General features: G+C 63.5%; 55 protein-coding genes. 35 read left to right on the forward strand and 20 right to left on the reverse strand.

Annotated elements, in window-relative coordinates; genetic code table 11:
• Positions 1–169: 169 nt before the first annotated feature.
• Genes QCE58_RS23750 through fba form a run of 6 tightly spaced genes read left to right on the forward strand, consistent with a single transcriptional unit; the run spans position 170 to position 6699 of the window.
• Positions 170–586: a ribulose bisphosphate carboxylase small subunit gene (locus QCE58_RS23750; RefSeq protein WP_008354337.1), complete on the forward strand. Its 417-nt coding sequence runs from the start codon at positions 170–172 to the stop codon at positions 584–586.
• Positions 587–601: 15 nt separating this feature from the next.
• On the forward strand, positions 602–1522 hold the full coding sequence (gene cbbX, locus QCE58_RS23755; RefSeq protein ID WP_008354338.1) for a CbbX protein: 921 nt from the start codon (positions 602–604) through the stop codon (positions 1520–1522).
• Positions 1523–1538: 16 nt separating this feature from the next.
• A complete protein-coding gene (locus QCE58_RS23760; RefSeq protein WP_008354339.1) occupies positions 1539–2633 on the forward strand; it encodes a class 1 fructose-bisphosphatase in 1095 nt (364 codons plus the stop codon).
• Positions 2634–2682: 49 nt separating this feature from the next.
• Positions 2683–3555: a phosphoribulokinase gene (locus tag QCE58_RS23765; RefSeq protein ID WP_175982833.1), complete on the forward strand. Its 873-nt coding sequence runs from the start codon at positions 2683–2685 to the stop codon at positions 3553–3555.
• Positions 3556–3590: 35 nt separating this feature from the next.
• Positions 3591–5633: a transketolase gene (gene tkt, locus QCE58_RS23770; protein WP_250521834.1), complete on the forward strand. Its 2043-nt coding sequence runs from the start codon at positions 3591–3593 to the stop codon at positions 5631–5633.
• A gap of 28 nt (positions 5634–5661) precedes the next feature.
• Positions 5662–6699, forward strand: coding sequence for a class II fructose-bisphosphate aldolase (gene fba / locus QCE58_RS23775; RefSeq protein ID WP_008354342.1), 1038 nt, complete (start codon positions 5662–5664; stop codon positions 6697–6699).
• Between the two features lie 164 nt (positions 6700–6863).
• Here the strand turns inward: fba and QCE58_RS23780 are convergent, their stop codons facing one another.
• Positions 6864–8240, reverse strand: coding sequence for a galactosyl transferase GMA12/MNN10 domain protein (locus QCE58_RS23780; RefSeq protein WP_250521833.1), 1377 nt, complete (start codon positions 8238–8240; stop codon positions 6864–6866).
• A gap of 192 nt (positions 8241–8432) precedes the next feature.
• On the opposite strand from QCE58_RS23780, the gene QCE58_RS23785 reads away from it, so the two are divergent.
• The gene (locus tag QCE58_RS23785) at positions 8433–8981 is read left to right on the forward strand and encodes a thioredoxin family protein (RefSeq protein WP_250521832.1); all 549 of its coding nucleotides are present in this window, start codon (positions 8433–8435) and stop codon (positions 8979–8981) included.
• Here QCE58_RS23785 and QCE58_RS23790 read toward each other — a convergent pair.
• From QCE58_RS23790 to QCE58_RS23800, 3 genes are read right to left on the reverse strand one after another with little or no spacing between them, the layout of a single operon-like run.
• Entirely contained in the window at positions 8978–10378 is a 1401-nt protein-coding gene (locus QCE58_RS23790) for a DUF6513 domain-containing protein (protein WP_250521831.1), read from the reverse strand. The two genes, QCE58_RS23785 and QCE58_RS23790, sit on opposite strands and share 4 nt — an antisense overlap.
• Positions 10357–10956, reverse strand: coding sequence for a flavoprotein (locus tag QCE58_RS23795; RefSeq protein ID WP_250521830.1), 600 nt, complete (start codon positions 10954–10956; stop codon positions 10357–10359). The genes QCE58_RS23790 and QCE58_RS23795 overlap by 22 nt, the downstream gene beginning before the upstream one ends.
• Positions 10953–13010: a sigma-54-dependent Fis family transcriptional regulator gene (locus QCE58_RS23800; RefSeq protein WP_250436148.1), complete on the reverse strand. Its 2058-nt coding sequence runs from the start codon at positions 13008–13010 to the stop codon at positions 10953–10955. Before QCE58_RS23800 ends, QCE58_RS23795 begins: the two co-directional genes overlap by 4 nt.
• 327 nt (positions 13011–13337) lie before the next feature.
• On the opposite strand from QCE58_RS23800, the gene QCE58_RS23805 reads away from it, so the two are divergent.
• Positions 13338–13829, forward strand: a complete 492-nt coding sequence (locus QCE58_RS23805) for a dihydroneopterin aldolase (RefSeq protein ID WP_075583615.1) — start codon at positions 13338–13340, stop codon at positions 13827–13829.
• A 161-nt stretch (positions 13830–13990) separates the two neighbouring features.
• Here QCE58_RS23805 and QCE58_RS23810 read toward each other — a convergent pair whose 3' ends face one another.
• The 9 genes from QCE58_RS23810 to QCE58_RS23850 all read right to left on the reverse strand — a co-directional run bounded on the left by QCE58_RS23810 (position 13991) and on the right by QCE58_RS23850 (position 22431).
• Complete coding sequence (locus tag QCE58_RS23810; protein ID WP_008354350.1) at positions 13991–14392, reverse strand: hypothetical protein; 402 nt, start codon at positions 14390–14392, stop codon at positions 13991–13993.
• Positions 14393–14477: 85 nt separating this feature from the next.
• A complete protein-coding gene (fae, locus tag QCE58_RS23815; protein ID WP_008354351.1) occupies positions 14478–14987 on the reverse strand; it encodes a formaldehyde-activating enzyme in 510 nt (169 codons plus the stop codon).
• A gap of 172 nt (positions 14988–15159) precedes the next feature.
• Entirely contained in the window at positions 15160–16017 is an 858-nt protein-coding gene (locus tag QCE58_RS23820; protein WP_250521829.1) for a triphosphoribosyl-dephospho-CoA synthase, read from the reverse strand.
• Positions 16004–16933, reverse strand: a complete 930-nt coding sequence (locus QCE58_RS23825; RefSeq protein WP_175982839.1) for a RimK family alpha-L-glutamate ligase — start codon at positions 16931–16933, stop codon at positions 16004–16006. Before QCE58_RS23825 ends, QCE58_RS23820 begins: the two co-directional genes overlap by 14 nt.
• Complete coding sequence (gene mch / locus QCE58_RS23830; RefSeq protein WP_008354354.1) at positions 16930–17928, reverse strand: methenyltetrahydromethanopterin cyclohydrolase; 999 nt, start codon at positions 17926–17928, stop codon at positions 16930–16932. The genes QCE58_RS23825 and mch overlap by 4 nt, the downstream gene beginning before the upstream one ends.
• On the reverse strand, positions 17925–19100 hold the full coding sequence (locus tag QCE58_RS23835; RefSeq protein WP_250521828.1) for an ATP-grasp domain-containing protein: 1176 nt from the start codon (positions 19098–19100) through the stop codon (positions 17925–17927). The genes mch and QCE58_RS23835 overlap by 4 nt, the downstream gene beginning before the upstream one ends.
• Positions 19097–20026, reverse strand: a complete 930-nt coding sequence (locus tag QCE58_RS23840) for an NAD(P)-dependent methylenetetrahydromethanopterin dehydrogenase (protein ID WP_008354357.1) — start codon at positions 20024–20026, stop codon at positions 19097–19099. Before QCE58_RS23840 ends, QCE58_RS23835 begins: the two co-directional genes overlap by 4 nt.
• Before the next feature lie 49 nt (positions 20027–20075).
• Positions 20076–21128, reverse strand: coding sequence for a beta-ribofuranosylaminobenzene 5'-phosphate synthase family protein (locus QCE58_RS23845; protein ID WP_250521827.1), 1053 nt, complete (start codon positions 21126–21128; stop codon positions 20076–20078).
• A 922-nt stretch (positions 21129–22050) separates the two neighbouring features.
• The gene (locus QCE58_RS23850; protein ID WP_008354359.1) at positions 22051–22431 is read right to left on the reverse strand and encodes a 4a-hydroxytetrahydrobiopterin dehydratase; all 381 of its coding nucleotides are present in this window, start codon (positions 22429–22431) and stop codon (positions 22051–22053) included.
• A 345-nt stretch (positions 22432–22776) separates the two neighbouring features.
• Here QCE58_RS23850 and QCE58_RS23855 point away from each other — a divergent pair, with 345 nt between their 5' ends.
• The 11 genes from QCE58_RS23855 (at position 22777) to QCE58_RS23905 (ending at position 33702) form a co-directional block, all read left to right on the forward strand.
• Positions 22777–24588 carry a methanol/ethanol family PQQ-dependent dehydrogenase gene (locus QCE58_RS23855; protein ID WP_008354360.1) on the forward strand — a complete coding sequence of 604 codons (1812 nt, stop codon included), beginning with the start codon at positions 22777–22779 and terminating at the stop codon, positions 24586–24588.
• A gap of 112 nt (positions 24589–24700) precedes the next feature.
• The gene (locus tag QCE58_RS23860; protein WP_008354361.1) at positions 24701–25123 is read left to right on the forward strand and encodes a c-type cytochrome; all 423 of its coding nucleotides are present in this window, start codon (positions 24701–24703) and stop codon (positions 25121–25123) included.
• A gap of 62 nt (positions 25124–25185) precedes the next feature.
• Entirely contained in the window at positions 25186–26097 is a 912-nt protein-coding gene (locus QCE58_RS23865; protein WP_008354362.1) for a substrate-binding domain-containing protein, read from the forward strand.
• Entirely contained in the window at positions 26094–26843 is a 750-nt protein-coding gene (locus QCE58_RS23870) for a hypothetical protein (protein ID WP_008354364.1), read from the forward strand. The genes QCE58_RS23865 and QCE58_RS23870 overlap by 4 nt, the downstream gene beginning before the upstream one ends.
• Positions 26844–27526: 683 nt before the next feature.
• Positions 27527–28501: a LysR family transcriptional regulator gene (locus QCE58_RS23875; RefSeq protein WP_033536897.1), complete on the forward strand. Its 975-nt coding sequence runs from the start codon at positions 27527–27529 to the stop codon at positions 28499–28501.
• Positions 28498–29430: a quinoprotein relay system zinc metallohydrolase 2 gene (locus QCE58_RS23880; RefSeq protein WP_034473493.1), complete on the forward strand. Its 933-nt coding sequence runs from the start codon at positions 28498–28500 to the stop codon at positions 29428–29430. Before QCE58_RS23875 ends, QCE58_RS23880 begins: the two co-directional genes overlap by 4 nt.
• A gap of 20 nt (positions 29431–29450) precedes the next feature.
• Positions 29451–30317 carry a quinoprotein dehydrogenase-associated SoxYZ-like carrier gene (locus QCE58_RS23885; protein WP_250521823.1) on the forward strand — a complete coding sequence of 289 codons (867 nt, stop codon included), beginning with the start codon at positions 29451–29453 and terminating at the stop codon, positions 30315–30317.
• Complete coding sequence (locus QCE58_RS23890) at positions 30314–31246, forward strand: MBL fold metallo-hydrolase (RefSeq protein WP_250521822.1); 933 nt, start codon at positions 30314–30316, stop codon at positions 31244–31246. The genes QCE58_RS23885 and QCE58_RS23890 overlap by 4 nt, the downstream gene beginning before the upstream one ends.
• Before the next feature lie 53 nt (positions 31247–31299).
• Entirely contained in the window at positions 31300–31608 is a 309-nt protein-coding gene (locus QCE58_RS23895) for an EthD family reductase (protein ID WP_008354369.1), read from the forward strand.
• Between the two features lie 186 nt (positions 31609–31794).
• Positions 31795–32409 carry a TetR/AcrR family transcriptional regulator gene (locus QCE58_RS23900; RefSeq protein WP_309780467.1) on the forward strand — a complete coding sequence of 205 codons (615 nt, stop codon included), beginning with the start codon at positions 31795–31797 and terminating at the stop codon, positions 32407–32409.
• A 69-nt stretch (positions 32410–32478) separates the two neighbouring features.
• The gene (locus QCE58_RS23905) at positions 32479–33702 is read left to right on the forward strand and encodes a YbfB/YjiJ family MFS transporter (RefSeq protein ID WP_250521821.1); all 1224 of its coding nucleotides are present in this window, start codon (positions 32479–32481) and stop codon (positions 33700–33702) included.
• Here QCE58_RS23905 and QCE58_RS23910 read toward each other — a convergent pair.
• Both QCE58_RS23910 and QCE58_RS23915 read right to left on the reverse strand, forming a co-directional pair.
• On the reverse strand, positions 33699–34442 hold the full coding sequence (locus QCE58_RS23910; protein WP_250436139.1) for a Pr6Pr family membrane protein: 744 nt from the start codon (positions 34440–34442) through the stop codon (positions 33699–33701). The two genes, QCE58_RS23905 and QCE58_RS23910, sit on opposite strands and share 4 nt — an antisense overlap.
• A gap of 277 nt (positions 34443–34719) precedes the next feature.
• On the reverse strand, positions 34720–36108 hold the full coding sequence (locus QCE58_RS23915) for a dihydrolipoyl dehydrogenase (protein WP_250440778.1): 1389 nt from the start codon (positions 36106–36108) through the stop codon (positions 34720–34722).
• Positions 36109–36336: 228 nt separating this feature from the next.
• Here QCE58_RS23915 and phnC point away from each other — a divergent pair, with 228 nt between their 5' ends.
• The 3 genes from phnC to phnE all read left to right on the forward strand — a co-directional run bounded on the left by phnC (position 36337) and on the right by phnE (position 38951).
• Positions 36337–37173, forward strand: a complete 837-nt coding sequence (gene phnC / locus QCE58_RS23920; protein ID WP_175982850.1) for a phosphonate ABC transporter ATP-binding protein — start codon at positions 36337–36339, stop codon at positions 37171–37173.
• Positions 37170–38132, forward strand: coding sequence for a phosphonate ABC transporter substrate-binding protein (phnD, locus tag QCE58_RS23925; RefSeq protein WP_250521820.1), 963 nt, complete (start codon positions 37170–37172; stop codon positions 38130–38132). The genes phnC and phnD overlap by 4 nt, the downstream gene beginning before the upstream one ends.
• An 84-nt stretch (positions 38133–38216) precedes the next feature.
• The gene (gene phnE / locus QCE58_RS23930) at positions 38217–38951 is read left to right on the forward strand and encodes a phosphonate ABC transporter, permease protein PhnE (protein WP_250521825.1); all 735 of its coding nucleotides are present in this window, start codon (positions 38217–38219) and stop codon (positions 38949–38951) included.
• Positions 38952–39003: 52 nt separating this feature from the next.
• On the opposite strand, the gene phnN is transcribed toward phnE, so the two are convergent.
• From phnN to phnF, 3 genes are read right to left on the reverse strand one after another with little or no spacing between them, the layout of a single operon-like run.
• A complete protein-coding gene (gene phnN / locus QCE58_RS23935; protein WP_250521819.1) occupies positions 39004–39564 on the reverse strand; it encodes a phosphonate metabolism protein/1,5-bisphosphokinase (PRPP-forming) PhnN in 561 nt (186 codons plus the stop codon).
• Positions 39561–40253, reverse strand: a complete 693-nt coding sequence (locus tag QCE58_RS23940) for a DUF1045 domain-containing protein (protein WP_250521818.1) — start codon at positions 40251–40253, stop codon at positions 39561–39563. Before QCE58_RS23940 ends, phnN begins: the two co-directional genes overlap by 4 nt.
• Entirely contained in the window at positions 40250–41008 is a 759-nt protein-coding gene (phnF, locus tag QCE58_RS23945) for a phosphonate metabolism transcriptional regulator PhnF (RefSeq protein ID WP_175982854.1), read from the reverse strand. The genes QCE58_RS23940 and phnF overlap by 4 nt, the downstream gene beginning before the upstream one ends.
• A gap of 163 nt (positions 41009–41171) precedes the next feature.
• On the opposite strand from phnF, the gene phnG reads away from it, so the two are divergent.
• The 10 genes from phnG to QCE58_RS23995 all read left to right on the forward strand — a co-directional run bounded on the left by phnG (position 41172) and on the right by QCE58_RS23995 (position 50740).
• The gene (gene phnG / locus QCE58_RS23950) at positions 41172–41654 is read left to right on the forward strand and encodes a phosphonate C-P lyase system protein PhnG (protein ID WP_034473491.1); all 483 of its coding nucleotides are present in this window, start codon (positions 41172–41174) and stop codon (positions 41652–41654) included.
• Positions 41651–42274: a phosphonate C-P lyase system protein PhnH gene (gene phnH, locus QCE58_RS23955; protein ID WP_175982855.1), complete on the forward strand. Its 624-nt coding sequence runs from the start codon at positions 41651–41653 to the stop codon at positions 42272–42274. Before phnG ends, phnH begins: the two co-directional genes overlap by 4 nt.
• Positions 42274–43374 carry a carbon-phosphorus lyase complex subunit PhnI gene (locus QCE58_RS23960; RefSeq protein ID WP_250521817.1) on the forward strand — a complete coding sequence of 367 codons (1101 nt, stop codon included), beginning with the start codon at positions 42274–42276 and terminating at the stop codon, positions 43372–43374. Before phnH ends, QCE58_RS23960 begins: the two co-directional genes overlap by 1 nt.
• Positions 43371–44225: an alpha-D-ribose 1-methylphosphonate 5-phosphate C-P-lyase PhnJ gene (locus QCE58_RS23965; RefSeq protein ID WP_250459715.1), complete on the forward strand. Its 855-nt coding sequence runs from the start codon at positions 43371–43373 to the stop codon at positions 44223–44225. Before QCE58_RS23960 ends, QCE58_RS23965 begins: the two co-directional genes overlap by 4 nt.
• The gene (phnK, locus tag QCE58_RS23970) at positions 44222–44992 is read left to right on the forward strand and encodes a phosphonate C-P lyase system protein PhnK (RefSeq protein WP_250521815.1); all 771 of its coding nucleotides are present in this window, start codon (positions 44222–44224) and stop codon (positions 44990–44992) included. Before QCE58_RS23965 ends, phnK begins: the two co-directional genes overlap by 4 nt.
• A gap of 10 nt (positions 44993–45002) precedes the next feature.
• Positions 45003–45770, forward strand: a complete 768-nt coding sequence (gene phnL, locus QCE58_RS23975; RefSeq protein ID WP_250521814.1) for a phosphonate C-P lyase system protein PhnL — start codon at positions 45003–45005, stop codon at positions 45768–45770.
• Positions 45764–46897 (forward strand): alpha-D-ribose 1-methylphosphonate 5-triphosphate diphosphatase, encoded by a 1134-nt coding sequence (locus tag QCE58_RS23980; protein WP_008354389.1) that lies wholly within the window; start codon positions 45764–45766, stop codon positions 46895–46897. The genes phnL and QCE58_RS23980 overlap by 7 nt, the downstream gene beginning before the upstream one ends.
• Before the next feature lie 273 nt (positions 46898–47170).
• Positions 47171–48535 (forward strand): MFS transporter, encoded by a 1365-nt coding sequence (locus QCE58_RS23985; RefSeq protein ID WP_250521813.1) that lies wholly within the window; start codon positions 47171–47173, stop codon positions 48533–48535.
• 226 nt (positions 48536–48761) lie between these two features.
• Positions 48762–50300, forward strand: coding sequence for a methyl-accepting chemotaxis protein (locus QCE58_RS23990; protein WP_175982858.1), 1539 nt, complete (start codon positions 48762–48764; stop codon positions 50298–50300).
• A gap of 155 nt (positions 50301–50455) precedes the next feature.
• A complete protein-coding gene (locus QCE58_RS23995) occupies positions 50456–50740 on the forward strand; it encodes a hypothetical protein (RefSeq protein WP_008354392.1) in 285 nt (94 codons plus the stop codon).
• A gap of 45 nt (positions 50741–50785) precedes the next feature.
• Here QCE58_RS23995 and QCE58_RS24000 read toward each other — a convergent pair whose 3' ends face one another.
• Positions 50786–51220 (reverse strand): VOC family protein, encoded by a 435-nt coding sequence (locus QCE58_RS24000; protein ID WP_008354393.1) that lies wholly within the window; start codon positions 51218–51220, stop codon positions 50786–50788.
• A gap of 117 nt (positions 51221–51337) precedes the next feature.
• Between QCE58_RS24000 and QCE58_RS24005 the strand changes: the two genes are divergently transcribed.
• Both QCE58_RS24005 and QCE58_RS24010 read left to right on the forward strand, forming a co-directional pair.
• Positions 51338–52264 carry a LysR family transcriptional regulator gene (locus QCE58_RS24005; RefSeq protein ID WP_008354394.1) on the forward strand — a complete coding sequence of 309 codons (927 nt, stop codon included), beginning with the start codon at positions 51338–51340 and terminating at the stop codon, positions 52262–52264.
• Positions 52265–52299: 35 nt separating this feature from the next.
• Positions 52300–53430, forward strand: a complete 1131-nt coding sequence (locus QCE58_RS24010; RefSeq protein ID WP_250436129.1) for an FUSC family protein — start codon at positions 52300–52302, stop codon at positions 53428–53430.
• A 6-nt stretch (positions 53431–53436) separates the two neighbouring features.
• Here the strand turns inward: QCE58_RS24010 and QCE58_RS24015 are convergent, their stop codons facing one another.
• Positions 53437–55320 (reverse strand): PAS domain S-box protein, encoded by a 1884-nt coding sequence (locus tag QCE58_RS24015; protein WP_175982860.1) that lies wholly within the window; start codon positions 55318–55320, stop codon positions 53437–53439.
• 357 nt (positions 55321–55677) lie between these two features.
• Here QCE58_RS24015 and QCE58_RS24020 point away from each other — a divergent pair, with 357 nt between their 5' ends.
• Positions 55678–55905, forward strand: a complete 228-nt coding sequence (locus tag QCE58_RS24020) for a hypothetical protein (protein WP_008354398.1) — start codon at positions 55678–55680, stop codon at positions 55903–55905.
• The last annotated feature ends 55 nt before the right edge of the window (positions 55906–55960 follow it).

The raw sequence follows: 55960 nt of genomic DNA on the forward strand, positions 1-55960 counted from the left end.
ACCCAAATTGCGTGTGACCGCGGGCGTATCGGGAGCTGCTTTCTTTGCTTACTTTCTTTGCAGCAGCAAAGAAAGTGAGTGCCGCCCCGCACAGGGGCAACGCTAATAGACCTCCGCGAACACAGGATTTCATAGAAGAAGCCGAATCTCCAAACATAAGGAACCCGAAATGAACATCACCCAAGGAACATTCTCCTTCCTGCCACCATTAACCGACGAAGAAATATCCGCACAGATCAATTACGCGTTAGAGCAAGGCTGGGCCTGCTCGGTGGAATACACCGACGATCCCCATCCAAGGAATACGTATTGGGAAATGTGGGGCCTCCCCATGTTCGACCTCCACGATGCCGCCGGCGTGCTGATGGAAGTGAACGAATGCCGCAAGACGTATCCGAACCACTACATCAAAGTAAACGCCTTCGACTCCGTCCGCGGATTCGAAACGATGCGCCTCTCGTTCATGGTGAATCGCCCAGCGGAAGAACGAGGCTTCCGACTCGAACGCCAGGACGACAGAAGCCGCATCCAGCGCTATGCGATCCGCACCTACGCAACCGATCGCCCGAGCGGCGAGCGTTATTGATGAGGAACACCGACCATGAACGCCGAAGCCACGCTCGAAGAAGCGCCGCAAGCGAAAGCGATGCACGCCGACCTGATGGCGCTCTATCGCGAATCGCGCATCGGCGAAGTACTGGCGGAACTGGACCGCGATCTCATCGGCCTCGCGCCGGTCAAGACGCGCATCCGCGAGATCGCCGCCCATCTGCTCGTGGAGCGCGCCCGCGAGACACTCGGTATCGCATCGGGTGCGCCCACGCTGCACATGTGCTTCTCGGGCAATCCCGGAACCGGCAAGACCACGGTTGCGCTGCGCATGGCGCAAGTGCTGCATCGCCTGGGCTATATCCGCCGCAATCATCTCGTCTCGGTGACACGCGACGATCTCGTCGGCCAGTACATCGGCCATACCGCGCCCAAAACGCGCGAAGTGCTCAAGCGTGCGATGGGCGGCGTGCTCTTCATCGACGAGGCCTATTACCTGTATCGCCCGGAAAACGAACGCGACTACGGACAGGAAGCCATTGAAATCCTGCTGCAAACGATGGAGAACCAGCGCGACGACCTCGTCGTGATCCTCGCGGGATACGAGTCGCGCATGGAGACGTTCTTTCATAGCAACCCGGGCTTTCGTTCGCGCATCGCGCATCACCTCGTATTTCCGGACTACGCGCCCGGCGAGCTTCTGCAAATCGCCGAGCACATGCTGAGCGACATGCACTACCGCTTCGACGACGCCGCCCGATGCGCCTTCGAAGACTATCTCGCGCATCGCATCAGACAGCCGAACTTCGCCAACGCGCGTTCGGTGCGCAATGCGCTGGATCGCGCGCGACTGCGTCAGGCGAACCGGCTGTTCGCCGCGGCCGAAAGCGGCAACGGTGTCGCCGATGCCAACGCGCTGATGCAACTCGACGCCAGCGATATCCGCGCGAGCCGCGTGTTCACCGATTCATAACTCGAAGGAGAACGCGATGCAGGATGGACGCACGACCTTATCGAAGTTCCTGATCGACACGCTCGACCGCAAGCCCGGACCCGAGGCGGCGAGCGGACTCTCCGCGCTGTTGATCGACGTGGCCGCATCGATCAAGACGATCGCGGCCGCATTGACGCGCGGCGCGTTGAGCGGACAGCACGGCTCGGCACAATCGATCAATACGCATGGCGAGGAACAAAAGAAGCTCGACCTCGTGACCAACGATATCTTCCTGCAGCATTGCGAATGGGACGGTCTGCTCGCGGGCATGGTGTCGGAAGAAATGGACGACGTCTACGCGATTCCCGAGCCGTATCCGCGCGGCGAGTATCTGCTCGCGTTCGATCCGCTCGATGGCTCGTCCAACATCGATATCAACGGCGTAGTCGGATCGATCTTCTCGGTGTTGAGGCGCGCGAGCGACGAAAGCGACGCGCCCAACGACGCAGCGTTTCTGCGTCCGGGCCGCGAGCAGGTTGCGGCAGGCTATGCGATCTACGGCCCGTCGACGATGCTCGTGCTCTCCGTCGGCAATGGCACGCACGGCTTCACGCTCGAACGCGATGTCGGCAACTTCGTGCTCACGCATTCCGATATTCGCATTCCCGAGGATTCGTGCGAGTTCGCGATCAACGCATCGAACGAGCGCTTCTGGGAACCCCCCGTGCGCCGCTACGTGCAGGAATGCAAGGACGGCCGCACCGGATGCCGCGCGCAGGACTTCAACATGCGCTGGATCGCATCGATGGTCGCGGAAGTGCATCGCATCCTCATGCGCGGCGGCGTGTTCATGTATCCGCGCGACTTCAAGACGCCAGCGATGGAAGGCCGCCTGCGTCTCCTGTATGAAGCCAGCCCGATGAGCTTTCTCGTCGAGCAGGCGGGCGGGCTGTCGATCACCGGGCGCGAACGCATTCTCGATGTCGAGCCGAAAGCGCTGCATCAACGCGTGCCCGTGATACTCGGCTCACGCAACGAAGTCGACCGCATTCAGCGCTATCACGGCGAATACGATCGCGGCGAGGACAAGCCGTTCACGTCGCCCTTGTTCAAGGAGCGCTCGCTGTTCCTGCCGGAAACGGAAGCCTGATCCCGCATCTGAAACGGCGCTCATCGATTACATTCAGGGAGACAAGCGCATGTCAGTCAAACATCCGATCGTTGCAGTGACCGGTTCGAGCGGCGCCGGCACCACCACCGTCATGAAGAGCTTCACGCATATCTTCAGGCGCGAAAAAATCAACGCGCAGATCGTCGAAGGCGATGCGTTCCATCGATACGATCGCCTCGGCATGCGCGAAGCGATGAAGCAGAGCGAACGCGACGGTCTCGTCAACTTCAGCCACTTCGGGCCGGAAGCGAATCTGCTGCTTGAACTCGAAACGCTGTTCGATACCTACGGCGAAACCGGCGGCGGCAAGTTTCGCCACTACGTGCACGATGAAGGCGAAGCCGTGCATTACAAGCAGGAAGCCGGCACCTTCACGCCATGGGAAGACGTCACGCCTGGCACGGACATGATGTTCTATGAAGGCCTGCATGGCGCAGCCGTCACCGACAAGGTCGATATCGCGCGTCATGCGGACTTGCTCGTCGGCGTGGTGCCGATCATCAATCTCGAATGGATTCAGAAGCTGCATCGCGATCAGACGATGCGCGGTTACTCGCATGAAGCCGTCGTCGATACGATCCTGCGCCGCATGCCCGATTACGTGAACTACATCTGCCCGCAATTCTCGCGCACGCATGTGAATTTCCAGCGCGTGCCGACCGTGGATACGTCGAACCCGTTCACGTCGCGCGAGATTCCGCAGCCCGACGAGAGCTTCGTCGTGATCCGCTTCGCGAAGCCGAAGGGCATCGACTTTCCGTATCTGTTGACGATGCTGCACGACTCGTTCATGTCGCGGCCGAATGTGATCGTCGTGCCCGGCGGCAAGATGGGTCTCGCGATGCAGCTCATCTTCACGCCGATGATCCTGCAGCTACGCGACCGGCGCGCGCGCGCATGAAAGGTTTCTCATCATCGCATCCAAGGAGGCATCACATGAATGCCGTCGCTGAAGCATTGCCCCGACTTCATCGCTCACCCGACACGCGGCAGATGGCGAACGCGTTGCGCATGCTCGCCGTCGATGCCGTGAGCCAGGCCAACTCCGGTCATCCCGGCATGCCGATGGGCATGGCGGAGATCGCGGTCGCGTTATGGGGAAGTCATCTGAAACATAATCCCGCCAATCCCGACTGGCCCGATCGCGACCGCTTCGTGCTGTCGAACGGGCACGGCTCGATGCTGCTCTATGCGTTGCTGCATCTGAGCGGCTATGACTTGTCCATCGACGAGATCAAGCGCTTCCGGCAGATTGGCAGCAAGACGCCCGGACATCCGGAATTCGGCGTGACGCCCGGCGTCGAAACGACGACCGGACCGCTCGGGCAAGGGCTGACGAACGCAGTCGGCATGGCGCTTGCCGAAGCGTTGCTCGCGCGCGAGTTCAATCGGCCGGGGCATGAGATCGTCGACCATCGCACGTATGTTTTCGCGGGCGATGGCTGTCTGATGGAAGGCGTGTCGCACGAAGCGGCGTCGCTTGCGGGCACGTTGCGGCTGAACAAGCTCACCGTGCTTTACGACGACAACGGCATTTCCATCGATGGCCACGTCGACGGCTGGTTCACCGACGATACGCCGAGGCGCTTCGAATCGTACGGCTGGCATGTCGTGCGCGCGGTGGACGGCCACGATGTCGACGACGTATCGCATGCGTTGCAGCTCGCGCGCGAGTCGGACCGGCCGACGCTGATCTGCTGCAAGACGGTGATCGGCCTCGGCGCGCCGAAGATGGCCGGCACGCACGATGTGCACGGCGCGCCGCTTCCCGCCGACGAAGTGGAAGCGACGCGGCACGCGCTTGGCTGGATGCATCCGCCGTTCGAGATCCCATCGCCGATACGCGCGCTGTGGGACGCGCGCGAGGCGGGCGCGGCGGCACAGGACGACTGGAATCGTCGCTTCGGTGCGTATCGCCGCGTGTTTCCGGGCGAGGCCGCCGAATTCGAGCGGCGCGTGCGCGGCGCGTTGCCCGCGAACTGGCGCGACACGGCGCATACGCTCGTGCGCGATGCGGATCGCGCGCGACAGAGCATCGCGACCCGCAAGGCGTCGCAACTCGCGATCGAAGGACTGGCGCGCGCGTTGCCCGAACTGCTCGGCGGTTCGGCCGACCTGACCGGCTCGAATCTCACGCGCTGGAAGGACGCGGTCGATGTAAGCGCCGCGCCGGAGAAGGGCAACTACATCCACTTCGGCGTGCGCGAGTTCGGCATGAGCGCGGTGCTGAACGGCGTTGCGCTGCATCGCGGGTATCTGCCGTTCGGCGGCACGTTTCTGACGTTCTCCGACTATTCGCGCAATGCGCTGCGCATGGCCGCGCTGATGAAGACGCGAACGGTGTTCGTTTTCACGCACGATTCCATCGGACTCGGCGAGGATGGCCCGACGCATCAGCCGATCGAACACGCCGCGACGCTGCGCATGATTCCGGGCCTCGACGTGTGGCGTCCGTGCGATACGGTCGAGACGATGCAGGCGTGGATCGGCGCGATCGAGCGCGACCGGCCTTCGTGTCTGCTGTTGTCGCGGCAGAATTTGCCGTTCGTGCCGCGCGACGAAGCGCAGATCGACGGCATCGAGCGCGGCGGCTACGTGCTCGCCGACTGGCCTTCGACTTGCGAGCGCGATGCGCGCCGCGTCGTGTTGATCGCGACCGGCTCGGAAGTGGCGCTTGCGCTCGCCGCCGTCGAGCCGCTGAAGAAAGAGGGCATTCTCGCGCGCGTCGTGTCGATGCCTTCGACGACCGTGTTCGATCGCCAGTGCAACGCGTGGCGCGAACGCGTGCTGCCCGAAGGCGTGCCGCGTCTCGCGATCGAAGCGGGCGTCACGGCGTTCTGGCGGCAGTACGTCGGGCTGAATGGCGGCGTGATCGGCATCGATCGCTTCGGTGAATCGGCGCCCGCCAGCGAACTGTTCGCGCACTTCGGCGTGACGACCGATGCGCTCGTCGACGAAGCGCGCCGCGTGGCCGCATGATTTTCGCGTTTTGCATGGAGACATCACGATGGCTTTCATCGCATTGAGGCAGTTGCTGGATCACGCGGCGGAGCACGGTTACGGCGTGCCCGCGTTCAACGTCAACAACATGGAGCAGGTCCACGCGATCATGCAGGCGGCCGAGGCGACGAGAAGCCCGGTCATCCTGCAGGCGTCGGCGGGCGCGCGCAAGTATGCGGGCGAGCCGTATCTGCGGCATCTGGTGTTGGCGGCGGTCGAGGCGCATCCGGATATTCCGGTGGTGCTGCATCAGGATCACGGCGCGAGCCCGTCGGTTTGCCAGCAGGCGATTCGTTCGGGCTTCACCTCCGTGATGATGGACGGCTCGCTCATGCCCGATCAGAAAACGCCCGCGGAATACGACTACAACGTGGACGTGAGCCGGCGCGTCGTCGAGGCGGCGCATTCGGTGGGCGTGTCGGTGGAGGGCGAGCTGGGTTGTCTCGGATCGCTGGAGACGGGGCGCGCCGGCGACGAGGACGGCGTCGGCGCACAAGGCGCGCTGAGTCACGATCGCCTGCTGACCGATCCCGACGAAGCGCGCGCGTTCGTCGAGGCGACGGGCATCGATGCGCTCGCGATCGCCATCGGCACGTCGCACGGCGCTTACAAGTTCAGCCGCCAGCCAACCGGCGATATTCTCGCGATCGACCGCATCGCCGAGATTCACGCGCGCATTCCGGATACGCATCTCGTGATGCACGGTTCGTCGTCAGTGCCGCAGGAATGGCTCGCGATCATCCGCGAGCATGGCGGCGAGATACCGGCGACGTTCGGCGTGCCCGTCGATGAAATTCGGCGCGGCATCGCGAACGGCGTGCGCAAGGTGAACATCGATACGGATATCCGGCTCGCGATGACCGGCGCGATGCGGCGCGCGATGGCGTCGGCGAAGTCGGAGTTCGATCCGAGGCATGCGCTGAAGGCGGCGACGGCGGCGGCGCGGGATTTATGCGTCGAGCGGTTCGAGGCGTTCGGCTGCGCGGGACACGCGGATCGCATCAGGCCGATGGGACTCGAGGCGATGGCGAAGCGGTATCACTGAGAGGAGCGCCGCTCGGTAAGACGGGCGGCTTTAGGCAGATCCTTCTGCGCTTCTTCGACACTGAAAATATACTCGTGTCCTCGGATAGTTAAGGAGAACTTCGATGCTATCCGAGTGCAATCGCCCCACCAATATGCCAAACCGCCAATCGAAACAATTGGGACCTATTTCATGCCTACCGAATCACCGACAGCCATCCCCGCATGTTCCATCTCGGCCCTGCGCAATCGAAGATCGTACGACATGAGCAGCGCCCGCATCTGCGGCGACATGCCGTGATAGTGAACGAGAAAGCTCGACGGCACACGAAAGCCCCACGGCGTGTTGATGTCAACGAGGCTGCATATGTCTTCGCTGCCCAACGATGCCTGCTCCGAGACCGCGCAATTGAAATGCCATTGATCCCCGCCGCCCGATAGGAGACTTTGCTTGTCATCGACGTTCTCGACGCTTGCGATGACCCGATCGAGTAGCGCGGCATTCGCAGGCGTGCGGCGAAAGCCCATCACGCCTGAATTGAAAATCCAGGTGCCGACATCGCGCGCAAGAACGAGATCGCGGCTGCTGCAGAAAGACTCGAGTGGCCGGTCGAGATCGTTGACGAGCGTGTCGGCGTCGAGCCAGAAAGCCCATTCGTGATGCGGGAGGTTTTCGCGCAGCAGGAAAGGCTTGACCCAATTGCCGCGCATCGGCAGGCGTTCGGCGATGCGGCGCGGAACCTCGCGATGCACGTACAAGGTATAGCCATGACGTTCGCAATACTCACGCAGGTTCGCTTCTGCGATGCGTCCGTAGATCGCTGCCTCTGGCGTGTAGACGGTCGTGATCGACACGGGCCGTCCGGGATTGCAGGTGCTCATGGCCGTCATCGTGCTTTCATCGGATGCGCCGTCCTCGAACGCACGCGCATGGTTGTTGCGATGTGCATTGAGATGCTCGATGAGCGCTTCCCGCAGCCGGGGATGCACGCATGTTCGCGAGAGATCGGCGTGCTCTTCGGCGATAGCGAGCGCGAATACGCGAAAACGCGGCCATACGGGCATGAGGGGGCCACTGGCGGCGAGCACCGCGTAGATCGGATTCCGCGCGTTACCGCAAACGCGAGGAAACGTGCATGCATCGAAGGCATCGAGCAGGTCGGTTTCGATTGGCGGTATAGGCGATCCGAACCGGCAGCGATTCACGACTTTCAGCAGCTCGGCGCGCACCCGAGCCGTGTTGCGCCAGATTTGAACATCGGGTTGAGGCCGCACGTCCTTGATACGGGTGAGCAGCCAGTCGCGTTCGCCGAGCACGAAGTCGAGCGGCACCGGCTCGACGATCGCAGCGTTCTCGCTCAGCAACAAAACGATCTCGCCCTCTTCGGCGCGGTGCATTTCGGAGAGCAGCGACTCGTACTTGAAGAGCCATTGCGCCGGCGCGTTCCGATAGATGTCTGCCGCGTCGATGACGATATGGCGATACCCATGCAAGGCGGCATAGTGTCGATGATTGTCGAGCGCTGCGCGGGAGGGGTGAAGAAAAAGACTGATGACTTGCATGATGGCGGCGCCGCTCCGTTGAAAGGAGAGCTGCGCGAAGGCTTAAAGGCGTGGAGAAATGTTCAACGGCGGATGCGAAGTACAAAAAACTAAGGATTACGCTGTAGTTCATGTTGTTAGCGGAACCGCATTTTAGGCTATTTGCAGTCAACCATTGAATAGTTCGAGCAACCTTTTTGGAGCGATGTCATCATGCCTACCGAATCACCGACTGCCGAACTCGGCGCGATCGCATCCCGTTTCGTGCTCCCCGCGACCGACGGCAGCATGCACACACCTCATTCTCTGAAGGGTGAGAACGGCCTCGTGATCGTCTTCATGTGCAATCACTGTCCCTACGTGAAGGCCGCGATGCCGAACCTGATCCGCGATGCGCGCGCGTTGCATGAAATCGGCGTCAACGTGGCAGGCATCAATTCGAACGATGCGGCCGTCTACACCGACGACGCCTTCGATCGCATGATCGCGGTCGCCGAAGAATGGAACCTGCCGTTTCCGTATCTGCGCGACGAAACGCAGGAAATCGCGCGCGCGTATGGCGCGGTCTGCACGCCGGAGTGCTTCGGCTTCGACCGCGAATTGCGCCTGAAATATCGCGGCCGAATCGATGCGTCGCGCAAGCAGGCTTTGCCCGATGCGCGCCGCGATCTCTTCGAAGCGATGCGCGCAGTAGCAATAAACGGCGAAGCGCCCGAAGCGCAATATCCCGCGCTCGGCTGCTCGATCAAATGGAAGCCTTAGCTTGTCTTTTTTGTGCTGCCGGGCGCATGCCACGCCATCAGGTCTTCATCGGGCCGATCGACTTCGCATCCCCAATCGAGTTGCTCATCCTGATCGAAGCGCTTGCCCAGCTGCCACGCGATTTCCGCGCGCGCGAGCTGCACGCCGAGGTAGAACGCGTGCCCGCCATCGTTTTCGATCTTCAGCGCGGGATAGAGCGCGAACGGATCGACGGCGACGTGATGCCCGTCGCGGTTATAGACATGTATGCCGTCCGCCGATACTTGCACGCGAAAATTCGGATCGCGCACGGCGGCGGCGAATGCGGCGATCTCTTGGGCATCGTACGGAAACGGCCGCTTTGCGTGCAGCGCGGACAGATCGGCGGATATGCCTTTGGGCAGCGTCTGCGTTTCGCGCGCGGCGTGCATCACGCGACGCGCGACATCGGCTTCGCGAACGGCGCGGCGCGCGTGCAGGCTGACCGACGTCGTCAGCACGGCGGCGATGCGCAATTCCGCCGCCATGCCGAACAACACTGCGTTGATGCCGCTCGTGTCGGCCTCGGTCAGCTCGGTCACATTGCCGACGCCCATCATGATCGGCACTTCGGGATGACGCTCGCGCAACGACACGTAACGCGCGATGGACGCCGCGAGCCCGAACGGAATCGGATCGAGAATCGGATCGGCGAGAAAGGCGCGGCCGCGCCTCGTCATCGCATCGATTGCGGCATCGAGCGATGCGACGTCCGCGGGCTCGCGCGGCACGAGTATCGGCGTCGAAGCAATTTCATCAGTTATCCATAGCGTATCGACGTTGAGGCTCATCACATAGTCCGCGCCCGCGCGCCCGCCGCGCACGAGTTCCTCTTCACGCATCGAATCGACGCTCACGCGATAGCCTTGCTCTTTAAGCATCGCGACCGCGTCCTCGAGATGAGCAAACGGCGTTTCCGGCAGACAGCCGATATCGATTACATCCGCGCCTTGCCGCTTGTATTCGCGCGCGCGCGCCGCGATGCCGTCGAGATCGAGACGCGGCGCATCGACGATCTCCGCGAATATCTCCGTCTCGTAGCGCGACAGATCGACATGCCGCGCCTCGCGTCCGAAGAATTGCGGCAAGTCCTTCACCTCTTCGGGACCGCGCTCGACCTTCACGCCGTAATGCGCGGTGAGGGCGTCGAGATCGCCGCGGCATCGGCCGGGCACGATCATGCGAGTCGTGCCTTCGCCCAAGGGCGTCGCGACGCGCCGGCGGATCATGTCGGCGGTCATCAGGCCCGCGACCTGAAGGCCGATCTCGCGCACTTCCCATGTGAACGGCGATCCTGCGGCCACAGGCGCGATGCTTTCGAGCACTTGCCGAAGGCTCGGCTCCGCGAGCCGTCCCGTCAGGAAGACGATGTGTTCCATGCGAGCTTCAGGTCCGCCAGGCGTTGATCGAGCGCGGCTTTGAGATCGTCGAGCGAGCGGGCCACCGTGGTATGCGCGAAGCGCGCGAGCCGCTCGACGTTCTCGAACTCGATCGCGCGCGGCCTCACTTCGACCCATTCGTGCGGGGCCTGCGTGATGACGGAGGGCGCGGTATCGCATGCGAACACGATGCCCGGCACGCATTGCTTGCCGGCTTGCGCATAGAGATTGGTGGGCAGGGTGTCGGAGATGCCGAACGCGCATTTGGCGACGGTGTTGCTCGTCGCGGGCGCGATCACGACCGTGTGATATTCGCCGTTATAGATCATGCCGACGGGCACGCTGCTCGCGCTGTTGTCGCGCAACACCTTGAAGTGCTCGCGCAGTTTCGCGACAGTCCAGCCGTAGAGCGGCAGCACTTCCTCGCCGGCAGACGAGAGAAACAGATCGACGCCCGGAAGCTGCCGTGCGAGCGCGATCGATTCTTCGAGCATATGGCCCGAGCCCGTCACGCACCACGCAAAGCGCGCGTCGGGCTTGAACTCGTCGAGCCGGCGGGCGGGCGTGGGTTGCGTCATGCGTCGGATGCGCCCGGCGTATCGTGCGACAGCCGGATATGCAGACGATGCATCTTCCGATACAGCGTATTGCGGCTGATGCCGAGCACCTTCGCGACATTGCTCACGTTCCAGCGATGCTCGTCGAGCAACTGAAGCACGGTCTCGCGCTCCTTGACCTGGATCGCGTTGAGCGACGACGTATCGGCATCGTCGGCGAGATGCGGCGCTGCGGTTATCGGCGTGCGTGCGGCGGTTTGCGTGACCGGCGCGACGCCGTTCGCGATCTCTGGCGGCAGATGCGCGCAGCGAATCTCGGGGCCGTCGCAGAGTGCGATCGCCATCTGCAGCACATGCCGCAACTGGCGGATATTGCCCGGCCACGGATAGTTCAAGAGCGCCTGCTTCGCTTCGGCGGAAAGCGCGGGCGGTTCTTCGGCTTCGGTCTCGAGAATATGGCCGATGAGCGCGAGCGCATCGGCGCGTTCGCGCAGCGGCGGCAGATTGATCTCGATACCGTTCAGCCGGTAATACAGGTCCTCGCGGAACATGCCCGTTTGCACGAGCTCGACGAGATTGCGGTGGCTCGCGCTGATGAGCTGAAAGTCCACCTTCACCGTCGTTTCCGCGCCGAGCGGCGTGACCTCGTGTTCTTCGAGCACGCGCAGAAGACGCGCTTGCAACGCGAGCGGCATGTCGCCGATTTCATCGAGGAAAAGGGTGCCGCCGTTCGCCTGCACGATCTTGCCGCGACGGCCTTCACGCTGCGCGCCGGTGAACGCACCGGCGCGATATCCGAACAGTTCGCTTTCGATCAGATTCTCCGGCAGCGATGCGCAATTCACCGCGACGAACGCACCGGTTCCGTTAGGGCTGATGCTGTGCAGCGCATTGGCGAAGACTTCCTTGCCGGTGCCTGTCTGGCCGCGCAGGATGATCGGGATCTTCCGCTGGATCACGCGCGCCGCGAGTTGAATCTGCGAGGCCATGCGCGGATCGCCGAACTCCAGATGCGCGAGCTTGTCGAGGCGGCCCGCCGATGCCGGCTCGCGCGCGTCCTTCTTCGACGCTTTGGCGCGCGCGCCGGGCGCGGACAGATCGCGCGATGCCGGATCGTTCATCAGGATGCGCGTTGCGCCCTTCGCGCCTTCGCGCGACGTCTGCGCAGTGAGGAAGAAGCGGCTGTTCGCCTTCGCGCTGTAGACCGTCACCGGATGGAACGAGCCGCGAATGCTGCGCGCGATCATGTCTTCGAGCGACGCATTGAACGCTTCCTCGATGCGCTTGCCGCACAGCTCGGCGGGCGAGCGCAGATCGAGCTGGAAGAGGGCGCTGCGGCTTGCGGCGAGCACGACGCCGTCGTCGCTGACGGCGAGCTTGCCCGCATGCAGAGTGCCGACGAACTCGGGCCGGCTATGAAAGTGGATCATGTTCGCGTGCCGGTAGCGCGCATCGATCAGACGATTTTCGATCATCTGCCGCGACATGCCGACGAGCACGAGCGAATGCTGCTGCAACAGCTTCGAGCGGCTCGTGACATCGAGCACGCCGACGACGGTGCCGCGTTCATCGAAGATCGGCGCGGCGGAGCACGTGAGCGATGTATAGCGTGGATAGAAATGCTCGTGCTGACAAACGGCGATGCAGTCGCGCTCGATGAGGCACGTGCCCATGCCGTTGGTACCGGCTTCGCGCTCGCTCCACATCGCGCCGACGCGCAGGCCGTCGGCGGCGACGGCTTCGCCGAACGGCACCGACGACACCTGATGCACGATGACGCCATCGGCATCGACGAGCACGACGGCGAGTTCAGGATCGGCGAGTTGCTGATAGAGCGTCGTCATTTCGAGCTTCGAGCACGCGATGAGATCGCTCGCGGCTTCGCGACGCTCGTTGAGTTCGTGCTGCGCGAGCACGGGCGGCATGACGAAGCGGCCTGGATCGAGCCTGAATTCCGTGAGGCATCGCAGCCACGATTGCGCGACCGAATCGCTGGCGCGGCGCGCGGCCAGCGGATTATTGACGATGTTCAGCACTTCCCGGACATGCGTGTCTACGTCAGCAAGTGACGACATGGGGGCAAGTCTCCGTTGCGCCGCATTCCGGTGCGCGTTTCGCGCGGCCGTTCGACGCCGAATCTGTTGTGTTTTACGCTGGCGCTGCGGCCAATCGTGCCTGAAGGCGCGCCTCGTGGCCGGATGATCGGGAGATTTCAGGTGCTGTCTGCGGACCCGAACGACCGGTTCTCAAAAACTGTACATCCTTAGGCGCGTAGGTTCAATAAGTAGTCGCATAGAGTGATGCGAACGCGCCCGCTTTTTGCTTGCCATTCGCGGATGGATTCGGCGATTGGCGCCGGGTCTCTTTTCTATAAAGGGCCGCATTCGCGCGGTGATGAACATATGGGCCGATTCGAACCGATCCGCGAAGCTGCGTATGTTGCGCCGCAACCTGATGCGTCCCTATCGCATGCTGCAATGGACATCGTTTATATCGAGGGACTGACGGGGCAGACGGTTATCGGCATCGACAAGAGCGAGCTGCATGATCCGCAGCCGGTGCGGATGAGCCTCGCGATCGGAGTGCCGTCGTTGCGCGCCTGCGTGACGGATCGGATCGAGGACACGGTCAACTATGCGGCAGTGCGGGAGGCGGTTCACGGGCTGCTTGCGTCGCATGGATTGCAGTTGCTGGAGGCGCTGGCGGAGCGCATCGCGCAAATGCTTATCGCGGATTTCGGTGCGCATTGGGTAAGGGTTACGCTGGCCAAGCCAGCCAAGTTCGATGATGTCGATGCTGTAGGTGTTGTGATTGAGCGACGACGTAGCGTCGATGTGCGGGGCGGCGGTTCTGTTAGCCTTGCTTGGATCGGGCGGGGGTATGTGCCGGGGTGATGGGTTTTTGGTTTTTTTCGCTTTTGGTTTTTGGCTTTGGTTTTCGCCGGATCCCGGTTTCGCGTCGGTCTATTAGCGTTGCCCCTGTGCTAATAGACCGACACGATCACGGGATCCGGCGAAATCAAGAGCGCGAGAGAAAACCGCAAGCAAAAAGAACTTCACTTGGCAGCAGCCTTCTGCTGAATCCCACAAGCCTTATAAGCATCCCTCTGCAATTCCCGATACTTTTTGGTTTGAGCCTTCGCGCGATCCACGCGAAACTCTGCCCCACCTTCCCCACCCAACGTAGCGTACTTAGAAAACGTAGATTGCTCGACGTAATCGTCATAAGTAAGCACCTTGGCGATCTTGTCGATCGCACACGAGCACTTGTACACGTTGGCGAAATCGTGCCCGTTATCGTCCATGCATCCGAGCACGTATTCCACGCGCCCTTCGGTCGGATAATCGTGCGTCTTCGCCGGCGGCGGCCCGCCACCCGCGCCTGTCGCGGCGAACGAAAGCGGCGAGATCAGCGAGAGGCAAAGAAGCACCGACAACGCGCAGCAACGTGGGGTCATGCGAAGAGCCTCGTGGTTATGAAACGAACAACGCCAAAACAGCCGGCACGCAAAAGACCCACACGCACCGGCCCCAAACAACAGATCAGCTCGGCGAGAACGGATGCGACATCGTTCCCTTCTTCGATACTACATCTTGGGCCGATGGCTCGCCCGCCACCGCGCGCGCAATCGCTTCCTTCGTCGCCTGATAGTTGAAGTCGTGAATCTTCTGGTCGTTGTCCGCTTCCCAGTGAATGAACACGCCGACGCAAATGAACAGGTCGTCGGCTTCGTCGGCGGGAATGACGCCGCCTTCCACGCTGTCGGCGACAGCCATCGCCACCGCGCGCTGCGCCGGGCCGAACATCTGCACGGCCTGCTTCGCGCCCTTGATCGTCACCTTGTTGAAGAGAATCGTGTTCGGCTTGGTCAGCAGATTCGGCGCAACCACGGCGAGCAGCGACGTGAAGCCGTCCTTGTTGTTCGTGAGCGCGTTGCAGAACGCGGTCTCGGCAGCGGAACCTCGCGGTCCGATGATCAAGTCGATGTGTGCCACCTCGTTGCCATCGCCGACGAGCGACTCTCCTACCAGGACGCGGTTGATCTTGGCCATGCTGTTCCTCCAGTGATGTGTGGTTCTAGGGACTAGCGACTTGCTCTCGACTCGCGACGGGCACCTCTTTAGCCGCGCAAGGCTCGCGGTCCCACCGGATTGCCGATGCGACCGCTCAACCGCGAACTTCCTAACATGTTCCGTGCCAATTTCCGGTCCGCGCGGGCAGACTTCATGCATTCGCCGTTGACGTCGTCAACGCGACGAAAAGCGCCGCCACCGCGAGGTCCGCGCTCGTGCCGGGATTGATGCCGCGCGCCTTCAGTTCGGCATCCCATCGATCGAGCGCGGGCGACTCCGCGGGACAACCCGCCGCGTGCCAGTTCGCGCGATGCATCGCCGCATCGCGCGTGACACTTTGCGCCATCGCCGCGCCCTGCTTGCGCACAATGTGCGAATCGGGCCAGCCGGAAAGAAACGTCAGGAACGCTTCCAGCATCGCGCGATGCTCCGTCGCCGACGACACGGCGCCCACCGCATCGAGGCCCGCGCCGAAGATATCGGCGAAACCGTTCTCATACTGACGCGCAATGCTGTCGCGATCCGCCGCGAGCGACATCGCCGCGCGCAAGGTCACGGTCGGCGGCGCATGCACGGGCTGCTCGGGCGCGTCGCCGAGGCCGCCCGGATTCGCCAGCGCGATCGCGCGATACGCGAGGCGCGCATCGTCGACGTCCAGTTCCGCGAGCACGCGCTCGGTCGCCGCGCGCCAGCGCGATGGATCGATCGGAGCGTCGCCATCGAAACGTTCGAGCGCGGCGCACAAAGGCGCGGCGAGCAGCACGATGCCCAGATTCGTGTTGCAGCCGACCGCGTCGAAAGTCCGCCGCACGGCGTCGAGAATGCGCGCGCCCACGCGTGCGCGCGGCGTGAAAAGTCCCGCCGCCGCCGTGCCCGCGCTCGCGATGAATTGCGCCGATGTCATGTTGTGCCCCGCGCTCGCGACGCTCACGTTGCCGGGCTTCCTGGTCTCGACATCGAGCCGGCACGCGCGCAGAAACGCGGTGCGCGCGGCGTCAGACGCGCTCATCGCCGCTGGCGAGCGCAAGCGGGCCTTTCGATGCGGCCAGCTTGCGATCGAGAAAATCGTCGACGAGCAGCGCCGCGATATCGCGCGGCGTCACCGATTGCAAACCGCGCCACGCCGCGACGCCGTTCACTTCGAGCACGACCGGCCGTCCGCCTTCCGCCGGAATCAGATCGACGCCCGCGTAGTCGAGACCGAGCGCCTGTGTCGCGCGCACGGAGATGTCTGCGAGCGCGGGCGTGATTTCGGCAGGCTCGCATTTCGCGCCGCGCGCGAAGTTGTGGATCCAGTCTTCGCCGCCGACGCGCTTCATCGCCGCGACCGCCTTGCCGCCGATAACGAGCACGCGCCAGTCGAAGCCAGGCGCACCCGCATCGACATAACGCTGCAGATACGCGACCTGACTGAAGGGTTCCAGCGACGGCAGCGTCACGCCGGGCTTCTTCAGCCCTTTGCCCTGCGAACCGAAAAGCGGCTTCATCACGACTTGCCGGCCCGCCGCCGCCTCGCGCATCAGCACGCGCTGCGCATGCGACGGCGATTCGCTTGCCCACGTCGCGGGCGTCGGCACGCCGTATCGGTTGAGCAGAAAGCTCGTCATCGACTTGTCGACGCTGCGCTCGATCGCGCGCGCATCGTTATAGACGGGCACGCCGCTCTCGCGCAGCGCATGCAGGATGCCGAGCCGCAACGTCACCTGCTCGAACGTGCCGCCCGCGATGCCGCGCACGAACACCGCGTCGGGCAGCGTGTGGCCGAAGCCGGGAATCGCGAGACCGTGCGGTTTCCATGTCGTGTCGATGCGGCAATCCGCGAGATCGACGCAACGCGCTTCGACATCGCGCGCGCGGAATGCTTTCTTCAGGCGGCCGGTGTGCCAGCCTGTCTCATCGGTCATGATGGCGACGCGCAAGCTCATGACGCGCTCCATTGCGCGTCGAGCAAAGGCTTGTCGACCTTGCCGCCGTGATACGTCGCGCCGCTTTCGAGACTCGACACCCACGCTTCGGCGGGCGCGAAGAGCGCCGGATCGATCTGATAGAAGTCGTAGTTGAACGACGTGAAGATCTCCGCGAACGGACGCCCGTAATCGCGCGCATTCGACGACGGCAATTCGGCGGCGAGCCGCTTCGCGACCGCATCGCTTTTGACCGTCAGATGCACGCGGCCGCCGTAGAGGATCGCGTCGTTGGTGCGGCCCATCGCCTGGATGCCGTCGGGCGCGGGCGGCGGAAGCGGCGCGCTGCCGCTGCCTTCGACGATCTCCGCGAGATCGACGCCCAGCACATGCGTCTTGTGCAGCGCGACTTCCACGACACGCGCGACGACCTGCACCGTGCCCGCAACAGACTGTGTCGGCGTCACGGCGATGACGAGCTTGTCCGGCGCGAGGCCGCAATCGTTGAGCACTTTGTCGATGACAACTTGCGGCGGCAGCCGGTCCACTTCCATCACGAGCGCACCGCGATCGTGGCGGTCGCGATAGCCCAGTTCGTCGAAGAGCGGTTCCTTGCACGCGAGCGCGCGCGCCGGCCCCGAGCCGAGCGAGAAAAATTTCTTGCCGCCCGTTTGCTCCTTGGTCGCGGAAAGGCTCCAACCCGCGTACTGACTCGCGAGGCACGCGAGCACCGGGTTGCTCGTATGCACTTCGATGAAGCTCGGCCAAAGCGGTGCGTCATCGAACGCGCTGCGCCGCGCGACCCGCCCGAGCCCGCCCATGCAGATGCGCGCGATCAGGATGCCCGCGTCGGCGCTGCCTTTGGCGTCCACGCCCGCATCGACGATGACGGTGCCGCCATCGGTGCGCGTGACGTCGACGTGAAGACGCGCGGCATCGTCGATGAGACGCGCGACGAGCCGCTCGCTCGATGCGTTGACGCTCACCGCCGAATCCGCCTGGAAAGTTGAAGTCATGGTCTCGATAAGAGTTCGATGCGTTGCAAAAGGCGCGCATGCTCGCGATCCAGCGCGTCGCGCAGATCGGAGAACGCGGGCGCGGACGCGGTCATCGTGCAGACCGGCTGGCCCGCTTCGATGCGCGCGCCGACGAGCGGCACGTCGTGACACGCTGGATCGTCGAAACATGCGTCGCTGAACGCGGGCGACGCCGTGAAGCCTTCGTGCGCGAACACGACGCGCTGCCCCGCATGGAGCGGCGGGGTGCGAGCGGCGGTATCCGGCGCGTGCGGCAGCTCGCCGTGCAGACACGCATCCAGATGCGCGCCGATCAAACCGCGCGGCCAGGCGTCGGGCCAGGCGGCTTCATAGAGCGCCATCGTCGATGACGGGCGCGTGTTGATTTCGAGCACGCTGAACGTGTCGCCGTCGAGCAGAAAGTCGATGCTGTTCAGCCCCGTCAGATCCGTTTGCCAGACGATTCGATCAATCGCTTCGACGATGCGCGCCGCGATGCGCGCGGACAATCGCACCGGCCCGAGCGAGCCCGCGTGCACGAAGGGCAGACGTCCCGCCGCGACCGTCAGTTGCTCCGCGAAGCCGATGACCGCCGCCTCGCGATGCGCGGCGACGAAAAGCGCGGACATCGAACGGCCCGGCGCGAGCCCCTGAAAATACGCGCCGGCGGGCGCGCGCCCGACATCATCGGCCCATTCGATATGCGTGCCGCCGCAGCCGTCCGAACGTTTGACGAGCCAGCCGCTGCGATCGGCGGGCGGCGTGTAGCGCACTTCCGGATGCGCGATGTGCGCTTCGTCGAGCAGCGCGAAGAAGCGGCGCGGATCGCGCACCGCCGCCGCCTGCGCGCCGTTGCCGATGAAGCGCGGCATGTGCGGCGCGCGGCTCAGTTCGCCCGCGAGCGGCTCCAGTCCGCTCGTCACGATGAGACCGAGCATGCGCGGCAGGCGCGCGGCGTGTTCGAGCGCATCGAAGAGACGCGCGCGATCGATCGACAGACCCTTGCCGCCAATATCGAACCACATGCCCGCGTGCTCGCGCGTGTCGCGATCGCCGAAGATATCGAGCGCGACGACGTTCAGTCCCGCGCGCGCCGCCGATTGCGCCAGAAGCCGCGCCGACAAACCCGCGACGGCGATGCGCGGTGCGCGCGATAGCTCGCCTGCGATCATGAGCTTTGTCCCGCGACGATCGCGCGGGCTTCGTCGAATGCTTCGGGAAAGCCGAGATAAACGGGCTTGCCGCCGGTGCGCATGCGCAAAAACAGCCGATGCTCCGCCTGATATTTGACGTTGCCGATCGCGAGCGCGCCGATGCCGACCGCGTCCGCGCGCGCGGCGCCCGCGAGCGGCTTGCCGTCGTCCATCACGTTGACGCCGGCGATGCCTTCGGGCGGCACGGCGTTCACATCGGCGGCGATCAGCAGGTTTTTTGCGTGGGCGAGATCGGCGGATGTCATCACCTGTACGCCCGCGACCGCCGTCGCGAACACGACTTCGGCGCGCGCGAGTTCGCGATGCAACTGATCGGGCGAGCCGGTCGCGACGCCCGAAGTCGCGATATCGAAGCGGCGATTGATTTCGTCGCTTACTTGCGTCGCGCGCGACTGGCTCGAATGGCTCGCGACGACGACATCCGCGCCGAGCGATGCGGCCATCGCCGCGGCCACGCGTCCGACCGCGCCGGTGCCGCCGAGAATGAGCACGCGCTTGCCGCCGAGATCGACGGAATGCGCGGCGCGCAGATGCTTTTCCGCGAGCGCGACGAGCGCGGCGGCGGTCGTGTACGCGCCGCTCGGATCGGCGAAGACGGAGACTTCGAACGGCGGGACCATCGCGTTGCGGGCTTTTTCGAGCATGTCGGCGGCGAGCATCACGTCGCGTCCGCCGATGAAGATGCCCGTGCGCGACACGCCTTTTGGCCCGCGCGAGAAGATCGCGTCCTGCGTGAGCTGCACGACGATGTCTTCATCGACATTGCAGTAGGGCACGAGGATCTGATAGCCCGCGTCGGCGGCCATGTTCACATCGAACGGACTCATTTGCGGCGTGCTGGTGAACATGTGCAGGACGTAGGGTCTTTCGGTGGCTTCGGGCATGGCGATGGACTCGTTGGGCGTGGTGGATGGTTCGATGTGCGTTCCGTGCTCAGGCCGCGTCCGCGCCGTGATGACGATGACCCGCCGCACGCCACGTCGCGCCGCGATTGCGTCCGGCGGCGATCGTGAACGCGAGCGGTGCGCCTTGCGAGACGCGCTGCGCGGCGGCGAGCGCGCGTTCGGCGTCCTGCGCGCTCGCGACGAACGCGAAGCCGACCGGCCCCCACGATGTCTGTCCGATGCCCGCTTTCTGCTCCGCGGCGACGGCTTCGAGCGCGCGCGCGACGGCGGGGCTCGCGAACACGCCGCCTTGAACGGGCGCGAAGTATTCGCCGATGGTGTGTTGCAGGTCGCAGATGGCGTCGGCGTAGGTGTCGAAATCGTGTTCCGCGACGGCGGGCAGGACGCGCATCAGCACGAGATGCGAAAGGTGCGCGGCGAGCGATGCGGGGAAGGGTGCGAGCGATGCGAGGCCGCGTTTCTCTTCGTCGCCGTGGAGGCCTTCGCGCGAGGTGTCGTCGATGAGCAGGACGCGCCATGCGTCCGGGAATGGCTGGCGGGCGATGAGCGGCGGCAGTTTCGTCGTGGAGGTGTGGCGGGTATTGCGCGCGTCGCGGCCGCCGTCGACGATCAGGCCGCCGTGATCGAAGCCGTGTATGCCGATGCCGGAGCGCGCGCCTCGCGCGAGGATTGTGGCGATATCGGCGGTGGTGGCTTCGTGGCCTCGTACGCGGGCGTAGGCGGTTCCCAGGGCCAAGGCCAGCTGCGTGCCGGAGCCTAAGCCCGTGTGGGCGCGCGAGGTTTCGTGTACCTCGATGTCGATCGTTGGGCCTTTGCCCAGTGCTGCTTCCAGTTGCTCGACGTGGTGTTCGATGCGTTCGCGTTGTGCTTCGGTGGTTGCGCCTTCGATGTGCGCATCGCGTCTGGATGCTGGTGCTTGCCTCGCCGTTATGCGCGTGCCGTGCGCGTCGATCGCAAGACCCACGCTGCCGAAGACGCGGCCCAGCGAGCCATTCGGATCGATGAAGCCAAGATGCAGGCGCGCAGGCGATTCGACTGTGATCGCCGTGGGCGGCGAGATGCGTGCTGGTTGAGTCGGCATCGGGATGGGCTTCCTTTTTCTTGGCGGGATTTTTTTGGGGCTTTGGGGTTAGGCAAATCCTGTACCAGTTTTTTTGTTTCGCCGGATTCCGTGGTCTGTCGGTCTATTAGCGTTGCCCCCTGTGCGGGGCGGCACTCGCTTTCCTTGCTGTAGTCGCCGGATCCCGGTTTCGCGTCGGTCTATTAGCGTTGCCCCTGTGCGGGGCGGCACTCACTTTCTTTGCTGTAGTCGCCGGATCCCGGTTTCGCGTCGGTCTATTAGCGTTGCCCCTGTGCGGGGCGGCACCTACTTTCTTTGCTGCTGCAAAGAAAGTAGGCAAAGAAAGCAGCTTTTCAGGCCCGCGGTCACACGCAATTTGGGTAGTACTCTCGTCCCCGGTGGCACTCGCCTAAAGAGTGCCCTCATCACAATAACGGCGCTTGGCTCGCGCACGGTCCGCCGCCCAATAACTTCGGGGGCGCTGGTTCAGCACGAAATGGCGTCGGCACAGCGCTACGCGCTGCCGCTGGGTCTGCAAGGGAAACCATCGGTTTGCGCGCGCAGTGCGATAAAGATGTTAGTAGCGAAGCACGCGCCGACCCGATAGACCGGTCGGCCGCGAAGCGGGCCGGAGCTATTTGGTGCTGAGCCCGTTTATTGTGTGGTGCGATGTGGCAGACCGTGCGCGAGCCAAGCCCGATGGGGCCTATGAGGGCACTCTTTAGGCAGCCCACGAACGACGAGAGGACTACCCAAATTGCGTGTGACCGCGGGCGTATCGGAAGCTGCTTTCTTTGCTTACTTTCTTTGCAGCAGCAAAGAAAGTGAGTGCCGCCCCGCACAGGGGCAGTGCTAATAGACCGACACGAATACGGGATCCGGCGAAAGCGAAAGCGAAATCAAAAGCGGAACCGAAAGCAAAAGCAAAAACAAAAACAAAACCTCAACCCTCGTCATACTTGATATAGCGGAAGCGCTGATCATCCGAGGGAGTGCCCTCGAGCGGCCCATCCTCCTTCCCGGGCTGCCATTGAATGACCTCTTCGATCTTCGAAGCAAGAGCAAAGTCCTTATCCGTGATGCCTTTAGCGGAATGCGTCTTGAGCTTGACGATGACGAACGCATAAGAAACCGTGAGATCCGGATGATGCCAGGCCGCTTCGGCAAGATGCCCCACCGTATTCACGACCATGAGCGTCCCCTTCCAGCTTTCGGTCTTGAACTTGCGCCTGAGCCACCCATCCTCGACATACCAGTGCTTGAGCACACCGGTCAGACGCTGCTTGATCTCCTCATCGGAATAGACCTTCTCGGCTTGAGCCATGGCGAAGCCTCCGCAAAGTTATCGACGCAAGACCCAGTATGCGCCAAACAAAACATGCTGCATCGCGTCATGTCACACGCGCCGCATGACTGTTCGCGTATTTGACACAGTATGTGTCGCCACCCGACAGGAATTCGTCCACTAACGACAGCATCACCCGTCGAATTCCCGATTTAAAGCAACAGAAGTTAAACCGGCATGGAATATGCAATTGGCCTCTCTACGCAAACGTCCGGCCATGTACTGGACGAAGCGCAACTCGTTACCTGCATTTGAAGGCGCGCACGATGCAACCCGGTAGCGTGGTCATCCCTGGGTCGGAGGCATCACCATTCTGGAGGAGACATGAACTTACGCACCCTGGTTCTTGGACTGGCGGTGGCAGCGACGGCAGGCCTGAATTCTTATGTCGCTCAGGCCGACTCGCAGCTCGACAGCCTGATCAAGAATCCCTCGAACTGGGCGGCGCAAGCGGGCGATTACTCGAATCACCGCTATAGCACGCTCAAGCAAATCAACGAAAACAACGTCGGCAAGCTACAGGTTGCCTGGACCATGTCGACTGGTGTGCTGCGCGGTCATGAAGGCTCGCCGCTCGTCATCGGCGACACGATGTATATCCACTCGCCATTCCCCAACAAGGTTATCGCCATCAACCTGAAGGATCAGACCTTCATCTGGCAATACCAGCCGAAGCAGGACAATCAGGTCATATCGGTGATGTGCTGCGATACGGTCAACCGTGGCCTTGCATATGGCGACGGCAAGATCTTCCTCCAGCAAGCCGACACCAAGCTCGTCGCGCTCGACGCAAAAACCGGCGACGTCGTATGGACCGCGACCAACGGCGATCCGAAGAAGGGCGAAACCAACACCAACGCGCCGCACGTTTTCGGCGACAAGGTCCTGACCGGCATCTCGGGTGGTGAGTTCGGCGTGCGCGGCCGTATCGTCGCGTACAACATCAAGGACGGCAAGGAAGTCTGGAAGGCCTACAGCACCGGTCCCGACAACGAAATGCTGATGGACCCGCAGGCGACCATGACCTGGACCGACGGCAAGATGACGCCGGTCGGTGCCGACTCGTCGCTCAAGAGCTGGCAGGGCGACCAGTGGAAGTACGGCGGCGGCACGACATGGGGCTGGTACGCATGGGATCCGAAGCTGAATCTCATCTACTACGGCTCGGGCAATCCGGGCACATGGAACCCGACGCAGCGTCCGGGCGACAACAAGTGGTCGATGACGATCTTCGCGCGCGATCTCAACACGGGCCAGGCGAAGTGGGTCTATCAGATGACGCCTCACGACGAGTGGGACTATGACGGCGTCAACGAGATGATCCTCTCGGACCTGAACATCGGCGGCAAGACCGTGCCGGCGATCGTTCACTTCGACCGCAATGGCTTCGGCTATACGCTGAATCGCCAGACGGGCGAACTGCTCGTCGCGCAGAAGTACGACCCGGCGGTGAACTGGGCCGATAGCGTCGATCTGAAGAGCGGCCTGCCGATTCGCAATGCGAGCTACTCGACGCAGAAGGCCGGTCCCGATCACAACGTGAAGAACATCTGCCCCGCAGCGCTCGGCTCGAAGGATCAGCAGCCGGCCGCATTCGATCCTGGCTCCAAGCTCTTCCTCGTGCCGACGAATCACGTCTGCATGGACTACGAGCCGTTCCAGGTCGATTACGTGTCGGGTCAGCCGTTCGTCGGCGCGACGCTCTCGATGTATCCGGGCCCGAACGAGAAAGGCGCGATGGGTAACTTCATCGCGTGGGATGCCTCGAAGGGCAAGATCGTGTGGTCCAAGCCGGAGAAGTTCTCGGTGTGGTCCGGCGCGCTCGCGACCGCAGGCGGCGTCGTGTTCTACGGCACGCTCGAAGGCTACATCAAGGCAGTGCGCATCAAGGACGGCAAGGAGCTGTGGAAGTTCAAGACGCCATCGGGCGTCATCGGCAACGTGTTCACGTACCAGTACCAGGGCAAGCAGTATATCGGCGTGTACTCGGGCATCGGCGGCTGGGCCGGCATCGGCATGGCGGCGGGTCTCGAGAAGTCGACGGAAGGCCTGGGCGCGGTCGGCGGCTACAAGGAGCTCGCGAAGTACACGGCTCTCGGCGGCACGCTCTTCGTGTTCGCGATTCCGGGCGGTTGATGTTTCTTCGATGTGAATGAGTCGATGTGCGATGCGCGGCGGCTGCAACGGCCGCCGCGCCGCAGCAACACGAAGCACCTCATATACAAGACATGTTCAAGGAGTCAGACGTATGAAAGGCCGATCACTCTTGCTGCTGACGATGACGCTCGCTGCTTCGTCCGCTTCCTTTGCACAGACGCCGCCTGCGATGCCTGCGCAAATCAAGCCGGTCGCGTATAAGGTCGTCGATGGCAACAAGGTAGACAGCGACACGCTGCAGGGCTGGAAGACCTGGCGTGCGCTCGCGTGCGAACGCTGTCACGGGGCGAAGCAGGAAGGGATGGTCGGCCCGTCGCTGATCGATGCTTTCAAGACGCTCGACAAGAATGAGTTTCATCGAACCGTATTCGGCGGTCGCGTGGACAAGGGTATGCCCGACTTCAGCGCGAGCCAGATGATGCAGAAGAACTGGGAGAACCTCTATGCGTATCTGAAGGGGCGCTCCGACGGCAAGATCAACCCGGGCGATCTGCAGGCAATCGATGCAAAATGAAGACGTTGCATGGCCGATTGGCGGCTGACGTCTGATGATTGCTCTCATACCCGGAGGTGTCGATGTCTGATCGTAATGCAAGCCGCGCCGCTTCGTTCCGATTCGTAGCCACGTTATGCGCGGCATTCGCGACGTTCTCGGCGCAACAGGCGTTCGCGCAAGGTGCGCTCGCTCCGCCGCCCGATCTGCCGAACAACGATGGCGCGGACGGTATCCTGCGCGTGTGCGCCGATCCGAACAACATGCCGCTCTCCAACAAGAAGGGCGAGGGTTACGAGAACAAGATCGCGAGTCAGATGGCGAGCGATTTCGGCTACAAGCTCGAATATACGTATTGGCCGCAACGCATGGGATTCGTGCGCAACACGCTGCGCGAGAAAGTGCCGCAGACGGAGCGCTTCAAATGCGATCTGATCATCGGCGTGCCGAAGGGTTATGAATTGACCGCGACGACGCGTCCGTATCTGCATTCCACTTACGCGATGGTGTTTCCGAACAAGCCCGAATACGCGAGCATCAAGACTCCATCGGATCTGATGAATCTGCCGCCGGATCAGTTGAAGAAAATGAAGCTCGGCGTCTTCGTGAAGAGCCCCGCCGTGGACTGGCTGCTTCGCCATGATCTGATCGCTCAGGCTGTGTCGTATCAGGGGCAAAGCGGCGATCCCGAGGCGTTTCCCGGCGAGATGATCGAACGCGATCTGGCGAAGGGCGACGTCGATGCGGCTTTCGTATGGGGGCCGATCGCGGGCTATTTCGCGAATCGTTCCGATAACAAGGTGCGTCTCGTGCCGTTCCCGGCCGGTCAGCCGATTCGCTTCGACTATGAGATTTCGATGGGCGTGCGTTATGGCGAAAAGGCGTGGCGGGACAAGGTCGATAACTGGATTGCATCGAACCAGCCGAAGATCGATCAGATTCTGACGAGCTATCAGGTTCCATTGTTGCCGTTGCAGCCGGAAAGCGCGCAATGAAGCGGATATACGCGGCTTCTCTTTGCGCGTGGGTTATCGCGCTGGGCAGTGCGATGCCGCGCGTCGCGATGTGTGCGGACGCGCCCGTGGCTTCGGCGCCGACGTCCGTCGATATCAAGCCCGCTGAGCAGTTGCTCTTCATGCAGCCGCATATGACCGGTGTCGAGGCGCAGACCGAGCTCGATTACGCGGTGGATTATTCCGGGCCGCCGTCGAAGGTCAATGACACGTTGCGCGTGCTCGTCGTGAGTCAGGGCAACAGTAAGAACGACGCGAAGGTTTCCGATCGGACGGGGAATGTCAACGTGCCGGGCGGCTTGCCTTGCAATCCGGTAATCATCTATTTTCTGGAGCATGACATCGCGGAGATGGAGCAACTGACGGGCGGTCAGCGGCGCTATTTCCAGCAGCGCGTGAGGATGGCGCTTGCGGCGGGGCCTGCTATCACGCCGGTGTCGAGCGAAGCGCTCGGGCTTGGCAAGCATGCGAAGGCGCAGCAGATCGTCATTCAGCCTTATTTGAACGATCCCAATGCCGAGCGGTTCACCAAGTACCTCGCCAAGCGCTATACGTTCGTCATGGCCGATGACGTGCCCGGGCGATTGCTCATGATTCGCACCGAAGTGCCCGGTGATGGGAACGATTTTGCGCATCCGCTGCAGAAGGAGACGATTGCTTTTCAAGGGACGTTCAGGAATATGGGCGCGCCGGGGAAGCCCTCGAATGCGCCTCGGGCTAGTCGGTGATTTTTTTCTTTTTCGCCGGATCCCGGTTTCGCGGCGGTCTATTAGCGTTGCCCCTGTGCGGGGCGGCACTCACTTTCTTTGCTGCTGCAAAGAAAGTAAGCAAAGAAAGCAGCTTTTCAGGCCCGCGGTCACACGCAATTTGGGTAGTTCTCTCGTTGCAGATGGCACTCGCCTAAAGAGTGCCCTCATCACAATAACCGGGCTTGGCTCGCGCACGGTCCGCCGCCCGAAAACGCTGAGGACACTGGTTCAGCACGAAAGAGCTTCGGCACAGCGCTACGCGCTGCCGCCGGGTCTGCAAGGGAAACCAACGGGCGGCGGAGGCGGCGAGATGGAGACGTTTGAGAGAAGCACGCGCATTCCCGATTGACCGGTCGGCCGCGGAGCGGGCTGGAGCTATTTGGCGCTGAACCAGTGCGGGGTGTGGTGCGATGTGGCGGACCGTGCGCGAGCCAAGCCCGGTTGGGCCTATGAGGGCACTCTTTAGGCAGCCCACGATGGACGAGAGGACTACCCAAATTGCGTGTGACCGCGGGCGTATCAGTAGCTGCTTTCTTTGCCTACTTTCTTTGCAGCAGCAAAGAAAGTGAGTGCCGCCCCGCACAGGGGCAGTGCTAATAGACCGACACGATCACAGGATTCCAAAGAAGCCGCAGCGAACCAAACCCGCCCAAAACGACCCCGTGAATTTCATCCGCTCCCTAACCCTGCGTCAGCTGCAAATCTTCGTGATAGCAAGCCGCTGTCCAAGCTTCGCCCGCGCAGCGGAGGAACTGCACCTCACCCAACCAGCGGTATCGATGCAAATCCGGCAACTCGAAGAAGCGATCGGCTTACCGCTATTCGAGCGAGTCGCGCGACGCTTATCGCTGACCGAAGCCGGCGAAAGGCTCTCACATCACGCGAGCCGCATACTCGGCGAAATCAAAGACGCCGAAGACGCCATGATGTCGCTCACACAAGCCGATAGCGGCGCGATAGCGGTGAGCATCGTCAGTTCGGCGACGTACTTCGCCCCCAAGCTTCTCGCGCTCTACAGGCAGCAATATCCCAAGGTCGATGTGCGCTTCTCCGTCGGCAACCGAGAAACGCTCTTGCGTCTCTTGCAGGACAATGCAACCGATCTAGCCATCATGGGCCGCCCGCCGCCCGAACTCGGTACGACCGCCGAGCCGCTCGCCTATCATCCGCATGTGATCGTCGCGCCGCTGTCGCATCCGCTGCGTCATGCAAAACAATTCGACCTTCAGGAACTTGCGAACGATACGTTCCTGCTACGCGAACCCGGCTCGGGCACGCGCGCCGTCGCCGAGCATGTCTTTCGGCAGAACCTCTTCGTGCCCGCGCATAGCGTCACGCTCGGCAGCAACGAAACCATCAAGCAGGCCGTCATGGCGGGCATGGGCGTGAGCCTCATCTCGCTGCACACGCTCTCGCTCGAACTGCGCACCGGCGAAATCGCCGTGCTCGACGTGAACGGCACGCCCGTCGAACGCACGTGGCAACTCGTGCATTCACGCTCGAAACAACTTTCGCCGACTTGCCTCGCTTTTCGCCGCTTCCTCCTCGAACACGCCGAACCGTTTCTGGAGCGCGAATACGCGCAGTTCGGCCTGCGCAGACCCAGGCGGCTCGCCGAAGCAAGCGACGTCCGATGAACGTCGCATCGGCCTGCCGTCGCATCACGTTCCTCGTACTAATTGCGTGTGCAACTATCGCGCGTGCGCAGACCGCGCTGCAGGTCACGCAGATCGCGCCCGGTAACTACGCGCATCGCGGTCACGACGATGTCGCGACGCACGAGAACGGCGGCGATATAGCGAATGTGGGCTTCATCGTCGGAACACGCTGCGTCGCGGTGATCGACACAGGCGGCACGCTCGCGGAAGGCCGCGCGTTGCGCGCCGCGATACGCGCTGTCACGCCGCTGCCGGTCTGCTATGTCATCAACACGCACATGCATCCGGATCACATCTTCGGGAATGCGGCTTTCAAGGACGATCATCCGCAATTCGTAGGCAGCGTGACGCTCGCGCAAGCCGAAGCCTCGCGCGCGGACAACTACATGCGCGCGCTCAATCGCGAGTTGGGTAGCGCGGCAGCGGGCAGCGAAATCGTCGCGCCGACGAAGACGATCGACGGCACGGGCACGCTCGATATCGGTGGACGCACGCTCACGCTGCGCACATGGAAAACCGCGCATACCAACAACGACTTGACGGTATACGATGAGAAGAGCGGCACGTTGTGGACGGGTGATCTGCTGTTTGTGCACTGCATTCCTGTGATCGATGGCAGCGTTATCGGCTGGCTCGACGACATTGCGCGCATTCGACAGATGAATCCGCGTCATGTCGTGCCGGGGCACGGTCCGCTCGATCCGCCTTGGACGCAATCGCTCGACGCCGAGGAACGCTATCTCGCCGATCTGGCGCGCGATGTGCGTGCTGCGATCAGGAAGGGCGAAACGATCGGGCAGGCAGTCGATAGCATCGGTCTCGGCGAGAAAGACAAGTGGCTTCTCTTCGACATGTATCACCGTCGCAATGTGACGGCCGCTTATGCGGAGCTCGAATGGGAGCAGTAGTGCAGGACTGGAGGGACATCATGAAGACAACATGGTCCGGCGTTCGCGCGATGACGGTCGCGAGCCTCGCCGCCGCGGCGCTCTCGCCGTATGCCGCGCAGGCGGCGCAGCCCGACGACGATCCCGACAAGGTGGCGCGCTGGATCGACTTCAGGGAAGGGACGTTCAAGGGCCGCACGATCGACACGCACGGCGATGCGGTCATCAAGCTCGACGCCCCCGCGCGCGCAGCCGATGCCGCCGTCGTGCCGATCGCGATCAACGCGCAGTTTCCGCAATCGCCCGCGCGTTACATCAAGAAGCTCTATCTCTTCATCGACGAAAATCCCGAGCCGTATGCAGGATCGTTCGAGTTCACGCCGGAATCGGGACTCGCGACGATCGAAACGCGCGTGCGCGTGGAGGACTACACGTTCATGCGCGCGATTGCTGAGACGAACGACGGCAAGCTCTATAGCGCCGTTCGTTTCGTGAAGGCGTCGGGCGGATGTTCCGCACCCGCCGACAAGGACGAAGACGCGGCCGAGCGGACAGCGGGACAGGTCCGTCTTCAGGCCGAAGGTCAGGCCGTGGCGGGCAAGCCCGAACTCGCGCAACTGATGGTGCGTCATCCGAATCGAACCGGCATGGCGATGAACCAGGTCACGCGCAACTACGCGTCGGCGTATTTCATTCGCAAGGTGTCGGTCACGTATGCGAATAAGCCGGTGATGACCGCGAACGTCAACTTCTCGATTAGCGAGAACCCGAATTTCCGCTTCTATTTCGTGCCGAGCGGAACCGGCGAACTGAAGGCGTTTATCGAGGATACGAAGAACAAGCATTGGGACGGCGCCGTGGCGGTCAACGCGCAAACGGGCAGCGCGCAGACATCGGCGATGAAATGACGGTGCGCCGCTTGCGAGCGCTGTTCTTCACGCTGCTCTGCGCTGTCAGCACGCTCACGCATGCGGCGATGAGCGGCATGCCCGCACCTGTCGCCATTGCGCCGGGCGTGTACGCGTTCATCGGCGACAACGATGCCGTCGCGCCCGCGAATCACGGCATCGTCGCGAACAACGGCTTCATCGTCGGACAGGACGGCGTGACAGTCATCGACACAGGTTCGTCTTATCGCTATGGCCGCGCGATGATCGAAGCGATCCGCAAGGTCACGCCGTTGCCGGTGAAGCTCGTCATCATCACGCATCAGGCGCCCGAGTTCGTGTTCGGCGCGGCCGCGTTTCGCGACGAGGGCGTGCCGATCCTCGCGCACGCGCGCGCCGCGCAATTGATTCGCGAACGCTGTTCGATTTGTCTCGCCAATCTGCGCAAGACGCTCGGCGAAGATGAAATGGCCGGCTCGCGCGTGACCGTTCCCGATCAGACGGTAAACGGCACGACGGAGATCGAAAGCGGCGGACGCAAGCTGCAACTGCTGCACTTCGGTCCTGCCAGCACGCCCGGCGATCTCGCCGTGCTCGACACGCAAACCGGCGTGCTGTTCGCGGGCGGGCTCGTATCGAATGGACGCATACCCGAGCTGCGCAACGAGCAGATTTCCGGCTGGCTCGCCGCGCTCGAGAACCTGCGCGGGCTCGACCTGAAGACGGTTGTACCCGGCTTCGGCAAGCCCTTGCGCGGCGACGACATCATGCGGACCGGCACGTATCTGCGCGAGCTCGAAGCCGCGGTGAAGCAAGCCTACACGAGCGGCGTCGGACTGACCGAAGCGATGCACACCGTACAGGTGCCCGCGTTCAGGAACGACAAGCTCTATGCGACCGCGCAGCCGCAGAACGTGCAGCGCATCTATCTGCAACTGGAAAAGCAGTAGCGCGTTGACGCAACCTTTCTTCCAACGCCGTAAAACTACCAGGAGACACAACGATGGCCCAGCTCGTAGCGCTATATAAAAATCCGTCCGACCCGCAGGCATTCGACGACTACTATGCGTCGACTCACGCGCCGCTGGCAAAGACGCTGCCGGGCCTGCGGCGCTATGAGATCAGCGCGGGACCGGTCGTGGCGGCATCGGGAGAATCGCCATATCACCTCGTCGCGCTGCTTCAGTTCGATTCGCTGGAAGCGATCCAAGCCGCGTTCGACTCGCCCGAAGGCCAGAAGACCGCCGGCGATCTCGCGAATTTCGCGCAAGCCGGCGTCGATCTGCTGATGTTCGATTCGAAAGAAGCCTGACCGACCTTTATGCCTTCGGAGATGCAACCGCGTCTCCGAAGCGCGTCTCTTTCCTCAGCTTATTTCCCCGAACGCAAGACCCGCGTCGCCGAATGGGGATGCTGCACGGTTTTATATCCATCGATACAATACGTTCTCTATCGGACGATATAAAACGTCCGTCCTTCAATTCGACGGAGCGGGATCATGGCGCGACCGCGCAATTTCGACGAGGACAGCGTGCTGCATGCCGTTGCCGAAGCGTTCTGGACGCACGGCTACGACGGCACGTCCACACGCGACCTCGTGCAGTACACGGGCCTTACACAGCCGAGCCTCTATAACGCTTTCGGCGACAAGCGCGCGCTCTTTCTGCGCGCGCTCGATCACTATCTCGAACACACCTTGCGCGAGCGCATCAACAGGCTCCAATCCACGATGCCGCCCGATCGCGCGATCAGCGCGTTCTTTCGCGAGGTCGTCGAGCGTTCGGTGTCGGACGAGCATCGGCGCGGCTGCATGCTCGTCAATGCGGCGCTCGGCGCATCGCCGGAAGACGAAGCGTTTCGCGAGCTCATCGCGGAGGAGATGTCGCTGATGCGCGCGTTCTTCGAGCGCTGCCTGAAGGCCGGATTCAAGAGCGGCGAAATCGAGCGCGTGATGCCGGCCGATGCCGCCGCCACGAATCTGCTCGCGGTGCTGCTCGGCGTGCGCGTGCTCGCGCGCGTCGATCCGAAGCCCGCGTTGTTGATCGGCGCCGTCGCGCCGACGCTGGCGATGCTGAAGCTGCCGCCGCTCGGGCTCAGCGTCGGCAAGCGTTAAGGCCTTCGTATCCATTCACGTCACGTTGTCCGTCCGCGTGCAAGCGCTGCGGCCGGGGGAGTCGTCATCATGTCGGAACAAACGGTATCGGCCGTCAGCGCCGATCAGCCCACTGCGCTCGATGCCCGCACTTTCTTCGCGATGCTCGCGGGCTTTTGCGCGAGTCTCGTCGCCATCGGCCTCGCGCGCTTCGCCTACACGCCGCTGATTCCGCCGCTGATCGAGGCGCGCTGGTTCACGTCTTCCCAAGCGGTGACGCTCGGCGCCGCTAACTTCGCGGGCTATTTCGCGGGCGCGCTCTTCGGCCGCGCGATCGCCCATGCGCTCACGAATCGTCACGCGCTGCGGCTGCTCATGGCGATCGCGACGGTGGCCTTCTTCGCCTGCGCGTTTCCGCTGTCGATTGCCTGGTTCTTCGCGTGGAGGTTCCTTTCGGGCTTGTCGGGCGGCGCGATCATGGTGCTCGTCGCGACGACGATCCTGCCGCATGTTCCGCCCGCGCGTCGCGGCTTCGCGAGCGGGATGATCTTCGTCGGACTGGGCTTCGGCATCGCTGCATCGGGGACGCTGATTCCGAAGCTCCTTCATCACGGATTGCACGATACGTGGATGGGGCTCGGCGTGTTTTCGCTGATATTGACGGCAATTGCGTGGTTCGGATGGCCCGCGTCGAACCCACCTGCCGTCGCAAAGCAAGATGCGGCGACGCATTCGAACCCGCACGGCAATACGCGTTTGCGCCTGCTGTATGGGCAATATGCGGCGAACGCGCTCGGCCTCGTGCCCGTGATGATCCTGCTCGTCGATTGCATCGCGCGCGGCTATGGCCGAGGCGCCGAAGTGGGCGCGAGCTATTGGGTGCTGTATGGCGTCGCGGCGATCTTCGGGCCGCTCGTCTGCGGCAATGCGGGCGATCGCATCGGCTTCGGCATGGCTTACCGTTTTGCGCTGCTGGTGCAGGCGTGCGCGGTGGCGTTGCTGGCTTTATCGGCGAATCCGTATGTGATCGGTGTCGCGACGGTGGCGCTCGGCATCTCGACGACCGGCATCGTGCCCCTCGCGCTCGGGCGCGTGCATGAACTGCTGCCGCACGATCATACCGAGCAACGTGCGGCATGGAGCAGGGCGACGTCGGCGTTCGCGTTGTGTCAGGCGCTTGCCGGATATGGCTACTCGTTTCTGTTCTCGCATACGCATAACGATTACGCGCTGATTTTTGCGTGCGGAGCGTGTGCGCTGGCCGTTGCGTTCATTGCGGATATCGTCGTGAACCGCAAGCGCGCCGCGAGCTAATCGATGTGGCCGGAAGTCGAATCGTCCGCTTCGACTTCGGGGTCTGCGACGCTCAAGTCCTCGCGTCGATGATTGATGACGAGAAACACGCTCATCAGCGCGAGGAAGGCACCGACCAGCATTGCGGCATTGATGAAGACACGTTCATAGCCGAGCTCCGCGACGTTGATGAACGGATAGGGATAAAAGTCGGAGAGACGTCCGCGCCACAGCGTGATGCAAAGATAAGACAGCGGATAGACGAGCCAGAGCGCGCATCGTTTCAATGAAAGGTGAAAGCGCGGCACGAAGAGATACCAGTACAAGGCCGCGAGCGCGGGCACGATGGTATGCAGCGATTCGTTGACGAGCGCGCGATAGCCCGATGGTGTCCATAGATAGCGCAGCAACGCGTTATAAGCGATGCCGACGAACACGATATATACGACGACCGCCGTGACGACGGTCGGTTTGCGGAAGAAGCGCGCCAGGGGGAATCGCGCGCGTGTTGCAACGCAGGTGAAGCAGAACGCGGTCAGCAGCACGGTCAAGTTCGTCAGGTAGCTGCTCATGCGCGCGAGGCCGTCGAAGACGGTGAAGCCGCGATTGACGAGACGCGCGATGGTGATGTCCGTCTGCGCCGCGAACGCGAGCCACGCGATCATCGCGATGGCGGCGGCCAGCGCGAGCGATGCGGTGCTGGGCGTGTGAAGCGGCAACGCGGGTTCTTGACGGGGAGGTTGGCGGGACGTGTTCGACATGACGCCATTTTACGTGCGCGCCAGGCGACTGCACCGACGATCGCGTCAGCCGTCACCGCATGAAGCGTGGAAGGCCAAAGATCCAGCCTGGCGCCCGTTCGAGACACGTCCGATCTGGTGCACGGCAAACTCGACTTATAAGTATCCGTGCTTCGCCCTCGAGGAAATCCAGACATGATGTGGCGGGGATTTCCCGGATGCGCACAACAACGTTCGTCTCGCTTGGAAGTGCGGCGGGGCGCAATCGATACGCACGGAGTGCCTCGCCGCGACCCGCTCACCCGAGCCTGACAACCGCATCCCTCAACGCCGTCCTCAACCCTTCCTCGACCACCGGGTGATAAAACGGCATCCGCAGCATCTCATCGACCGTGAGCTTCATCTGCAACGCCCACGCCAGCAAATGCGCGATGTGTTCCGCATCCGGCCCAATCCATTCCGCCCCGACGAAGCGGCGGCTCGCGCGATCGACATACACATGCATCAACCCGCGATTTCTGAGCATCACGCGGCTGCGGCCTTGATCCTCGAAACTCACTTCGCCCGTCACGAACGACTCGGGCTTAAGGTCGACATGACGCGAGCCGACCATCGCAATGCCCGGATCGGTGAACGCAATTGCAATCGGCGCGCGACGCTCGACCGCTTCGACATGCGGATAACGCGCCGCATTCGTGCCCGCCGCGCGTCCTTCGTCGGCGGCTTCGTGAAGCAAGGGCAGCACGCCGTTCGCATCGCCGGCGATGAACACCGGATGAGCGCCCGCCTGCAGCGTGAGCGGATCGTAGACCGGCAGGCCAACGTCATCGAGTGCAAGCGATGTATTGCTCAAAGCCAGCCCGCCGACATTCGGCTTGCGCCCGGCAGCGACGAGCACGTAATCAAAGGTTTCCTCGATCGACTCGCCCGCATCTGACACATAGCGCAAACGCACTTCATCTCCTTCGCGCACGGCGGCCTGCACTTGCGCAAACGGCTCGAAACGAAACGCTTCGCTGAACACACGCCCGGCATACGCACGCACATCGGGATCGGTGAAAGGCCCGACGCGCCCGCGCGCGCCCAGCAGCGACACACGCACGCCGAGCCGCGCCAGCGCCTGACCGAGTTCGAAGCCGATGACGCCCGCGCCGATCACCGCAACGCGCTTCGGCAAATCGTCCCACGCGAACACATCGTCGTTGATGATGGCGCGATCGCCGAGCGCGCGATACATCGACGGCATAACGGGACTCGACCCCGTCGCGATGACGATGCTCTTCGCCTGCACCTTCGTATCGTCGCCCACTTGCAGCAGGTTATCGTCGATGAAGCGCGCGTAGCCGGTGAGCTTGTCCGCATCGGGCATCGCATCGACGCCCGCGACGACGAAGCTGACGAAACGATCGCGCTCGCGCTTCACGCGCGCCATCACTTCGCGCCCGTCGATGCGCAGCGCGCCATCGATATGCACGCCGAACGCCGCCGCGTGCGCCGCGTGATGCGCGGCATCGGCCGCTGCGATGAGAAGCTTCGACGGCATACAGCCGACGCGCGCACACGTCGTGCCGTGCGCGCCGCCTTCGATGAGAATCGCCGAAGCGCCCGCAGCCTTCGCCGCGCGATACGCCGAAAGTCCCGCGCTGCCCGCGCCGATGATGGCGACATCCGTATGGATCGTGTTCATGATGAAGTCCCGAGTGATTGATGCAGTTGCGGATCATCATGAAGCGCGGCGCGCAAATCGTGAATGCTCGTTCGTATCGCTTTTCTGCTCGATCGTCTCAACTCGCGACGCATCGAAGTGATGTATTCATCTAGACGTCTCATGCGCGTCACTATCTCGTCATGTTCGCTTCCTAGAATCTCCCGAATGTTTCAGCGCGCCATGTGAGCGCGCCCATCGAGGGAAGCTATGGACGCAATTCGCATCGAGCGTCTCACCAAGACGTTCCGGAATGGCCGCAAGGCGCTCGACTCCGTCGATCTGCGCGTGGAAGAGGGCGAGATGGTCGCGCTCATCGGCGCTTCCGGATCGGGCAAGTCGACGCTTCTGCGGCACATCGCAGGCTTCACGGCATCCGACCCCGCGCCGTCGCACGTCACGTTGCTCGGCCGCCCGATCCAGCAGAACGGCAGGATCGTGCGTGAAGTGCGCTCGATACGCCGCGACGTCGCCTTCGTGTTTCAGCAGTTCAATCTCGTCGGACGTCTTTCAGTGCTGACGAACGTGCTGATCGGCGCGTTGTCGCGCGTGTCGTTGTGGCGTCGTATGTCCGGGCGCTTTCCGCGCGACGAACGCTCGCTCGCGATGGATTCGCTCACCGCGATGGGCATCGGCGAACACGCGTTCGAACGCGCGAGCAATCTGTCGGGCGGTCAGCAGCAGCGCGCGGCACTGGCACGCGCGCTCGTGCAGCGTGCGCGCATCGTGCTCGCGGATGAACCGATCGCATCGCTCGATCCCGAATCGGCGCGACGCGTCATGGAACTCATGCAGACGCTCAATCGCGAGCGCAAGCTGACGGTCGTCGTGTCGCTGCATCAGATCGATGTCGCGATGAAGTACTGCCCGCGCACGATCGCGTTGCGCGATGGCCGCGTCGTCTTCGATGGCGCGAGCGAGCGTCTCACGCCCGAGGTGCTGCACAAGCTCTACGGATCGTCCGCCAGCGAACTGCTTGCGCATCACGTAGCGCGGACGCACGCCGCGGAACCTCAACTCAACGTCAACTCCTGGATCGCATCATGAAAAAATTTCTGGCCGGCGCCGCGCTCGCGTCTTGCCTGCTGACGCAATCCGTTCTTGCCGAGACGATCAACTTCGGCATCATCTCGACGGATTCGTCGGCCGCGCTCAAGCAACGCTGGCAACCGCTCATCGACGATCTGAACAAGCAGACGGGTCTCGACGTGAAGGCCTACTTCGCGACCGACTACGCGGGCATCATCGAAGCGATGCGCTTCAACAAGGTGCAGATCGGCTTCTTCGGCAATGCATCGGCGATCGAAGCGGTCGATCGCTCGAACGGCGAAGTCTTCGCGAAGGTGAAGTACAAGAACGGCGAAGCGGGCTATTACTCGCTGCTCGTCACGAACGCGAACAGCAAGTGGAAATCGCTCGATCAGGTGCTGAAGAACACGAAGGAAATCAATCTCGGTTTCGGCGATCCGAACTCGACGTCGGGCACGCTCGTGCCGTCGTATTACCTCTTCGCGAAGAACGGCATCAACCCGAAGTCGTCGTTCAAGAGCGCGCTGCCGTCGAGCCATGAGGCGAACATGCTCGCGGTCGTCAACGACAAGATCGATGTCGCGACCAACAACACCGACATGCTCGACACCATCAAGACGCAACATCCCGAGCTGTATCCGAAGGTGCGCGTGTTGTGGAAGTCGCCGCTCATTCCATCGGACCCGCTCGTATGGCGTCGCGATCTGCCGCAAGCGACGAAGGACAAGCTGCGCAACTTCTTCGATCACTACGCGGAAAAGGACCCGCGCGAACAAGCGGTGATGACTGCGATCTCGGGCTATTCGGGCTTCGCCGATTCGTCGAATGCGCAACTCGTGCCGATTCGTCAGATGGCGCTCTTCCAGAAGAAGCAGCAGGTGCAGAACGACGCGCATCTCGACGACGCCGACAAGAAGGCGCAGATTGCCGCGCTCGATCAGAAGATCGCCGCGCTCGACACGACGGCGGCGAAGTAAATGAAGCCGCTCGACGTAACGACGTTCGAGGCCGGCATCGTGCGGCCCGTGCGGACGAGTGCACCGAAGCGCAGCTGGACATCGATGTTCGGCTGGATCGTCCTGATCGCCGTGCTGGGTCTGTCATGGCAGAGCGCGGACATGCGCCCGCTCGATCTGCTCGGCGCATCGGGCAACATGAGCCAGTTCGCGCGCGACTTCTTTCCGCCCGACTTCACGGAATGGCGCACGTACGTGCATGAAATGATCGTGACGCTCGCGGTCGCCGTGTGGGGCACGGCGCTCGCGCTCGTCTGCGCCGTGCCATGCGGGCTGCTATCGGCGCAGAACATCGCGCCCGTATCGATCTCGCAACCCGTGCGCCGCCTGATGGACGCGTGCCGCGCGATCAACGAAATGGTCTTCGCGATGTTGTTCATCGTCGCGGTCGGACTCGGGCCTTTCGCCGGCGTGCTCGCGTTGTGGGTTCATACAACAGGCGTGCTCGCGAAGCTCTTCGCCGAAGCGGTCGAAGCCGTCGATGCGCGGCCCGCCGAAGGCGTGCGCGCGACCGGCGCGAGCAGTCTCGATGAAATCGTCTACGGCGTGCTGCCGCAAGTGTTGCCGCTGTGGATTTCGTTCGCGCTGTATCGCTTCGAGTCGAACGTGCGCTCCGCGATGGTCGTCGGCATGGTCGGCGCGGGCGGTATCGGCGTCGTGCTGTATGAAGCGATCCGCTCGTTCAACTATGCGCAGACGTCGGCGGTGATGCTGATCGTCATCGTGATCGTGTCGATGATCGATCTCGCTTCGGGGTGGGTGCGCGAACGCGTGATTTGATTGCGCTTGCAACTATCGATGCCGAGCGCCTCATCAGGCGCTCGCGTCGTTTTCAGGCGTGGTTCGTACGCGCGAGCAGCGCGAGCAATTGCGTGCCGGCGTCTGCGAGCATGCCCGAGTTGTCGATCTTCACGACATGCGCGTGCGACGGCAGTTCGAAGGCCGGACGGCGCGCGAGACGCGCTTCGATCTGCCGGGCGTCTTCGCGTCCACGACGCGCGAGGCGCGCGGCAAGCACGGACGGCGCTGCATCGATATGCACGAAGCGCGCATGCGGATAACGTTCGAGCGCGAGTTCCGCATGCTGGCGCGAGCCGTTCACGACGACTGGCCTGCCGCGCGCGAGCCACGCATCCAGCTCGATGCCGATGCCATACCGCAGCCCGAGGCTTTCCCAATGCATCGCGAAGAGGCCGTATGACAGTCTCGAAGCGAATTCGTCATGCGAAAGGGCGATATGGTTCTCGCCGTCCGCGACCGCGCGCGTGATGTAGCGATGCGCGAACAGCACCTGTGCGCCGATGCGTTCGCGCGCGAAGCCGAGCAGCGAGTCCTTGCCCGCGCCTGACGGTCCCATCACGTAGATCAGTTTCGTGCTATCCACTTTGGTCATGCCACATCCCGTGCGTTGTTGAACGGCAGGCGCTGCCATAGCGTGAACGGCGCGTCCGGCTGCGGCTCGATGAAAAGCGCCGCGCCGTGCACCGGCAGGGGGCCGAGCGTATCGATGCGCGCCTTCCATTCCGACATGATCGACGCGCGCGCGTTCGCATCGTCGAGGGAATCGGAAAGGGTCATATGGAAGCGATATTCGTCGAGGACATACGGATAACCCCATTCGCGCAGCAATTCGATCTGCCGTGCGCTCATGCCATCGACGATGCGCCGCTCGATGCTTTCCCGCGATGGCATCGTACGCAACGCGGAGAGCGCCTTCAGTGCGCTCGCGGCCAATGCTCGAAGGGTTGCGTCGTCGGCGGGCGCGGCGGGCCGTAGCGCGACGAAACGGCCCATTTCCGTGGGGCATACCGGCATCTCGAAGCGCGGCGTCGAACTGGCCCACGCACGCGCACACGCCAGCACGTCCGCGAGCTCGACACCCGGCGCCATATGAAACGGCGCGACGAGCGTCGCGTGCCAGCCATAACGGCGCGGGGCGTGCGTCACGGCATGCGCGGGCGTCGCGGTTTCGCGGCCGCTCTCGGGATCGCGGCCGAGCCATTCGCAACCTTCGCGCCACCATGCGGAAGCGGCAGGCGGCGCGTAGTAGAGCGCCACGCGCGGATGAACGGCGGCGCTCATCGATCGTGCTCGACCATCAATTGCACGCGATCCGCCGCGAAATGCGTGATGCCGTATTTGATCGGCACGCCGTCCTCGTCGACATCGACGTTTTCGACCCACAGCACCGGCTGCTGACGATTGATCTGCAAGCGCCGCGCCACGTCCGACGAAGGCAGCACGCTGCCGATGCGGCTCCATTTGCGCATGTAATCCTTTACGCCGAACGTCTCCAGCGCGGCACTGATGCCGCCCGCCGCTTCGATGACCGCGGGCAGATCGTTGAAGCGCGCGGCTGGGTACCAGTTGCGCGCATACGTCATCGGAATGCCGTCGGAGTCGTGGCGCGTTTCGATCTGATAGACGAGCGTGCCGGCGCGCACGCCGAGCGCCTTCGATACGGTCGGATCGGCCTTCACGCGCTCCGAACTCAGCACGACGCCAGCCGACGTGTGCTTCTGGCGGCGCAGATTCTCGGTGAAGCGCGTGCGCCGGCCGATCTGATAATCGATCGCGCCCGGCTGCACGAACGTGCCGCGCCCCTGCTCGACGCTCACGAGACCCGTTGCGGCAAGCCGCAGCATCGCGCGGCGAACCGTATGACGGTTCACGTCGAAACGCTTGGCGAGTTCCGCCTCGCTCGGCAGGCGTCCTTCGTCGCCGAAGCTCTTCGCGGCAATCTCGGCGGCGAGTATCTGCTCGATCTGCCGCCAGACCGCGACCCCCGCGCCGCGCTCCACGGCAACGCCAGGCGCCGCATTTTCGTTGGATGTCATTGCGCTGTCATTCCTGTCGGTTTGAATATCGTTCTCCCGGATTGTAGTGCGCAACTCGTGATGGAAATGTGAAAGCCTCACTACACGACCAAACGTCTAGACGACTAGACTAGACAACGAGTAGCATGACGATGATCCGATCCTTCCAGACAAAGGGAATGCGATGAGTACTTCAATGGAGCCGCGCGCAACGCGAGGCCGCCGCGAATGGATGGCGGTGCTTGCCCGCACGCCGCGCGAGGCGCTGCAACATGCGCTCGAAGCGGCGCTCGAAGGCGCGCGGGTGCCCGACTACGAGTGGCTGCGCGCGCCGGATATCGGGCTTGCGATGGTGCGCGGGCGCATCGGCGGCACGGGCGATGCGTTTAACCTCGGCGAAACGACCGTCACGCGCGCCACGCTTCGTCTCATCGCCGATGACGGCAGCGCGCCGGTCGGTGTCGCCGTGCACATGGGGCGCGACAAGGAACGCGCGACGCTCGCCGCGCTCGCGGACGCCCTCCTGCAGATGCCGCGCTTCGCCGACAAGTTGCAGACGCAACTCATCGAGCCGCTGGCTGCGCGCATCGCAGATGAACGACGCCGCAAAGAAGCCGAAGCGGCCGCGACGAAGGTCGAATTCTTCACGATGGTGAGAGGCGAATGATGCGAATCGACATGACCACGCTCGTGCCCGGCTTCAACGACACGGTGCACGACGCGCAACGCGTGTTCCGCGCATTGCTCGATGCGCTGTCGCGGCCCGGCAGCATCGTTGCGATCGATGCCGCGCTGCCGGACAACCATGCGATGCGCGATGGCCTCGCCGGGCGCGTGCCGCTCGCGGCGTTCGCGTCGCTGCTCGCGCTGACGGATTATTCGACGCCGGTTTTCATCGAGCGCGAAGACAACGTGCTTGGCGATGCGCTGCGCTTTCACGCGAGCGCGCGCTTGACGCGCGATCGCCGCGAGGCCGCATTCGTCTATATCGACGATGCGCGCGACATGCCTTCGCTCGATGCTTTCTCGCACGGCGAACCCGAATCTCCCGAGCATGCCGCGACGCTCTTTATCCATGTGCCGTCGCTGACCGAAGGCGAGCCGCTCGTGTGGAGCGGTCCGGGCATCGCGCAATCGCGCAGCGTCGCCATTGCGGGCCTGTCACGCGAGTTCTGGCGTCAGCGCGCGGCGCTCACGGCGCTCTTTCCTTGCGGCATCGATTGCTACTTCGTCGCGGGCGGCGCGCTCGTCGGCCTGCCGCGCACGACGCAAGTGGAGGTGAACTGATGTACGTCGCGGTCAAAGGTGGCGAACGCGCCATCGAACGTTCGTGGGACGTGCTCGCGAAGAAGCGTCGCGGCGATGTTTCCGTCCCCGAGTTGTCCGTCGCGCAGATTCGCGAGCAGATGCGTCTTGCCGTCGCGCGCGTGATGACGGAAGGCTCCGTCTACGATGAAGACCTGGCCGCGCTCGCGATCAAGCAGGCAGCCGGCGATCTCGTCGAAGCGATCTTTTTGCTGCGTGCGTATCGCACGACATTGCCGCGTTTCGGCTACACGCTGCCGATCGATACTGAAGCGATGTGTGTCGAGCGCCGCATCTCGGCGGCCTTCAAGGACATTCCCGGCGGACAGATGCTGGGCGGCACGTACGACTACACGCAACGCCTGCTCGATTTCACTTTGCTCGCCGAAGGCCAACAAGTTGCGAATGCAACTATCTCGGCGAAAGAGACGGACGCGAGCGCGATGCCGCGCGTGTTGTCGATGCTGGACAAGGAAGGCCTGATCGAGCAGGAACGCGCGCACGAGAACGCGCCCGAGCCGGGCGATCTTTCGCGCGAACCGCTGTCGTTTCCCGCCGATCGCTCGACGCGCCTGCAAAACCTCGCACGCGGCGACGAAGGCTTTCTGCTCGCGGTCGGCTATGCGACGCAGCGCGGCTACGCGCACAGCCATCCGTTCGCGGGCGAGATCCGTCATGGCGAAGTCGCGGTGGAAATGATGGTCGATGAACTTGGCTTTGCGGTCGAGATCGGCGATATCGACATCACCGAATGTCAGATGATCAATCAGTTCGCGGGCAGCGGCGATGTGCCGCCGACGTTCACGCAAGGCTATGGTCTCGCGTTTGGCCACTCCGAGCGCAAGGCGATGGCGATGGCGCTCGTGGATCGCGCGTTGCGTGCCGAAGAACTCGGCGAATCCGTCGGTTCACCGACGCAGGATCCCGAGTTCGTGCTGTATCACAGCGATAACGTGGAAGCATCCGGTTTCGTGCAGCATCTGAAGTTGCCGCACTACGTCGATTTTCAATCCGAGCTGGAACTGCTGCGCCGTTTGCGCGCCGCGCACGGTTCGGACGACAACAAGGAGAATGCGGCATGAACGCACTCACCGAAGGCTATAACTTCGCGTACCTCGACGAGCAGACCAAGCGCATGATTCGCCGCGCGTTGCTCAAGGCGGTCGCGGTGCCGGGTTATCAGGTGCCGTTCGCATCGCGGGAAATGCCGCTGCCGTATGGATGGGGCACGGGCGGCTTGCAGGTCACGTCCGCGATCATCGGTGCAAGCGATACGCTGAAGGTCATCGATCAAGGCTCCGACGAAACGACGAACGCGGTGAACATTCGCCGCTTCTTCGCGCGCACCGCGGGCGTCGCGACCACCACGCGCACCGCCGATGCGAGCATCGTGCAGACGCGTCACCGCATTCCCGAGACGCCGCTCACGGACAAGCAGATCATCGTGTATCAGGTGCCGATGCCCGAGCCGCTGTTCCGCCTCGAACCGCGCGTGACCGAGTGCAAGAAGCTGCACGCGCTCGCGGACTATGGCCTCATCAACGTCAAATACTATGAGGATATCGTGCAGCACGGCAGCATCGCGACGACCTACGATTACCCGGTGCTCGTGAACGGCCGCTATCTGACGTCGCCTTCGCCGATCCCGAAGTTCGACAATCCGAAGATGCACATGAATCCCGCATTGCAGCTTTTCGGCGCGGGCCGCGAGCGGCGCATCTACGCCATTCCGCCATATACGAAAGTGAAGAGCCTCGATTTCGAGGATCATCCCTTCAGCGTGCAGAAGTGGGAGCACGCGTGCGCGCTGTGCGGCTCGCACGATAGCTTTCTCGACGAGATGATCGTCGACGATCAGGGCACGCGCATGTTCGTCTGCTCCGACAGCGATTACTGCCATAGCCGTCGCGACGACGAAGAGGTGACGCGATGAACGCACTCCTGAAAGCGACGCGCCTCACGAAGCGTTATGAAGGACGCGGCGGGTGCGTCGATGTCGATCTCGATGTTCATCCGGGCGAAGTGCTGTGCATCGTCGGCGAATCGGGATCGGGCAAATCGACGTTGCTGAATGCGCTCGCGTTGCGCAGCGACCTCGACGGCGGTGCGCTCACCTACACGACGCGCGAAGGCGAAGCGCTCGATCTGCTGACGCTCGCGGAGCCGCGCAAGCGTCTTTTGTCGCGCACCGAATGGGGCTTCGTGCATCAGAACGCGCGCGACGGATTGCGTCGCAACGTATCGGCGGGCGCGAACATCGGCGAGCCGCTGATGGCGATCGGCGCGCGTCACTATGGCCGTCTGCGCGAGACGGCCGCCGACTGGATGAGCCGCGTCGAACTGGATGCCGCGCGCATCGACGAATTGCCTTCGGCATTTTCGGGCGGCATGCAACAACGTCTGCAGATCGCGCGTAATCTGGTGACGGGACCGCGCCTCGTGTTCATGGACGAACCCACCGCCGGCCTCGACGTATCGGTGCAGGCGCGTCTGCTCGACTTGCTGCGCACGCTCACGAGCAAGCTGCATCTCGCGGCCGTGATCGTCACGCACGATATCGGCGTTGCGCGTCTGCTCGCGCATCGGCTGATGGTGATGAAGGACGGGCGCGTCGTCGAAAGCGGGCTGACGGATCAGGTGCTCGACGATCCGCAACATCCTTATACGCAGACGCTCGTCGCGTCCGTGCTGCCTGTTTGAGGTTCGACCGATGACACACGATTCCTTCATCACCAACGACAAGCTGATGCTTCGCGCAATCGGCATCGAAAAGACTTTCACACTGCATCAGCAGGGCGGCGCGCGTATCGCCGCGCTGTCGGGCGTATCGCTCGATGTGGAACGCGGCGAATGCGTCGTGCTCGCGGGCGCGTCGGGCGCGGGCAAGAGCACGTTCCTGCGCTGCATGTACGGCAACTATCTCGCGACGCGCGGCACGATCGCGATTCGCGACGACAGCAAGCCCTCGCGTCATACGATGCTGACCGACGCCGCGCCGCACGAGATCATCCGGCTGCGCAACACGACGATGGGTTACGTGAGCCAGTTCCTGCGCGCGATTCCGCGTGTGTCGTCGCTCGATCTCGTCGCGGAGCCGCTCGTGTCGCGCGGCGTCGATGAAGACGAAGCACGTAAGCGTGCGAGCGCGTTGCTCGAACGCCTCAACGTGCCGCGCCGTTTGTGGACGCTCGCGCCCGCGACGTTCTCGGGCGGCGAGCAGCAGCGCGTGAACATCGCGCGCGGACTGATCGCGGCGCATCCGCTGCTGTTGCTCGATGAACCCACTGCGTCGCTCGATGCCGAAAACCGCGACGTGGTCGCCAGTCTGATCGTCGAGGCGCGCGAGCAGGGCGCGGCGATCGTCGGCATCTTTCACGACGAAGACACGCGCGAGCGCGTCGCGACCCGCATCGTGCGGCTCGCATCGAGCGCGGCCATCGCTCATCAAACCGATTCCGGAGTGTTGCAGACATGCTGATAACAAATGCGCGCATCGTGACGCGCGACGAGGATTTCGTGGGCACCTTGCGCGTCGAGGACGGATGCATCGCCGACATTGCGCCGGGCAATACGGCGGCGCGCGAGGCGCACGACTGGGACGGGGATTATCTGTTGCCCGGCTTCGTCGAGCTGCATACGGACAACATCGAGAAGCATCTCGCGCCGCGCCCCGGCGTGCTGTGGAATCACGAAGCGGCGATCATCGTGCATGACGCGCAAGTGGCGTCGGCGGGCATCACGACCGTGTTCGATGCGCTCGGCGTCGGTTCGCGTCCCGAAGACGGCGTGCGCGGCCGTGAGCTTCAGGTGCAATGCGCGAAGTCGATCGGCAAGTTCGTCGCGCGCGATCTCTTGCGCGCCGATCACTTCCTGCATCTGCGATGCGAAGTCGGCACGACGGATGTCGTCGAAGTGTTCGACCTGCTTTCGTCCGATCCGCTTTTCCGGCTTGCATCGGTGATGGACCACACGCCCGGCCAGCGTCAGTGGCAGGATCACGAGAAGTGGCGCAAGTATCAGGAACGTCATGGCAAATGGAGCGACGAGCACGCGAAGAAAATCCTCGCCGAACTCGCGGATCATCAGGCGCGTTACGCGGCGAAGCATCGCGCGGAAATCGTCGCGCGCTGCAAGAGCCTGAACATCTCGCTTGCGAGCCACGACGACACGCTCGTCGAGCATGTCGAGGAAGCGGCGCGCGACGGCATCGCGCTCGCCGAATTCCCGACGACGCTCGAAGCCGCGCGCGCCGCGCGCGAACACGGCATCGCGACGATCATGGGCGCGCCGAACGTCGTGCGCGGCGGCTCGCATTCGGGCAACGTGTCGGCGCTCGAACTGGCGCACGAAGGGCTGCTCGATATCCTGTCGTCGGATTACGTGCCGTCGAGTCTGCTGATCGCGGTGTTCGATCTCGTCGCCAAGGCGGGCTGGTCGCTGCCGCGCGCCGTGGCGACCGTTTCGTGGGCGCCCGCGCACGCGGCGGGTCTCGCGGACCGCGGCGCGATCGCGACGGGCCTGCGCGCGGACTTCGTGCGCGTCGCCTCGGTGGACGGCCTGCAGGTGCCGCGAGAAACGTATCGCGCGGGGCGGCGCGTCTCCTGACTGTCCGCAGATTCGCTGCCTTTTGACAGCCACACGTCAGCGCTTCGTCATACGCGGGAAAGCCCGCGTTGACGAAGCGCAAACTTCTTCAGTACCCTCACTCGCGAGTTCGCTATGTGAATCGGTGTTCGTCTAACGAACTTTCTCGATTTCCATGCGGTTTGACCGGGGTTCGCTGCTCGCACGACAACAACAAGAACGGCGGCGGGAAGCGGTTTCAGTTCCGGGACGCGGCCTTGCGAGGCGCGCGCCCATCACCGAAAAGGGAATGAAGTGAGTAGAAGTCCTGCCGTGAACGTACAGACGTTCATCAACGAGCATCCGTTCTCGCCGTTTCAGTGGCTCATCTTCGTGATGTGCTTCGTGATCGTGCTGCTGGACGGTTTCGATACCGCCGCGATCGGCTTTATCGCGCCGTCGCTCGTCGCCGAATGGCATATCAGCCGTCCGGCGCTCGCGCCCGTCTTGAGCGCCGCGCTGTTCGGCCTCGCCGCGGGCGCGCTGTTGTCCGGGCCGCTGTCCGACAAGCTCGGCCGCCGCGCGATGTTGCTTTCGTCGGTGCTGATCTTCGGCGTCGCGTGTCTCGCGTCGGCGTTCTCGGCCGACCTCACGCAATTGACGACGCTGCGCTTCATCACCGGCCTGGGGCTGGGCGCCGCGATGCCGAACGCCGTCACGATGATGAGCGAGTTCTGTCCGGACAGCCGCCGCGCGACGCTCATCAATCTGATGTTCTGCGGCTTTCCGCTCGGCGCGGCGTTCGGCGGCTTTCTCGCCGCGTGGATGATTCCGCAGTTCGGCTGGCGCAGCGTGCTGATGCTCGGCGGCATCGCGCCGCTCGTGCTGTCGGTGCTGTTGATCGTCACGTTGCCGGAATCGGTGCGCTACATGGTGGCGAAGTCGAAGCCCGTCGAGAAGATTCGCGCGACGCTCGCCCGCATTTCGTCCGACGCGATGAACGCCGGCTCGTTCTTCATGACCGAAGCCACGCCCGCCGCGACGGGACAGAGCGGCATCAGCGTGGTGCTGTCGCGCTCGTATCTCGTCGGCTCGATCATGCTGTGGCTCACGTATTTCATGGGCCTCGTGATCTTCTACGCGTCGATCAACTGGATGCCGATTCTGCTGAAGGAATCGGGCCTGCCGCCGCAAAAGGCGACGCTCATTTCCGCATTGTTCCCGCTCGGCGGCGTCGGCGCGGTGCTGTGCGGCGTGCTGATGGACAAGTTCAACGCGAACCGCATCATCGCGGCGTGCTACGCGCTGACCGCCGTGAGCGTGTATCTGATCGGCCAGGCGGCGGGCAATGTCGGCATGCTCGTGCTCGTCGTGTTTGTCGCGGGCGTGCTGATGAACACCGCGCAATCGTCGATGCCCGCGCTCGCCGCGGCGTTCTATCCGACGCAAGGGCGCGGAACGGGCGTCGCGTGGATGCTCGGCATCGGGCGCTTCGGCGGCATCGCGGGATCGTTCCTCGTCGCCGAGCTGACGCGTCTGCATTTCACGTTCGGCGGCATCTTCGCGACGATCGCGGTGGCGGGCATCGTTTCGGCGGTCGCGCTGCTCATCAAGCAGGCCGCGCATCCGCAAACGGCGATGGCGAGCGACCTGAAATCGACAGAGCCGGTCGGGCACTGAAGCAGCATGGACCGACGCCCCGCATGACTTCGGTCATGCGGGGCGTTTTGCTTTGTGCGCCGCGTTCCGCGCCTCAAGATTCGACGCGCCTTGCCGTTAAATTGCACGCAGCTTTCGATAACGACGCGGCGTCGCACCCGCTCACGCAAACGTAAAATCGCCCGCGATCGGAAGCCGCAAAGCGAGCGCCTGCCCCGGCGCGTCCATCGGCTATTACAACCAGATCGTGAAAAAACTTTCTTTCAAGACCAAGCTCATGAGCATCGTGGGCTTCGTATGGCTCAGTCTGATTCTTCTGTGCGCGCTCAACGCGATCTCCACGAAACATTCGCTGATGAACAACCGCGAAGGCGCGCTCGCCGAACAGGTTCAGTCGGCGGCGAGCGTCGTCAGGTTCTATGTGAAGCAGGCGCAAAGCGGCGCGCTGCCCGAAGACGAAGCGAAGAAACGCGCGATCGCGAGCGTGCGCGCGATCCGCTACGGCACGAGCGGCTATGTCGGCATCATCGATTCGAAGATGTGGCAGGTGCTCGATCCGCCGCGTCCGCATTCCGAGGGCAAGATCAACGATTTCGTCGATAGCACGGGCAAGCACTTCACCGCTGAGATCGTCAAGCACGGTCTCGACGGCTCGCATATCACGACGTATTCGTATCCCAAACCGGGCGAGCAGGAACCGCTGCCCAAGGTCACGTACGGTGATTACGTGCGCGAATGGGACTGGCACGTCTACACGGGCGCGTGGATCGACGACATCGATCGCGCCTTCCATGCCATCGTGCTCAAGTCGCTCCTGCTGATCGGCGTGATCGGCGCGGCGCTGACGGTCGCGATGACGCTCATCATCCGCGGCGTGCTGAAGAGCATCGGCGGCGACCCGCGCGATGCGGCCGTCGTCTGCCAGCGCATCGCGGCCGGCGATCTCGCGCAGACCGTGCAAGTGCAGCGCGGCGACGATTCGAGCCTCATGCATTCGATGCACACGATGCAATCGCGCCTCACGCAGACGATCGCGCAGATCAAGCTCGTCGCGGACGGCATCACGGCAGCGTCGCGCGAAATCGCGGACGGCCATCACGATCTTTCGTCGCGCACGGAAGAGCAGGCCGCGTCGCTCGCGCAAACGGCGTCGAGCATGGAAGAGCTCACGTCGACCGTGCGTCTGAACTCCGATAACGCCGGCGAAGCGTGCCAGCTCGCGGCGAGCGCATCGTCGACGGTGGAAAGCGGCAGCGGCGTCGTGCTCGGCGTCGTCGCGACGATGGACAAGATCGCGGGCAGCTCGGAGAAGATCGTCGACATCATCGGCGTGATCGAAGGCATCGCGTTTCAGACCAACATCCTCGCGTTGAACGCGGCCGTCGAAGCGGCGCGTGCGGGCGAGCACGGGCGCGGCTTCGCGGTGGTCGCATCGGAAGTGCGGGCGCTCGCGCAGCGCTGCGCGGCGGCCGCGAAGGATGTGAAGACGCTCATCGACGAATCGGTGACGAACGTCACGGCGGGGCAAGACCTCGCGCAGCAATCCGGCGACACGATGAAGCAGATTCTCACGTCCGTTTCGCGCGTGACCGACATCATGAACGAGATCTCGTCGGCGTCGACGCAGCAGACGCAGGGCATCGAGCAGGTCGGCGTCGCGATCGTGCAGATGGACGCGGTCACGCAGCAGAACGCCGCGCTCGTCGAACAGGCGACGGCCGCCGCCGCCGCGCTCGCGACGCAGGCCGAAGAGCTGAAGCGCGCCATCGCGGTCTTCAAAACCTGACACGAAGACGCGAAGACGTTGGCGAATCGTCAGACCGTGGCATGTCGCGTGCTGACTCCTGACGTGCGAACGGCCGCTCGCGTGAAGCGCGGCGGCCAGCAGGCAGAACAAGCCGTGAGCATCGCATTTCGCAACCGCCAACAGGAGTCTTCGATATGAAACGTTTCGCCCTTTCCGCCGCTGCCGGCGCTTTCGCGCTGGTGTGCGCGTCCGCTTTCGCGCAGGACAATCCGCCGAGCTCGAACACGGGCCTGCAGGCCGGCGACAACGCGCAGACCACGACGCAGCCCGCGCAGCCGAACGCGCACGCGCATAAATCGACGCATTCGAAGAAGACGCACAAGAGCACGATGAACTCGGGTCCGTCCACGCAACCGGGCGGCACCGCGACGCCGAGCGGTCCGGGCGCGCCGGTCAGCGCGAGCGGCTCCGGCCAGTAAAGCGCGCTGCAATGACGAACGGGACGCCGCGCGGCGTCCCGTTTTTTATTTCGCGAAGAGCGACGACATATCGGCGAACGCTTTGATCTCGACGGCATTGCCCGACGGATCGAGGAAGAACATCGTCGCCTGCTCGCCGACTTCGCCCTTGAAGCGCACATGCGGCTCGATGATGAAGCGCGTGCCCGCCGCGCGCAGCTTGTCGGCGAGCTCGTTCCACTGCGGTATGGACAGCACCACGCCGAAGTGGCGCACCGGCACGGCGTCGCCATCGACCGCGCTCGTCGTGCGATGTCCGCATTCCTCCGGCGCGAGATGCGCGACGATCTGATGGCCGTAGAAATCGAAATCCACCCATGCGTCGGAGCTGCGGCCTTCCGGGCAGCCGAGCAGTTCGCCGTAGAACTCGCGCGCGGCCGCGAGGCTATGAACGGGAAACGCGAGATGGAACGGCGGCATGGCGTGCTGGGTCGTGCTCATGGAGTTGAGTCCTTCAATCGGCGTTCATGGGAACTGGAACCAGAGTTTATTAATAAATATTTGTGTTGAAAAACGATATATTTCTGGAGTCAGCCCAAATATTTTCGATGAATCGACATGCTGCGCGAACTCCGGACTTTCATCGCGGTGGCGCGCCACGGCACTTTCGCGGGCGCAGGCGCGCAGATCGGCCTCACGCAATCGGCCGTGAGCGCGCAGATGCAGCGCCTCGAAGCGCATCTCGGCGCGAAGCTGTTCGACAGGACGGGCCGCTCCGCGACGCTCAACAAGGCCGGCAAGCGCACGCTCGAACTCGCCGATGAACTGATCGCGCTGTACGCGCGCCTCGCTGAGCCGGAAGGCGAGGACGGGCGCGGCGGCTCGCTTTCGGTGGGCGCTATCGCGTCGGCGCATGCGGCGCTTTTGCCCGATGCCATCGGCGCGTTCCGGCGCATGCTGCCGGCGTGGCGCATCCGGCTCGTGCCGGGCGTGTCGCTCAATCTGCTCGCAAGCGTCGATGCAGGCGAGATGGACATGGCCGTGATGATCCGCCCGCCGTTTTCGCTGCCCGCGGAGCTGCAATGGCGCACGCTCGCCGTCGAGCCGTTCGTGCTGCTCGTACCTGCCGCGAAGAAGGGCGCCGACTGGCGCGCGCTGATCGAATCGGAGCCGTTCATCCGATACGACCGGCGCTCGTTCGGCGGCCGGCAAGTCGACATGTTTCTGACGAAGCGCCGCATCGCCGTGCGCGATTCGATCGAGGTCGACGAGCTACCGGGCATCGCGCAACTGGTGGCGCGCGGGCTGGGCGTGGCGCTCGTGCCGGTATCGGACGGCATCGGCGCGTGGCCGCGCGGCGCGGTCGCGCTCGATCTCGGCGGCGACACGTTTCATCGCGAGATCGGGCTTGTGGAGCGCGCGCGGCGCGTGCGCGCGGACGAGCCGGATGCGGCGGCGCGCCTCGCGGGCTGCATCGTCGAAGCGGCGCAGCGCGGCGGGCCGATTGCGGCCGTCAAACGCGCGCGCAGGCGCAACGCGTCCTAGAATGCGTGGCAGGTGCGTTACCTGTGGGGAAGCCAATGGATGACGAGCAGCCCATCGGCGATGCGAAAGCGCGTCTCGCGGATTCGTCGCTGACGATCGTGCAAGCGCTCGTGCAGCGCGTGCAGGCCGTGCTCGCGTGGCTCGATCGCGTCGATCCGGGCACGCATCGGCGCATCAAGGGATTGCGGCTCGTGACCGCGTACGGGCTGGCGGCGGCGCTCGGCGCGCTGCAGGACGTGACGCAAAGCGTGCCGGCGGGTGTGTCGGTGGGCGCGCTCGCGGGCGGCTTCGCGCTGTGGGCGAGCGTGTCCGAGGCGCGCACGACGCGTTTGGAGTCGAGCCGCGATCTCGTCATTCTGTGCGTCGCGGCTGCGTTCGGCGCGTTCACCTTCACGTTTTTTGCGCCGATGCTTCGTGAAACCGGACGCGGCGGCGCCGAGCTGATTCTCGTGACGGGCGCGTTCCTCGCGGGCTATCTGAAGCGCTTCGGGATGACGGGCGCGGGCGTCGGCTCGCAGCTCTATATCGGCCAGCTCCTCGCTTATGGAATGGATCTGCGCCCCGGCGATTCCTGGGCGATCCTGCTCGCGTTACTGATCGGCATGCTCGCGGCGATCGTGCCGCGCGTGCTGAGCGGACCGGCCGAGCATCCGGTCGTGCTGCCCGCGCTGGCGTCGGAGCCCGCTTACGGCCGGGACGCGATCTCGCCCGCCTTCGCGATGGGTCTGCAGGCGGCGTGCGGCGCGCTCGTCGTCGTGGCGTTGAATCGCCTGTTCGGGCTCGCGGAATCGGCGTGGGCGATCACGGCTTGCGTGTATGTCGTCGCGACGTCGGCGGTCGGGACGGCGGAGCGCGTACGGCGGCGCATCTACGGGACGCTTGTCGGCGTGCCGATCGGCATCGTGTGTCTGCCGCTCGCGGAACATTGGCCGCTCGTCGTGTGGATTCTGTCCGCGTTCGCGATGATCGCCTATGCGATGGCGCTGCCGGAGCGATACGACATCGCGTGCGGCGCGTTCGCGTTCGTGCTCATCGTGACGCTCGCGGCGAGCGGCGTGCATTCGCTCGAACTGCTGACGGCGCGCGCGTGGGAAACGCTGCTCGGCGGCGCGCTGGGGCTGATCGCGTCGCGGGTGATTTTTCCGTTGCGGGTGGTGAGGGCGTGATCGCCCTCACCGCTTCGCCACCTCCTCCAGCAACCGGTCCAGCACGTCGAAATCCACCGGCTTCACCAGATGCGCGTCGAAGCCCGCCTGCGCGGAGCGTTCCTTGTCGCTGTCCTGTCCGAAGCCCGTCATCGCGACCACCGTCGCACGCCCGATGAGCCGCTGCGAGCGCAGCGCGCGCAGCACCGCGTGACCGTCCATGTCGGGCAAGGCGAGATCGAGCAAAATCAGTTGCGGCGGGAAATGGCGGATCACGTCGAGTCCTTCCTTGCCGTGATACGCGGTACGCACGTCGTGGCCTTTCATCTGCAAGAGCAGCGCGAGGCTGTCGGCGGAATCCTGGTTGTCGTCGATCACGACGATGCGCAGGCCGCCGCCCGTGCCTAGCGTCGCAGTCTGCGCGAGCACGCGATGCGGCCGCGGCGCATCGTGGTCGGACGCGTAAGGCAGGCGCACGACGAACGTGCTGCCCTGATTCGGTCCGGCGCTCGCCGCGCTGATCGACCCCCCGTGCATCTCGACGATCGACCGGCACAGCGTCAGCCCGATGCCGAGGCCCGCCTCGCCGGGATTGAGATAGTGATCCTCCTGCACGAACAGATCGAAGATGGACGTGAGACCCTTCTGCGAGATGCCGCGCCCCTTGTCGATCACTTTCAGCAGCAGCGCTGTCGCCTCGCGCTCGACTTCGACGCGGATCGTGCTGGCGCGCGGCGAGAACTTCGACGCGTTGTTCAACAGGTTCTGCACGACCTGCACGAGCCGCGTGATGTCGCCCATCACATGAACGGGCTCGGACGGCAGCTTGCTGACGACGTTCTGCGCGCGTTCGTCGGTGAACGGATGCACGAGCTCGATGCTGCGCGCGACGATCTCGCTCACGTCCACGCGCGTCATGCGCAGATCGATCTTGCCGGTCGTGATGCGGCCCATGTCGAGCAGATCGTCGACGAGCCGGCCGAGATGCGAAGTCTGTCTGTCGATGATGTCGCGGCATGCGGCGATGCGTTCCGGCACGTCGCTTTCCATCTGCATCACGCCGATCGCATTGCGCACCGGCGCGAGCGGATTGCGCAACTCGTGCGCGAGCGTTGCGAGAAACTCGCTGATGCGCCGCGACGACACTTCGAGCTGATCGAGGCGCTTTCTGTCGCTCATGTCGCGCGTGACCTTCGCGAAGCCGCGCAGCACGCGATGCTCGTCGTACACCGCGTTGATCACCACGTTCGCCCAGAAGAGCGAGCCGTCCTTGCGCACGCGCCAGCCTTCGCTCTCCACGCGGCCCGTGCGGATCGCGGTCTGCAGTTCGATCTCGGGGAGGTTGGCTTCGAGATCCTCGGGGCAATAGAACATCGAAAAGTGCTTGCCCAGGATCTCCGACGGCTGATAACCCTTGATTCGCATCGCGCCCGTATTCCAGCTTGCGATATGGCCGGCCGGATCGAGCATGAAGATCGCGTAATCGCTGACGCTTTCCACGAGCAGACGAAAGCGCTCTTCCGAGAGCCGCAGCTTCTCTTCCTCGGCGCGCTTCGCGGTGAGATCGCGCGTGTACTTCGCGTAGCCGATGATCTCGCCCTGCGTATTGCGCGCCGCCGTGATGACGACATTCGCCCAGAACAGCGTGCCGTCCTTGCGCACGCGCCAGCCTTCGTCCTCGAAGCGCCCGGTCGCGTAGGCCTGCTTCAGCTCGTACTCGGGCCAGCCGCGCGCCACCGATTCCGCCGTGTAAAAGCGCGACAGATGCTGTCCGATGATTTCGTGCGCCTCATAGCCCTTGATCTTGCGCGCGCCCTTGTTCCAGCTCGTGATGCGGCCGCTCAGGTCGAGCATGAAGATCGCGCAGTCTTCGATCGCATCGACGAGCGCGTGATACTGCGGCTCGCTCATGGCGGGCTCGGATGGCGCGTGGCGGGCGAGGTCGAGGGGCGAGTCGGCTTTAGGTCTGGTCATGGTTCGGGTGGTCGGCGCAGCGGCGGACGTTTCCTGGACAAAAGGTCCGCCGACGCCACAGTCTACCCGGAGCCTCGGCATCGCTGCCATGCCTTTAGTGAGCGTAGCTATCGGCGTGCCGGGCCGCGAAACGGCGCGCGGCGATCGCACCACCCGTTTTCAGCCGTGCTTCTGGAGGGATTTCAACGCCGATGCACGCACGTAGACTGCGTTCACATTTCAGAAGGTCGGTGCTGGGCAGGCAGTGCGACGAGGCCGATGAAGTGGATTCGTGAAACCCTCAGGAGCACTACCATGACCGGCAATCTCAAAGGCATCATCTTCGTCGCGGCGCTCGCATGCGCTTCCTACGCGCTCGCAAGCGGATACGGCCCCGCGCCGCACTATTCGCCGATGGAAGGCGCGCCCGTCTCGCAGCAAGGCATGAACATGCAGACGATCGCGCAGGACGCTCAGCCGGGCAACGATGCAGGCGCCGGGAAGGCGAAGCAGGACAGCCCGCTCATTCAGGCGCAGGATTGAGCGCTTTTTGCATGAGACCGCGTTCCGCCGGTCGTCTCGGCGGGACGCGGCGCGT

It is taken from the genome of Caballeronia sp. LZ028, assembly GCF_031451415.1.
GTDB lineage: Bacteria > Pseudomonadota > Gammaproteobacteria > Burkholderiales > Burkholderiaceae > Caballeronia > Caballeronia zhejiangensis.

Excerpts from the sequence above, each read along its gene's own strand:
- QCE58_RS23885 (WP_250521823.1), top strand. The coding sequence starts at position 29,451 with ATGAAGACAACATGGTCCGGCGTTCGCGCGATGACGGTCGCGAGCCTC.
- QCE58_RS23840 (WP_008354357.1), bottom strand. The coding sequence starts at position 20,026 with ATGCCCGAAGCCACCGAAAGACCCTACGTCCTGCACATGTTCACCAGC.
- QCE58_RS23810 (WP_008354350.1), bottom strand. The coding sequence starts at position 14,392 with ATGACCCCACGTTGCTGCGCGTTGTCGGTGCTTCTTTGCCTCTCGCTG.
- phnN (WP_250521819.1), bottom strand. The coding sequence starts at position 39,564 with ATGACCAAAGTGGATAGCACGAAACTGATCTACGTGATGGGACCGTCA.
- QCE58_RS23865 (WP_008354362.1), top strand. The coding sequence starts at position 25,186 with ATGTCTGATCGTAATGCAAGCCGCGCCGCTTCGTTCCGATTCGTAGCC.
- QCE58_RS23820 (WP_250521829.1), bottom strand. The coding sequence starts at position 16,017 with ATGAGCGCGTCTGACGCCGCGCGCACCGCGTTTCTGCGCGCGTGCCGG.
- fba (WP_008354342.1), top strand. The coding sequence starts at position 5,662 with ATGGCTTTCATCGCATTGAGGCAGTTGCTGGATCACGCGGCGGAGCAC.
- phnG (WP_034473491.1), top strand. The coding sequence starts at position 41,172 with ATGAGTACTTCAATGGAGCCGCGCGCAACGCGAGGCCGCCGCGAATGG.
- QCE58_RS23800 (WP_250436148.1), bottom strand. The coding sequence starts at position 13,010 with ATGTCGTCACTTGCTGACGTAGACACGCATGTCCGGGAAGTGCTGAAC.
- QCE58_RS23995 (WP_008354392.1), top strand. The coding sequence starts at position 50,456 with ATGAAACGTTTCGCCCTTTCCGCCGCTGCCGGCGCTTTCGCGCTGGTG.
- QCE58_RS23860 (WP_008354361.1), top strand. The coding sequence starts at position 24,701 with ATGAAAGGCCGATCACTCTTGCTGCTGACGATGACGCTCGCTGCTTCG.
- QCE58_RS24015 (WP_175982860.1), bottom strand. The coding sequence starts at position 55,320 with ATGAGCGAGCCGCAGTATCACGCGCTCGTCGATGCGATCGAAGACTGC.
- QCE58_RS23980 (WP_008354389.1), top strand. The coding sequence starts at position 45,764 with ATGCTGATAACAAATGCGCGCATCGTGACGCGCGACGAGGATTTCGTG.
- QCE58_RS23905 (WP_250521821.1), top strand. The coding sequence starts at position 32,479 with ATGTCGGAACAAACGGTATCGGCCGTCAGCGCCGATCAGCCCACTGCG.
- fae (WP_008354351.1), bottom strand. The coding sequence starts at position 14,987 with ATGGCCAAGATCAACCGCGTCCTGGTAGGAGAGTCGCTCGTCGGCGAT.
- tkt (WP_250521834.1), top strand. The coding sequence starts at position 3,591 with ATGAATGCCGTCGCTGAAGCATTGCCCCGACTTCATCGCTCACCCGAC.
- QCE58_RS23835 (WP_250521828.1), bottom strand. The coding sequence starts at position 19,100 with ATGATCGCAGGCGAGCTATCGCGCGCACCGCGCATCGCCGTCGCGGGT.
- QCE58_RS23845 (WP_250521827.1), bottom strand. The coding sequence starts at position 21,128 with ATGCCGACTCAACCAGCACGCATCTCGCCGCCCACGGCGATCACAGTC.
- QCE58_RS23785 (WP_250521832.1), top strand. The coding sequence starts at position 8,433 with ATGCCTACCGAATCACCGACTGCCGAACTCGGCGCGATCGCATCCCGT.
- phnD (WP_250521820.1), top strand. The coding sequence starts at position 37,170 with ATGAAAAAATTTCTGGCCGGCGCCGCGCTCGCGTCTTGCCTGCTGACG.
- phnH (WP_175982855.1), top strand. The coding sequence starts at position 41,651 with ATGATGCGAATCGACATGACCACGCTCGTGCCCGGCTTCAACGACACG.
- QCE58_RS23915 (WP_250440778.1), bottom strand. The coding sequence starts at position 36,108 with ATGAACACGATCCATACGGATGTCGCCATCATCGGCGCGGGCAGCGCG.
- QCE58_RS23780 (WP_250521833.1), bottom strand. The coding sequence starts at position 8,240 with ATGCAAGTCATCAGTCTTTTTCTTCACCCCTCCCGCGCAGCGCTCGAC.
- QCE58_RS23825 (WP_175982839.1), bottom strand. The coding sequence starts at position 16,933 with ATGAGCTTGCGCGTCGCCATCATGACCGATGAGACAGGCTGGCACACC.
- QCE58_RS24005 (WP_008354394.1), top strand. The coding sequence starts at position 51,338 with ATGCTGCGCGAACTCCGGACTTTCATCGCGGTGGCGCGCCACGGCACT.
- phnL (WP_250521814.1), top strand. The coding sequence starts at position 45,003 with ATGACACACGATTCCTTCATCACCAACGACAAGCTGATGCTTCGCGCA.
- QCE58_RS23960 (WP_250521817.1), top strand. The coding sequence starts at position 42,274 with ATGTACGTCGCGGTCAAAGGTGGCGAACGCGCCATCGAACGTTCGTGG.
- phnF (WP_175982854.1), bottom strand. The coding sequence starts at position 41,008 with ATGACATCCAACGAAAATGCGGCGCCTGGCGTTGCCGTGGAGCGCGGC.
- phnC (WP_175982850.1), top strand. The coding sequence starts at position 36,337 with ATGGACGCAATTCGCATCGAGCGTCTCACCAAGACGTTCCGGAATGGC.
- QCE58_RS23805 (WP_075583615.1), top strand. The coding sequence starts at position 13,338 with ATGGGCCGATTCGAACCGATCCGCGAAGCTGCGTATGTTGCGCCGCAA.
- QCE58_RS24000 (WP_008354393.1), bottom strand. The coding sequence starts at position 51,220 with ATGAGCACGACCCAGCACGCCATGCCGCCGTTCCATCTCGCGTTTCCC.
- QCE58_RS23880 (WP_034473493.1), top strand. The coding sequence starts at position 28,498 with ATGAACGTCGCATCGGCCTGCCGTCGCATCACGTTCCTCGTACTAATT.
- QCE58_RS23940 (WP_250521818.1), bottom strand. The coding sequence starts at position 40,253 with ATGAGCGCCGCCGTTCATCCGCGCGTGGCGCTCTACTACGCGCCGCCT.
- QCE58_RS23910 (WP_250436139.1), bottom strand. The coding sequence starts at position 34,442 with ATGTCGAACACGTCCCGCCAACCTCCCCGTCAAGAACCCGCGTTGCCG.
- QCE58_RS23765 (WP_175982833.1), top strand. The coding sequence starts at position 2,683 with ATGTCAGTCAAACATCCGATCGTTGCAGTGACCGGTTCGAGCGGCGCC.
- phnE (WP_250521825.1), top strand. The coding sequence starts at position 38,217 with ATGTTCGGCTGGATCGTCCTGATCGCCGTGCTGGGTCTGTCATGGCAG.
- phnK (WP_250521815.1), top strand. The coding sequence starts at position 44,222 with ATGAACGCACTCCTGAAAGCGACGCGCCTCACGAAGCGTTATGAAGGA.
- QCE58_RS23760 (WP_008354339.1), top strand. The coding sequence starts at position 1,539 with ATGCAGGATGGACGCACGACCTTATCGAAGTTCCTGATCGACACGCTC.
- cbbX (WP_008354338.1), top strand. The coding sequence starts at position 602 with ATGAACGCCGAAGCCACGCTCGAAGAAGCGCCGCAAGCGAAAGCGATG.
- mch (WP_008354354.1), bottom strand. The coding sequence starts at position 17,928 with ATGACTTCAACTTTCCAGGCGGATTCGGCGGTGAGCGTCAACGCATCG.
- QCE58_RS23870 (WP_008354364.1), top strand. The coding sequence starts at position 26,094 with ATGAAGCGGATATACGCGGCTTCTCTTTGCGCGTGGGTTATCGCGCTG.
- QCE58_RS23790 (WP_250521831.1), bottom strand. The coding sequence starts at position 10,378 with ATGGAACACATCGTCTTCCTGACGGGACGGCTCGCGGAGCCGAGCCTT.
- QCE58_RS23965 (WP_250459715.1), top strand. The coding sequence starts at position 43,371 with ATGAACGCACTCACCGAAGGCTATAACTTCGCGTACCTCGACGAGCAG.
- QCE58_RS23895 (WP_008354369.1), top strand. The coding sequence starts at position 31,300 with ATGGCCCAGCTCGTAGCGCTATATAAAAATCCGTCCGACCCGCAGGCA.
- QCE58_RS23750 (WP_008354337.1), top strand. The coding sequence starts at position 170 with ATGAACATCACCCAAGGAACATTCTCCTTCCTGCCACCATTAACCGAC.
- QCE58_RS23850 (WP_008354359.1), bottom strand. The coding sequence starts at position 22,431 with ATGGCTCAAGCCGAGAAGGTCTATTCCGATGAGGAGATCAAGCAGCGT.
- QCE58_RS24020 (WP_008354398.1), top strand. The coding sequence starts at position 55,678 with ATGACCGGCAATCTCAAAGGCATCATCTTCGTCGCGGCGCTCGCATGC.
- QCE58_RS23890 (WP_250521822.1), top strand. The coding sequence starts at position 30,314 with ATGACGGTGCGCCGCTTGCGAGCGCTGTTCTTCACGCTGCTCTGCGCT.
- QCE58_RS23795 (WP_250521830.1), bottom strand. The coding sequence starts at position 10,956 with ATGACGCAACCCACGCCCGCCCGCCGGCTCGACGAGTTCAAGCCCGAC.
- QCE58_RS23855 (WP_008354360.1), top strand. The coding sequence starts at position 22,777 with ATGAACTTACGCACCCTGGTTCTTGGACTGGCGGTGGCAGCGACGGCA.
- QCE58_RS23900 (WP_309780467.1), top strand. The coding sequence starts at position 31,795 with ATGGCGCGACCGCGCAATTTCGACGAGGACAGCGTGCTGCATGCCGTT.
- QCE58_RS24010 (WP_250436129.1), top strand. The coding sequence starts at position 52,300 with ATGGATGACGAGCAGCCCATCGGCGATGCGAAAGCGCGTCTCGCGGAT.